This window comes from Cellulosimicrobium arenosum (genome assembly GCF_014837295.1).
Classification (GTDB): Bacteria; Actinomycetota; Actinomycetes; order Actinomycetales; family Cellulomonadaceae; genus Cellulosimicrobium; species Cellulosimicrobium arenosum.
In genome coordinates this window covers 57672-115342 of sequence record NZ_JACYHB010000012.1, presented here as the reverse complement: position 1 = coordinate 115342, position 57671 = coordinate 57672, and the positions used below count along the sequence as shown (strand labels likewise).

At 73.3% G+C, this 57671-nt stretch carries 40 protein-coding genes (1 of these 40 only partly in view); 17 read left to right on the top strand and 23 right to left on the bottom strand.

What is annotated here, in order from left to right; translation table 11 throughout:
- On the top strand, nt 1-300 hold the 3' portion of the coding sequence (locus tag IF651_RS13910; RefSeq protein ID WP_191829724.1) for a prolyl oligopeptidase family serine peptidase. Its footprint begins 1860 nt before the window's first position; the window shows 300 of its 2160 coding nt (coding positions 1861-2160); its start codon lies off the left edge, out of view; the stop codon is at nt 298-300.
- 36 nt (nt 301-336) lie between these two features.
- Here IF651_RS13910 and IF651_RS13905 read toward each other — a convergent pair whose 3' ends face one another.
- The 3 genes from IF651_RS13905 to IF651_RS13895 all read right to left on the bottom strand — a co-directional run bounded on the left by IF651_RS13905 (nt 337) and on the right by IF651_RS13895 (nt 4800).
- The gene (locus tag IF651_RS13905; protein WP_191829723.1) at nt 337-2814 is read right to left on the bottom strand and encodes a glycosyl hydrolase family 65 domain-containing protein; all 2478 of its coding nucleotides are present in this window, start codon (nt 2812-2814) and stop codon (nt 337-339) included.
- Complete coding sequence (locus tag IF651_RS13900; RefSeq protein ID WP_191829722.1) at nt 2811-3557, bottom strand: HAD family hydrolase; 747 nt, start codon at nt 3555-3557, stop codon at nt 2811-2813. Before IF651_RS13900 ends, IF651_RS13905 begins: the two co-directional genes overlap by 4 nt.
- 199 nt (nt 3558-3756) lie before the next feature.
- Nucleotides 3757-4800, bottom strand: a complete 1044-nt coding sequence (locus tag IF651_RS13895; protein WP_191829721.1) for a uroporphyrinogen decarboxylase/cobalamine-independent methonine synthase family protein — start codon at nt 4798-4800, stop codon at nt 3757-3759.
- Nucleotides 4801-4949: 149 nt separating this feature from the next.
- Between IF651_RS13895 and IF651_RS13890 the strand changes: the two genes are divergently transcribed.
- Entirely contained in the window at nt 4950-5396 is a 447-nt protein-coding gene (locus IF651_RS13890) for an ester cyclase (protein WP_191829720.1), read from the top strand.
- Here the strand turns inward: IF651_RS13890 and mnmA are convergent.
- Nucleotides 5366-6505 (bottom strand): tRNA 2-thiouridine(34) synthase MnmA, encoded by a 1140-nt coding sequence (gene mnmA, locus IF651_RS13885; protein WP_191829719.1) that lies wholly within the window; start codon nt 6503-6505, stop codon nt 5366-5368. The genes IF651_RS13890 and mnmA overlap by 31 nt on opposite strands.
- A complete protein-coding gene (locus tag IF651_RS13880; protein ID WP_422110492.1) occupies nt 6502-7752 on the bottom strand; it encodes a cysteine desulfurase family protein in 1251 nt (416 codons plus the stop codon). Before IF651_RS13880 ends, mnmA begins: the two co-directional genes overlap by 4 nt.
- Before the next feature lie 94 nt (nt 7753-7846).
- Here IF651_RS13880 and IF651_RS13875 point away from each other — a divergent pair, with 94 nt between their 5' ends.
- Nucleotides 7847-8977, top strand: a complete 1131-nt coding sequence (locus tag IF651_RS13875) for a phosphotransferase (protein WP_191829717.1) — start codon at nt 7847-7849, stop codon at nt 8975-8977.
- An 11-nt stretch (nt 8978-8988) separates the two neighbouring features.
- Here IF651_RS13875 and IF651_RS13870 read toward each other — a convergent pair whose 3' ends face one another.
- On the bottom strand, nt 8989-10047 hold the full coding sequence (locus IF651_RS13870; protein WP_191829716.1) for an electron transfer flavoprotein subunit alpha/FixB family protein: 1059 nt from the start codon (nt 10045-10047) through the stop codon (nt 8989-8991).
- A gap of 13 nt (nt 10048-10060) precedes the next feature.
- The gene (locus IF651_RS13865) at nt 10061-10876 is read right to left on the bottom strand and encodes an electron transfer flavoprotein subunit beta/FixA family protein (RefSeq protein WP_191829715.1); all 816 of its coding nucleotides are present in this window, start codon (nt 10874-10876) and stop codon (nt 10061-10063) included.
- 227 nt (nt 10877-11103) lie between these two features.
- Here IF651_RS13865 and glgX point away from each other — a divergent pair, with 227 nt between their 5' ends.
- From glgX to IF651_RS13850, 3 genes are all read left to right on the top strand, one after another.
- The gene (gene glgX, locus IF651_RS13860) at nt 11104-13359 is read left to right on the top strand and encodes a glycogen debranching protein GlgX (protein ID WP_191829759.1); all 2256 of its coding nucleotides are present in this window, start codon (nt 11104-11106) and stop codon (nt 13357-13359) included.
- A 28-nt stretch (nt 13360-13387) separates the two neighbouring features.
- Nucleotides 13388-15130: an FAD-binding dehydrogenase gene (locus IF651_RS13855; protein WP_191829714.1), complete on the top strand. Its 1743-nt coding sequence runs from the start codon at nt 13388-13390 to the stop codon at nt 15128-15130.
- A 112-nt stretch (nt 15131-15242) separates the two neighbouring features.
- Entirely contained in the window at nt 15243-16409 is a 1167-nt protein-coding gene (locus tag IF651_RS13850; protein ID WP_191829713.1) for a hypothetical protein, read from the top strand.
- A 62-nt stretch (nt 16410-16471) separates the two neighbouring features.
- Here IF651_RS13850 and IF651_RS18270 read toward each other — a convergent pair whose 3' ends face one another.
- Both IF651_RS18270 and glgP read right to left on the bottom strand, forming a co-directional pair.
- Nucleotides 16472-17287, bottom strand: coding sequence for a DUF559 domain-containing protein (locus tag IF651_RS18270; protein ID WP_206715340.1), 816 nt, complete (start codon nt 17285-17287; stop codon nt 16472-16474).
- A 485-nt stretch (nt 17288-17772) separates the two neighbouring features.
- Nucleotides 17773-20391: an alpha-glucan family phosphorylase gene (gene glgP, locus IF651_RS13840; protein ID WP_191829711.1), complete on the bottom strand. Its 2619-nt coding sequence runs from the start codon at nt 20389-20391 to the stop codon at nt 17773-17775.
- Between the two features lie 71 nt (nt 20392-20462).
- Here glgP and IF651_RS13835 point away from each other — a divergent pair, with 71 nt between their 5' ends.
- Entirely contained in the window at nt 20463-22646 is a 2184-nt protein-coding gene (locus IF651_RS13835) for an alpha-1,4-glucan--maltose-1-phosphate maltosyltransferase (protein WP_191829710.1), read from the top strand.
- On the top strand, nt 22643-24433 hold the full coding sequence (treS, locus tag IF651_RS13830; protein WP_191829709.1) for a maltose alpha-D-glucosyltransferase: 1791 nt from the start codon (nt 22643-22645) through the stop codon (nt 24431-24433). Before IF651_RS13835 ends, treS begins: the two co-directional genes overlap by 4 nt.
- Here the strand turns inward: treS and IF651_RS13825 are convergent.
- Nucleotides 24379-25401: a squalene cyclase gene (locus IF651_RS13825; protein WP_191829708.1), complete on the bottom strand. Its 1023-nt coding sequence runs from the start codon at nt 25399-25401 to the stop codon at nt 24379-24381. The two genes, treS and IF651_RS13825, sit on opposite strands and share 55 nt — an antisense overlap.
- A gap of 115 nt (nt 25402-25516) precedes the next feature.
- Here IF651_RS13825 and IF651_RS13820 point away from each other — a divergent pair, with 115 nt between their 5' ends.
- Nucleotides 25517-26962: an aminoglycoside phosphotransferase gene (locus IF651_RS13820; protein WP_241744452.1), complete on the top strand. Its 1446-nt coding sequence runs from the start codon at nt 25517-25519 to the stop codon at nt 26960-26962.
- A gap of 22 nt (nt 26963-26984) precedes the next feature.
- On the opposite strand, the gene IF651_RS13815 is transcribed toward IF651_RS13820, so the two are convergent.
- The 5 genes from IF651_RS13815 to IF651_RS13795 all read right to left on the bottom strand — a co-directional run bounded on the left by IF651_RS13815 (nt 26985) and on the right by IF651_RS13795 (nt 34414).
- The gene (locus tag IF651_RS13815) at nt 26985-29693 is read right to left on the bottom strand and encodes a glycoside hydrolase family 2 protein (protein ID WP_338403966.1); all 2709 of its coding nucleotides are present in this window, start codon (nt 29691-29693) and stop codon (nt 26985-26987) included.
- Nucleotides 29690-30550 carry a carbohydrate ABC transporter permease gene (locus IF651_RS13810; protein WP_191829757.1) on the bottom strand — a complete coding sequence of 287 codons (861 nt, stop codon included), beginning with the start codon at nt 30548-30550 and terminating at the stop codon, nt 29690-29692. Before IF651_RS13810 ends, IF651_RS13815 begins: the two co-directional genes overlap by 4 nt.
- A gap of 137 nt (nt 30551-30687) precedes the next feature.
- A complete protein-coding gene (locus IF651_RS13805; protein ID WP_191829706.1) occupies nt 30688-31644 on the bottom strand; it encodes a carbohydrate ABC transporter permease in 957 nt (318 codons plus the stop codon).
- Nucleotides 31645-31723: 79 nt separating this feature from the next.
- Nucleotides 31724-33043, bottom strand: coding sequence for an ABC transporter substrate-binding protein (locus IF651_RS13800; RefSeq protein WP_191829705.1), 1320 nt, complete (start codon nt 33041-33043; stop codon nt 31724-31726).
- Nucleotides 33044-33394: 351 nt separating this feature from the next.
- Complete coding sequence (locus IF651_RS13795; RefSeq protein WP_191829704.1) at nt 33395-34414, bottom strand: LacI family DNA-binding transcriptional regulator; 1020 nt, start codon at nt 34412-34414, stop codon at nt 33395-33397.
- 157 nt (nt 34415-34571) lie between these two features.
- Here IF651_RS13795 and IF651_RS13790 point away from each other — a divergent pair, with 157 nt between their 5' ends.
- Entirely contained in the window at nt 34572-35582 is a 1011-nt protein-coding gene (locus IF651_RS13790) for a LacI family DNA-binding transcriptional regulator (RefSeq protein WP_338403965.1), read from the top strand.
- Between the two features lie 490 nt (nt 35583-36072).
- Nucleotides 36073-39624 (top strand): glycosyl hydrolase, encoded by a 3552-nt coding sequence (locus IF651_RS13785; protein ID WP_191829702.1) that lies wholly within the window; start codon nt 36073-36075, stop codon nt 39622-39624.
- A 93-nt stretch (nt 39625-39717) separates the two neighbouring features.
- Here the strand turns inward: IF651_RS13785 and IF651_RS13780 are convergent, their stop codons facing one another.
- Both IF651_RS13780 and IF651_RS13775 read right to left on the bottom strand, forming a co-directional pair.
- Nucleotides 39718-40341, bottom strand: a complete 624-nt coding sequence (locus tag IF651_RS13780; RefSeq protein WP_191829701.1) for a LysE family transporter — start codon at nt 40339-40341, stop codon at nt 39718-39720.
- Between the two features lie 90 nt (nt 40342-40431).
- A complete protein-coding gene (locus IF651_RS13775) occupies nt 40432-43863 on the bottom strand; it encodes a carbohydrate binding domain-containing protein (protein WP_191829700.1) in 3432 nt (1143 codons plus the stop codon).
- 313 nt (nt 43864-44176) lie between these two features.
- Between IF651_RS13775 and IF651_RS13770 the strand changes: the two genes are divergently transcribed.
- Both IF651_RS13770 and glgB read left to right on the top strand, forming a co-directional pair.
- Nucleotides 44177-45622: a glycosyl hydrolase gene (locus IF651_RS13770; RefSeq protein WP_206715338.1), complete on the top strand. Its 1446-nt coding sequence runs from the start codon at nt 44177-44179 to the stop codon at nt 45620-45622.
- Between the two features lie 111 nt (nt 45623-45733).
- Nucleotides 45734-47974: a 1,4-alpha-glucan branching protein GlgB gene (gene glgB, locus IF651_RS13765; RefSeq protein WP_191829698.1), complete on the top strand. Its 2241-nt coding sequence runs from the start codon at nt 45734-45736 to the stop codon at nt 47972-47974.
- A 102-nt stretch (nt 47975-48076) separates the two neighbouring features.
- Here glgB and IF651_RS13760 read toward each other — a convergent pair whose 3' ends face one another.
- Genes IF651_RS13760 through IF651_RS13750 form a run of 3 tightly spaced genes read right to left on the bottom strand, consistent with a single transcriptional unit; the run spans nt 48077 to nt 51343 of the window.
- Entirely contained in the window at nt 48077-49027 is a 951-nt protein-coding gene (locus IF651_RS13760; protein ID WP_191829697.1) for a tetratricopeptide repeat protein, read from the bottom strand.
- Nucleotides 49028-49046: 19 nt separating this feature from the next.
- Complete coding sequence (locus IF651_RS13755) at nt 49047-50078, bottom strand: DUF8094 domain-containing protein (protein ID WP_191829696.1); 1032 nt, start codon at nt 50076-50078, stop codon at nt 49047-49049.
- On the bottom strand, nt 50075-51343 hold the full coding sequence (locus tag IF651_RS13750) for a hypothetical protein (RefSeq protein WP_191829695.1): 1269 nt from the start codon (nt 51341-51343) through the stop codon (nt 50075-50077). Before IF651_RS13750 ends, IF651_RS13755 begins: the two co-directional genes overlap by 4 nt.
- Before the next feature lie 356 nt (nt 51344-51699).
- On the opposite strand from IF651_RS13750, the gene IF651_RS13745 reads away from it, so the two are divergent.
- Nucleotides 51700-53223 carry a coiled-coil domain-containing protein gene (locus IF651_RS13745; protein ID WP_191829694.1) on the top strand — a complete coding sequence of 508 codons (1524 nt, stop codon included), beginning with the start codon at nt 51700-51702 and terminating at the stop codon, nt 53221-53223.
- 5 nt (nt 53224-53228) lie between these two features.
- On the top strand, nt 53229-53648 hold the full coding sequence (locus IF651_RS13740; protein ID WP_191829693.1) for a hypothetical protein: 420 nt from the start codon (nt 53229-53231) through the stop codon (nt 53646-53648).
- 9 nt (nt 53649-53657) lie between these two features.
- On the opposite strand, the gene IF651_RS13735 is transcribed toward IF651_RS13740, so the two are convergent.
- From IF651_RS13735 to IF651_RS13725, 3 genes are read right to left on the bottom strand one after another with little or no spacing between them, the layout of a single operon-like run.
- A complete protein-coding gene (locus IF651_RS13735; protein WP_191829692.1) occupies nt 53658-54446 on the bottom strand; it encodes an alpha/beta fold hydrolase in 789 nt (262 codons plus the stop codon).
- 58 nt (nt 54447-54504) lie between these two features.
- Complete coding sequence (locus IF651_RS13730) at nt 54505-55326, bottom strand: alpha/beta hydrolase (protein ID WP_241744451.1); 822 nt, start codon at nt 55324-55326, stop codon at nt 54505-54507.
- Nucleotides 55327-55363: 37 nt separating this feature from the next.
- On the bottom strand, nt 55364-55666 hold the full coding sequence (locus tag IF651_RS13725; RefSeq protein ID WP_191829691.1) for a hypothetical protein: 303 nt from the start codon (nt 55664-55666) through the stop codon (nt 55364-55366).
- A gap of 193 nt (nt 55667-55859) precedes the next feature.
- Between IF651_RS13725 and IF651_RS13720 the strand changes: the two genes are divergently transcribed.
- Both IF651_RS13720 and IF651_RS13715 read left to right on the top strand, forming a co-directional pair.
- A complete protein-coding gene (locus IF651_RS13720) occupies nt 55860-56852 on the top strand; it encodes an FKBP-type peptidyl-prolyl cis-trans isomerase (protein WP_191829690.1) in 993 nt (330 codons plus the stop codon).
- A 104-nt stretch (nt 56853-56956) separates the two neighbouring features.
- Nucleotides 56957-57511, top strand: a complete 555-nt coding sequence (locus IF651_RS13715) for a phosphoribosyltransferase (RefSeq protein ID WP_191829689.1) — start codon at nt 56957-56959, stop codon at nt 57509-57511.
- Nucleotides 57512-57671: the final 160 nt, after the last annotated feature.

Genomic DNA, 57671 nt, shown 5'->3' with positions numbered 1-57671 from the left:
GCCGCGGAGTACGGCGACCCGGACGACCCCGACCAGTGGGAGTTCATCCGCACGTTCTCGCCGTACCACCTGTTCGACGCGGACCGCACCTACCCGCCGGTGCTGTTCACGACGTCGACCAAGGACGACCGCGTGCACCCCGGTCACGCGCGCAAGCTCGCCGCGGCGATGCTCGCCGCCGGCAAGGACGTCAGCTACTACGAGAACATCGAGGGCGGCCACGGCGGTGCCGCCAACAACGCCCAGGCCGCGCACATGGCGGCGATCCACTACCGGTTCCTCGCCGAGCGGCTCGCCTGAGGACGGCGCCCGCGAGGGCCGGTGCGGGGCCCGGCGTCAGGACTTGGGCACCGTGGCCAGGATCAGGGTCCCGTCCTCACGCCGGTTGCCGGAGAGCGCGCGCAGTCCCGGACGACCCGAACGCACCGGGCCCTGCCCGTCGAGGGGGACCAGCGTGGGCTCCCCCGGCCGGACCGAAACGTGCTCGCCGCGTACCGAGACCTGGGTGCCGTCCCCCTCCTCGACCGCGAGCTCGAGCTCGTCGCGCCGGACCGTCACGCGCAGCCGCGTCCCGTGCCACGTGAGACGGAAGGTCAGGGCATCCCAGCCCAGCGGGAGCCGCGGGTCGAACACGAGGTGACCGTCGTGGTCGCGCATCCCGCCGAAGCCCGCCACGAGGGCCGTCCACGTCCCGCCCGCGGACGCCACGTGCACGCCGTCGGACGCGTTGTCGTGCAGGTTCGCGAGGTCGACGTAGAGCGAGGACTCGAAGTAGTCGAGCGCGAGCTCCTGGTACCCGACCTCGGAGGCGACGATCGACTGCACGACGGCAGACAGCGTCGAGTCACCCGTCGTCAGGGGGTCGTAGTACTCGAAGTCCGCCAGCTTCTCCTCCGCCGTGAAGTGCTGGCCCTGGAGGAAGAGCGCGAGCACGACGTCCGCCTGCTTGATCACCTGGTAGCGGTAGATGACGAGCGGGTGGTAGTGCAGCAGGAGCGGTCGCTTGGTGGACGGCGTGTTCGCGAGGTCCCAGATCTCGTGCTCGAGGAAGTGCGAGTCCTGGGGGTGGATGCCGATGTGCTCGGCGTAGGGGATCCACATGTGGTCCGCGGCGCGCGTCCACTCCTGGACCTCGGTCGACCGCAGGTTCAGCCGCTCGACCATCCGGTCGTAGTCAGCGGGGAAGTCCTCGCGCATCGACTCGACGACGAACACCGCGGCCCGCAGGTTGAAGCGCGCCATGACGTTCGTGAACAGGTTGTCGTCCACGACGGTCGTGTACTCGTCCGGCCCGGTGACGCCGTGGATGTGGAAGCTGTCGTTGCCGTTCGCGCGCCAGAACCCCAGGTCCTCCCACATCCGCGCCGTCTCGACGAGGACGTCCACGCCCTCCGTCCGCATGAAGTCGACGTCACCCGTGGCCCGCGCGTACTGCACGAGCGCGAAGGCGATGTCGGCGTCGATGTGGAACTGCGCCGTGCCCGCCGCGTAGTAGGCGGACGCCTCCTCGCCGTTGATGGTGCGCCACGGGAACAGCGCGCCCTGGGCGGAGAGGTCGTGCGCGCGGCGCCGGGCGGCGTCGAGCATCTGGTAGCGGAACCGCAGCGCGTTGCGCGCGTAGCGCGGGTTCGTGTACGTCAGGAACGGCAGGACGTAGATCTCCATGTCCCAGAAGTAGTGCCCGCTGTACCCGGACCCCGTCAGCCCCTTCGCGGGGACGCCGCTGCCCTCCGCCCGTGCCGTCGCCTGGGCGAGCTGGAAGATGTTCCAGCGCACCGCCTGCTGGATCTCCGGGCGGCCCACGACCTCGACGTCCGACCGCGCCCAGAAGTCGTCGAGCCATGCCCGCTGCCGCTCGCGCTCGACGACCGTCCCGTTCTCCCGGACACGGTCGAGCGTGCGCCGGCAGCGGTCCACGAGCTCACGGCACGGCACGCCGCGCGACGTGTGGTAGGTCACGACCTTGGTCAGCCGGATCGGCTTGCCCGGCTGCGCGTCGACGCGGAACACGTGCTTGGCGAGGTCGTCGTCGACCTGCGTGCGCACCCCCCACTCGTTCTCGGTCTCCAGCAGGTCGTCCGCCGCCACGGCGAGCGTCATGCCCGAGTTCACCGCCCGGTACGTCAGGACGAGCCGCTCGTCGTCGCCCCAGTGGGTCTGCGGGTCGAGCACCCGGCCGGCGAACTCGGTCGTCTTGCGCGGGTCGAACCCCTCGCCCAGCGACGCCGCGCGCACGTGGTACTCGTCCTCGCCGTCCTGCCGGTTGAGGATCTGGGACGAGATCGCGACGGGTGCGCCCTCGTCGAGGAGGGTCACCTCGAACGTCATGATCGCGAGGTGCCGCTCGACGAACGAGACCATGCGCTCCGAACGCACCCGGACCCGCTTGCCCGACGGCGTCTGCCAGAGCAGCTCACGACGCAGCACGCCGTCGCGCATGTCGAGCGCGCGCTCGTACTCGTCGAGGTCCGCGACGGGGAGCAGGAGCGGTTCGTCGTCGACGTAGAGACGGATCACCTTGGCGTCAGGGACGTTGACGATCGTCTGGCCGACGCGCGCGAAGCCGTACGCCTCCTCCGCGTGGTGGATCGGCCACGTCTCGTGGAAACCGTTGACGAACGTGCCGTGCGTGTGGGACTCGCGACCCTCCTCGACGTTGCCGCGCATGCCGAGGTAGCCGTTGGCGACGGCGAACAACGTCTCGGTGACCCCGAGGTCCTCGTCGGAGAAGCGCGACTCGACGAGCCGCCACGGCTCGGCCGGGAAGCGCAGCCGGTCGACGGTGCGGCGCTCGTCCCGGGTGCGGTGGCTCACGCGTCCGCCCCCGTCACGCGCGCCGGGCGGTCGAGCACGTCGGCCCGGAGCTCGGCGAGGTCGGCGACCACGACGTCGGCGCCGTGCTCGCGCAGGGCGTCCGCGCCCACGCCGCGGTCCACGCCCAGGACGAGGCCGAACGCACCGGCGCTGCCCGCCTGCACGCCCGAGAGCGCGTCCTCGACGACGACGCACCGCGCGGCCGGCACGCCGACGAGCTCGGCCGCACGCAGGTAGGTGGCGGGATCCGGCTTGCCCGCCAGACCCTCTCGGGCAGCGACGTTGCCGTCGACGACGACCGCGAACCGGTCGGCCAGCCCGGCAGCGGCCAGCACCGTCGGCGTGTTGCGCGACGACGACACGACGGCGACCTCGGCGCCCGCCGCGGTCACGTCGTCCAGGAACCGCACGGACCCGGGGTAGGGCGCGATGCCCTCCTCGGTGAACATGGCGTTGACGATGACGTCCTTGCGGTTGCCGAGCGCGCAGACCGTGCCCTCGCCGGGCTCGTCGGCCGCGTCGCCCCACGCCAGCTCGACGCCGCGTGAGGCCAGGAACGTCGCGACGCCGTCGTAGCGCGGCTTGCCGTCGATGTGGGCGAAGTAGTCCGCGCCCGAGTAGGGCGTCAGTCCGCGCACCGCGCAGAAGGGCGCGAACAGCCGCTCCCAGGCACGCATGTGCAGCTCCGCGGTGGGGGTCAGCACGCCGTCCAGGTCGAACAGCACGGCTCGCAGGGCGGGCATCGAGCTCCTTCGGTGTCGTCGGTCTCCGGCAGCAGCACAGGTCGCGGGACCGGTCGCAGGGCCGACCGGAGCTGCTCGTCGAGGACCAAGCCTACGCACCCTCGGCGGGTGCCGACGACGACCACGCCGAGCCGGCCACGCACCGGTCGAGGTCCGTCACACGACCGTCATCGCGCCGATATCCGCCCGACACGCCGGGTCAGGCGTGCGCCCGCTCCGCCAGGACCGCGGCGACCCGGCCCAGGTTGGCGAGCAGGGCGCGGTGCGCGTCCGGGGTCCCGGCCACGCCCCCGCCCGGACCCCGCCGGCCACGGCTCGACGCCCCGACGACCGTGACCTCGTCGAGCCGCCCGGCGGGCAGCCCGACGCGTCGCCACCCGACGCTCACGAGGTCCGCGAGCTCGCCCAGGGCCGGACCGGCGCACTGCGACACGCGCGCGGGCGGCAGTCCCGCCCAGAGCCGCGCACCCCGCTCGACGGCACGCGCGATCGTCTCCCAGGTCGCCTCGTCCCACGTCCCGAGATCCAGCCCGACGGCGTCGGCACCCGCGCCGACGACCGGCTCGACCGCGCCCCGCGACGACCCGACGTGGACGACGCTGCGCGCGTCGGCGGCACGAGCCGCGTCGAGCACGGTCTGCAGCCCTTCCACCAGGTCCGGCCCTGCGACCGCGCGCAGCCGCGAGTAGCCGGAGAACGTGGGCAGCACGCCCGCACCGACCTGGGCGAGCAGCGGCTCGTCGAGCTGCACGACGACGTCCGCACCCCCGACCCTGCGGCGGACCTCGGCGACGTGCTCGGCGACGGCGTCCGCGAGCGCCGCCACCAGGTCGCGCACCGCGCCGCGGTCGGACAGCACCCGGTCGCCGCGCGCGAGGTAGAGCTCGGCGGCGAGCGTCCACGGACCGAGCACGCTCACGGCCAGCGGTCCGGTGTACCCGAGACCGGCGACGGCCAGTGACTCGAGGTCCTCGTGCAGCAGCGCGCGGGCACGGCGCAGGTCGGCGCCCGCGTGGTCGGCGATCTTCCAGCCGTGCACCCCCAGCTCCACCGGCGGCCCGGACATCGTCGCGGCCGTGCGGCCCACGGGGTCGGCCCCCGGCCCACGACCGGCCAGCTGCACCAGGAAGGGCACCGCGTCGACGCCCGTGGGCAGCTCCGCGAGGTCGCCGAGCACGGTGAGCTGGGCGTCCAGGACGCCCGCGGTCCCGGGCCACGGGCCGCGCCCGCTGACGGCGGTCATCGCCCGGCCCCGTCCCGTGCGAGGGGCGCCGGGGCGCCGGCGTCCAGGTGTCGACCCGCTCGGTCGTCACGAACCCTGGTCCGGTGCCCTCTCTCCTGGTGGCACGAGGGGGTCTGGTGGGGTGCCCGGCGCTCACGGACGAGGACGACATGGGAACGAGAGAGAACAAGGCGACGGCGGTCGCCGTCCACACGCAGGCGTTGCCGGGAGGTCACGCGGGGACGCTCGCGGCGTTCCTCGCCCCGGGCTTCGTCAGCCACGACGGGGCGTTCGGCAGCGACTGCCGGCCGGGCGCCGACGGCGCGTCGACCCTCCTGGCGCGGATGCACGTCTTCGGCGACGCGTTCGAGGACCAGCGCGTGCGGGTGCTGCACGCCGTCGCGGAGGGCGACGTCGTCGCGCTGCACCTGGAGACGAGCGCGCGGCACACCGGCTACTTCCACGGCGTCCCGCCCACGGGTCGGCGCGTCGTCGTGCGGGAGATGCACATGCTGCGGTTCGCGGACGGGCACGAGGCGGAGCACTGGTGCGTGCGCGACGAGGCGGCGCTGCTGCGCGCGCTCGTTCACGAGACCGCCCCGGCGCTCGCGCGGTAGGCCCGGTCCACGGTCCCCTGCCCGAGCACGCGCGTCCCCGCGTACACGACGAGCGACTGGCCCGCCGCGACGCCGCGCAGCGGCGTGCCGGTCAGCTCGACCTCCATCGCGCTCCCCCCCGCCGCAGCCGTCGTGGCCCGGACCCGCGCGGGGACCGGCGCGCCGTGGGCGCGGACCTGCACCTCGGCGTCGAACACCTCGCCCGGGCGCGCACGCGCGCCGGGACCCTCGAGCACGCCGTCGAACCACAGCGCACCACCGGCCTCGACCCGGTCGACGCTCAGCAGCTCGGCGGGTCCGACGACCACCCGGTTCGTGGTCGGCTGGACGTCCAGGACGTACCGGGGCCGCCCGTCGGGTGCGGGACGGTCGATCCCGAGCCCCTTGCGCTGGCCGACGGTGTAGGCGTAGGCGCCCTCGTGCTCGCCGAGCACTCGTCCGTCGGCGTCGACGACCTCGCCCGGTCGGGAGCCCAGCCGCTCGCGCAGGAACCCCTGCGTGTCACCGTCGGCCACGAAGCAGATGTCGTACGAGTCGGGCTTCGCGGAGACCGAGAGTCCGCGCCGCGCGGCCTCGGCGCGCACCTCGTCCTTGGTCGCGAACCCGCCGAGCGGGAACATCGCCCGGGCGAGCCGCTCCGGGCCCATGACCGCCAGGACGTAGGACTGGTCCTTCGCGTCGTTCGGCGAGCGGTGCAGCTCGGGGACCGCGCCGGTCACGACGCGCGCGTAGTGACCGGTCGCGACGGCGTCGAACCCCAGGGCGGTCGCCTTGTCCAGCAGCGCCTCGAACTTGATGTGCTCGTTGCAGCGCACGCACGGGTTGGGCGTGCGGCCCGCCTCGTACTCGGCGAGGAAGTCCGCGACGACGGTGTCCTCGAACCGCTCGGACAGGTCCCACACGTAGTACGGGATACCGAGGACGTCCGCCGCGCGGCGCGCGTCGCCCGCGTCCTCGATCGAGCAGCAGCCGCGCGAACCGGTGCGGAACTGGTCACGGTTGCGCGACAGGGCCATGTGCACGCCGACGACGTCGTGGCCCGCGTCCACGGCGAGCGCCGCGGCGACCGCCGAGTCGACCCCGCCGGACATGGCGGCCAGGACCCTCATGCCGCACCCCCGGCCGCCGCGGTCCGCCGCACGCCGCCCGCGGACACGTGCCCGCCCGACGACGCGAGTCCCGCCGCCTGTGCCCGGCCCACGACGGCGGGGAGCACGTCGAGGAGACGGGCGACGTCGTCGGGCGTCGAGGTCGCCCCGAGGGAGAACCGGAGTGCGCCGCGCGCGTCCGTCTCGCCCACCCCCATGGCGAGCAGGACGTGGGAGGGCTGCGGCACGCCGGCCTGGCACGCCGACCCGGTCGAGGCCTGCACCCCCACCGAGTCGAGGAGGTAGAGCAGCGAGTCGCCCTCGGCACCGTGGAACGTGAAGTGCGCGTTGCCCGGCAGCCGTCCCGGCCCGGGCACGGGACCGGACAGGACGGCCTCGGGCACGAGGCGCTGCACGCCGGCGACGAGCTCGTCGCGCAGCGCGGCGAACCGTCCGGCCCGTCCTGCCCGGTCGGCCACGGCCTCGGTGACGGCGACCCCGAACGCGCGGATCGCGGGCGTGTCGAGCGTGCCCGACCGCACCCCGCGCTCCTGCCCCCCGCCGTGCAGCACCGGGGTGAGCGGAGCGTCGCGGCGCGCGACGAGCGCTCCGACGCCCACGGGCCCCCCGAGCTTGTGGCCCGAGACGGTCATCGCGTCGAGCCCGCTGGCGGCGAAGTCGACGGGAACCTGCCCGACGGCCTGGACGGCGTCGGAGTGCACGGGGATGCCGTGGGGCCGAGCGAGCCGGACGACGTCCTCCACCGGCTGCAGCGTGCCGACCTCGTTGTTCGCCCACATCACGGAGATCAGCGCGATCTCCTCCGCGTGCTGGGCGATCTCGGTCCGCAACGCCTCGAGGTCGACCCGGCCGACCTCGTCGACGGGCAGGAGCACGATCTCGGCACCCGCGTGCTCCGCCATCCAGAACGCTGGGTCCAGCACGGCGTGGTGCTCGACGGCGGAGACCACGATCCGCCGCCGGCGCGGGTCGGTCGTCCGTCGGCCCCAGAAGAGCCCCTTGATCGCCAGGTTGTCGGCCTCGGTGCCGCCGGCGGTGAAGACGACCTCGCTGGGCCGCGCGCCGAGCGACGCCGCGACGGACTCACGAGCCTCCTCGACGGTGCGGCGCGCAGCCCGTCCCGCCGCGTGCAGGGAGGACGGGTTGCCCGTGCGCGAGAGCTCCTCGACGAACGCCGCGGACGCGGCGGGCGACAGGGGCGTCGTCGCGGCGTGGTCGAGGTACGCCGCACCGGGAGTGGTGGTCACGATCGACCAGTCTACGGAGCGCAGGGCACCGGCGCGTCCACGGAACGGACCGCCACTGGACATGCTGCGGCCGCGGACTACATTGACAAGGTCTGTGCCCACGAACCAGACGCTCGACCAGACTCCGTGCTCCGACGAGACTCCTGAACCGGGAGATGGCATCTCGATGCCCGACGACATGCTCGACGACGTCATGTCCTCCGCAGTTGACGTGACCGACGACGCGCCACCGGCCTCCGGCGGCGCACGCCTGCGCTGGAGCGACCTCCCGTCCGGCCTGCGCGAGGAGCTCGAGGCGACCGCCGGGGCACGGGTCGTCGGCGAGTCCTCGCGCGCCACCGGCTTCAGCCCGGGCATGGCGTCGGTCCTGACGTTCGACGACGCGCAGCAGCTGTTCGTCAAGGCCGTCAGGACGGCGGACGAGCCGGCGACGGCCGACCTGCACCGGACCGAGGGACGCATCGCCGCGCGCCTCCCGCAGGAGATCTCGGCCCCCCGGTTCGCCTGGGGCCACGGGGACGGGGACTGGATCGTGCTCGCGTTCGACGCCGTCGCGGGGAGCACCCCGCGCACGCCCTGGGACCCCGACGAGCTCGACCGCGTGCTCGCGACGCTCACCGACCTCGCGTCGGTACCGGGCGCGCGCGAGCTCCGCCTGCCGCCCACGGGCCCGGACTTCGCCGAGCAGGCGACCGGCTGGCGCGCGCTGCGCGGAGACCGCGACCCGCGGCTGTCCGCCGTCAGCCCGTGGGCGGCGGCCCACGTCCACGACCTCGTCGAGGCGGAGCGCGGCGCCCTGGTCGCGTGCGAGGGAGAGTCGTTCGTCCACGGGGACCTGCGCGCCGACAACGTGCTCCTCACCCCGACGACCGTGCAGCTCGTCGACTGGCCCTACGCGTCGCGGGGCGCGCAGTGGCTCGACCTCGCGATGTTCCTCCCGAGCGTCGTCATGCAGGGGGTCACGGACGTGGTCGACCCCGTGACGGTCCGGACCGACCCCGGCCACCGTGCGCGCGGAGGCGCCTGGGCGGCCGCGACCTTCGAGGCCCACCCGCTCGGCCGCGACGTGCACCCGGCGGACCTGCGCGCCGTGGTCGCCGGCCTCGCCGGCTACTTCCTCAACGCGGCACGACGGCCGGAGCCGCCGACGATCGCCGACCTGCGCAGGTTCCAGCGTGCACAGGGCGTCGCGGCGGTCGCGTGGCTCGAGCAGCTCGGCCTCTGAGCCACAGGCCCTCAGCCCTGGGACTCGCGGTGCTCCCGGATCACGGCGGCAGCCTGCGGCAGCACGTCGGCGAGGTCGCCGACCACGGCGAAGTCGGAGATCTCGAACAGCGGGCACTCCGGGTCGCTGTTCACGGCCACGATCACCTGCGACGCCTGCATCCCACCCCGGTGGTGGGGCGCGCCGGAGACGCCTGCGCCGACATACAGCCGCGGCGCGACCGTGACCCCGGTCTGCCCGACGAACTGGTCGTGCCAGCCCTCGTAGACCGCGTCGCGCGTCGCACCCACCGCCGCGCCGAGCGCCTCGGCCAGCTCGACCACGGGCGCGAAGTCGCCGTTGGTCCCGCGGCCGCCCGTCACGACGACCGCCGCCTCCCCGAGCGCGGGTCGCCCGCTCGACGACGACTCGCGCACCGTGCGAGACACGACGCGCGTCGCCGTGGCGCCGGCGGACAGCTCGACCGCGAACCCGACGACGTCGGTCTTGACGGCCTCGGCGACCGGCTCGGGCAGCACGGAGTTCGCCCGGACCACGACGACCGCGAGGTCCGTCGTCACCGCGCTGCGCACGTCCCAGGACCCCGCGAAGACGCTCTTGTCCGCGACGACGACGCCCGCGGCGTCCCCCTCGCCGGACGCGTCGGCGATGTCGAGCCCGGTCGCGTCGACGACCAGGCCGGCACCGGCGAGGAACGCGAGCCGCGCGGCCGCCTCCTTGTTCGGGAAGGACGACGTCAGCAGGACGACGTCCGCGTCGCTCCCGCGCGCCGCGGCCGCGAGGGCCTCGGCCAGGACGGGGGTCAGGTGCGTCACGTCGCCGGCGACCCCGTGGCCGTCGGCGGAGAGCTCGGCCTGACGGACGGTCTCGACGCCGTGGGCGCCGAGCTGGGCGAGGGTCTCGATGCTCGGGGACTCGAGCGCCACGGCCTCGACGCGCCCGACGCGGCGCGCGAGCGTGATCAGCTCGAGCACCGGCGAGCGCAGCTCGACCCCCGGGGTGTCGAGCAGGACGAGGACGGTGCGGTTGCCGGTGGGGCCCGCAGGCCCGGTGGTGTCGGTGGTGCTCATGTCTCGCGTCCTCTCAGACCAGCTCGTTGCGGATGAGGTACTCGGCGAGCGCACGCCCGCCCTCGCCCTTGTCGACGACGAGCTCGACCTCGGGTCGGGGCGGACGCGGCGAGGCCGCCAGCACCCGTGAGCGGGCTGCCGCGTCGCCGACGTCGCCGGGCGCCACCCCGAGGTCGGCGAGCGACCAGGCCTCGACCGGCTTGGTGCGTGCCGCCATGATGAGCTTGAAGTTCGGGAAACGTGGCTCGTTCGCGTGGTCCGTCACGCTCACGACGGCCGGCAGCGGAGCCTCGAGCACCTCGTCGACGCCGTCCAGCTCGCGCGTGACCCGCGCGGTGCGTGCACCCGGCTCGCCCACGACCTCGACCGCGCCGGCGAGGGTGAGCTGGGGCAGCCCGAGCTCGGCGGACAGGAGGGTCGGCACCACGGAACCGAGACCGTCGAGCGCGGCCATGCCCGTCACGACGAGGTCGACGGGGGCCTCGTCCGCGAGGCGGCGCACGGCAGCGGCGAGCACACGCACGGTGCCGAAGTAGTCGGAGCCGGCGATCGCGTCGTCGCTCACGCGCACCCCGCGGTCCACCCCGAGCTGGTACGTCTTGCGCACGGCCGAGTCGGCCGCCGCTCCCGCGACGGTCACGACGACGACCTCGCTGGCGGCGCGCTCGTCGTCGGGCAGCGACTCGACGAGGCGCAGCGCGGCCTCGACCGCGTTCTCGTCGAGCTCGTTGAGCGTGCCCTCCTCGGGACGGCGGACCACCCGCCCGCCCTCGAACCCGCGGTCGGCGTGGATGTCCGGTACGTACTTGACGGCGACGACGATCCGCATTGAGCTCGCTCCCTGTGCTGGGCCATCCGGTGGGCAGGCGGCCGGGTGTCGTCACCCGTCCGCACACGGAAGCGTACCGGCGCGTGTCCCGGCAGGTCGGCGGCACCCGCCACAATGGACACGTGCACGAGCGACCCGACCCCACGCCGTCCGCCACCCCGACCGGCTCTCCGACCGGCCCCGCGACCGGCTCTGCGACCGGCTCTGCGAGCGCGTGCGAGCAGCACCTGGACCCGACCGACCGGCACGCGGCGGTACCACCGCTGGGCGTCCACCCGTGCGGGGACGGCGTCGACGTCGCGGTGCTCGCGGCGCACGCGACGGCGGTCGAGCTGTGCCTGGTCGACCGGTCCGAGGAGGGCGACCGGTGGACGGAACGGCGTGTGGCGCTGCAAGGACCGGCGTACGGCGTCTGGCGGGGACACGTCCCCGGCGTGCGGCCGGGGCAACGGTACGGGTTCCGCGTCCACGGTCCGTGGGACCCTGACGCCGGGCTGCGGCACAACCCCGCGAAGCTCCTGGTCGACCCGTACGCGCGCGGCCTCGTCGGCGACCTGGTCGACGACCCCGCCGTCCGCGGCCATGCGGGCGACGACCCGTACGGCACCGCGGACGAGCGCGACTCGCTGCCGTTCGTCCCGCACTCGGTGGTCGTCGCGCCGCCCGCCGGCCCGCTCGCGCCGCGGCCGCACGTCCCGTGGCGGGACACGGTCGTCTACGAGGCGCACGTGCGCGGGCTGACAGGTCGGCTCGAGGCCCTGCCGGAGCACCTGCGCGGCACGTATGCAGGCCTCGCGCACCCGGTGACGATCGACCACCTGCGCGCCCTCGGCGTGACGACCCTCGAGCTGCTGCCGATCCACGCGTCCGCTCCGGAGCCGCACCTGCTCGCGAGCGGGCGCACCAACTACTGGGGCTACTCGACCCTGGGGTTCTTCGCCCCGCACGCCGCGTACGCCACCCGTGCGGCGCAGGAGGCGGGTGCCGCAGCGGTGCTCGACGAGGTGCGGGGCGCGGTGCACCTGCTGCACGAGGCGGGGATCGAGGTGCTGCTCGACGTCGTCCACAACCACACCTGCGAGGGCGGCGCGGACGGTCACCACCTGTCGTGGCGCGGGCTGGACAGCCCCGGGTACTACCTGCACGACGGCACGACGCCCGCGCGGCTCGCCGACGTGACGGGGACGGGCAACACGCTCGACTTCCGCCGCCCTGCCGTGGTGCGCGCCGCGCTCGACTCGCTGCGGTACTGGGCCGAGGTCGTCGGGGTCGACGGGTTCCGGTTCGACCTCGCCGTGACGCTCGGCCGCGGGCCGGACGGGTTCGACCCCGACCACCCCTTCCTCGTCGGGCTGCAGACCGACCCCGTGCTGTCGCGGCTCAAGCTCGTGGCCGAGCCGTGGGACGTGGGACCGGGCGGGTGGCGCACCGGCCAGTTCCCCCCACCGTTCGGCGAGTGGAACGACCGGTTCCGGGACGCGGTGCGGCAGTTCTGGCTCGCCGACGCGCGCGAGGCGTCCCACGGCCGCGCCGGTCACGGCGTGCGCGACCTCGCGACACGGCTCGCCGGTTCCGCCGACCTGTTCGGCCACGGCGACCCGCCGCTCGTGCGCGGGCCGGTCGCGTCGGTCAACTACGTCACGGCGCACGACGGGTTCACGCTCGCGGACCTCGTGGCGTACGACCACAAGCACAACCAGGACAACGGTGAGGACAACCGCGACGGCACGAGCGACAACCGCTCGTGGAACCACGGGCTCGAGGGTCCGGTCGCGACGGCGGGCGACGTCGACGGCGCGAGCCCGCTCTCCCCCGGGGTGGAGATCGCGCCCCTGCGCCGTCGCTCGATCCGCAACGTGCTCGCGACCCTCGTGCTCGCGGCGGGGACCCCCATGCTCACCGCGGGCGACGAGATGGGTCGCACCCAGCGCGGCAACAACAACGCGTACGTCCAGGACGCCGAGGCGTTCTGGGTCTCGTGGGACCTGTCGCCGTGGCGCAAGGACCTGCTCGCGACCGCGCGCTACCTGCTCGCCCTGCGCGCCGAGCACCCGGCGCTGCGCCCGGACACGTTCTTCACGGGGCGTCCCGTGCCCGGGTCGGACGTGCCGGGCGTCCCGGACCTCGTCTGGTTCGACGCCGACGGCCAGCTCCTCGACCACGAGTCGTGGCACGACCCCCGGGTCCGCACGCTGCAGATGCTGCGGACGGCGGGCGGACCCGGCGCGCGCGACGTGCTCGTCGTCCTCGCCGGGGCGCTCGACCCGGTGGACGTCACGCTCCCCGGGGTGCGGGCCGTCGCCGGCGACGAGCCCGAGAGCTGGGAGCTGGCCTGGGACTCCGACTGGGAGCACCCGGCCGACCGGGACCGGACGAACGGCGAGGGGAGCGTACGGGCGGGCAGCGTCGTCGGGCTGGAGCCCCTGAGCCTGCAGGTCTACGTCTCCCCCGCCCCGCCGACCGACGGCGTCCGCCACGCGTAGGTCGATCCGCGTGATCTAGTCTTCCCGCATGAGTGACAGCGACGTCGTCTCCCGCACCGTCGGCTCCCCGGACGTGGTCGTCGTGGGGGCTGGCCTCGCGGGCCTGGTCGCCGCGACGGAGCTCACCGCCACGGGGCGACGGGTCGTGCTGCTCGACCAGGAGCCGGCCGCGAGCCTCGGCGGCCAGGCGTGGTGGTCCTTCGGCGGGCTGTTCCTCGTCGGGTCGCCCGAGCAGCGTCGCATGGGCGTCACCGACTCGGCCGAGCTCGCGTTCGACGACTGGCTCGGATCGGCGCAGTTCGCCCCGGGAGCAGACCGCGGCGAGGGTCCGGACCGGCACGGGTACGCGTGGGCGCGGGCGTTCGTCGACTTCGCCGCAGGCGACATGAGGTCGTGGCTGCACGACAAGGGCGTGCGGTGGTTCCCGCTCGTGCAGTGGGCCGAGCGCGGCGGCTACCCCGTCCGCTCGGGCGCCGACGGCGGGGCCCCGGGTGCGCACGGCAACTCCGTCCCGCGCTTCCACGTCACGTGGGGCACCGGCCCCGGCGTGCTCGAGCCGTTCGTGCGCGCCGCTCTCGACGCGCGCGCCGCCGGCCTCCTCGACGTCCGGTTCCGGCACCGCGTCACGTCCCTCGTCGAGACCGACGGCGCGGTCACGGGCGTGCGCGCCGAGGTCCTCGCCCCGTCCGACGCCGAGCGCGGCGCGCCGTCGTCCCGGGACGTCGTCGGGCAGGTCGAGATCGCGGCGGCCGCGGTCGTCGTGACGTCCGGGGGGATCGGGGCGAACCACGAGCTCGTCCGGTCGCGGTGGCCACGGACCGCCGGGACGCTGCCGGCGCGGATGCTCTCCGGCGTGCCGGACTCCACGGACGGGCTGATGATCGGCGTCGCCGCCGACGCGGGCGCGGCGCTCGTGCACGAGGACCGCATGTGGCACTACCCCGAGGGGATCGCCAACCACTCACCGGTGTGGACCGACCACGGCATCCGCATCCTGCCCGGCCCGAGCTCCCTGTGGCTCGACGCCGACGGCAACCGGCTCCCCGCGCCCCTGTTCCCCGGCTTCGACGCGCTCGGGGCGCTCCAGCACATCACCGAGCGCGGCGACGACCACTCCTGGTTCGTGCTCAACAAGGCGATCATGGAGAGCGAGTTCGCGCTGTCGGGGTCCGAGCAGAACCCTGACCTCACCGGCAAGGACGTGCGGCTGCTGGCGCAGCGGGTGCTGCCGGGCGCCGTGGGCCCGGTCGCTCGGTTCGCCGAGCAGTCGCCCGAGTTCGTGTGGGCGGACACGCCCGAAGAGCTGGCGGGGCGGATGAACGCGCTGGTCGCGGCGACGCCGGGCTCGCAGGGTCACGTCGACGCGCACGTCCTGGCCCGGCTGGTCCACCTGCGCGACGAGCAGGTGCGCACCGGGCTCGGCAAGGACCCGCAGGTCGTCGCGACCGCGATGGCGCGCCGCTACCGCGTCGACCGCCTCATCCGGGTCTCTCCCCCGCGCCCGCTCACGACACCGAAGGACGGCCCGCTGCTCGCGGTGCGCCTCTCGGTGCTCACCCGCAAGACGCTGGGCGGGCTCTGGACCGACGCGTCGGCGCGCGTCCTGCGCGAGGACGGTTCCGTGCTGCCCGGGCTGTGGGCCGCGGGCGAGGCGGCCGGCTTCGGCGGCGGCGGCGTGCACGGGCACCGCGCGCTGGAGGGCACGTTCCTCGGCGGGTGCCTGTTCTCCGGCCGCGTCGCGGGCCGAGCGCTCGCGGCGGAGCTCTCCTGAACCCGCCCGGCTCCTGCGGCACTCCGGTGAGCCGAGGTAGTACCGCAGTGGACCGAGGTAGTACCGCAGTGGGCCGAGGTAGTACCCCGGCCGGCCGGTAGGGTCACCGGTCATGACCGTGCCCGACGACGCGTCCCCGCCAGCGCGCGACCTCACCGTGCCCGTGGGCCCCGCGCTCGACGTCGCCGGGTGCGAACGTGAGTTCCGGCGCAACGGGCTGCCGCTCCTGGTGGAGGGCCACTCGCTCGACCGCGACGTGTTCGGCCGCTCGGCGCCGTTCCTGCTGGTCGTCCTGCTCGCCGAGCTCACCGGCGCAGTGCGGTCCGGCTGGCCCGCGTGGGCGAACGTGCTCGCGCTGCTCGGCGGCGCCGGGATCGTCGCCGCCGCGTACGCCGGCCTCAACGTGCTCCGCGGCCGGCGGTGGTCGACGCTGCCGCAGTCCGTCGGGCTGCCCGAGCTCGCGTTCTTCGTCCTCGTGCCCGCGCTCCTGCCGCTCGTGTTCGGGGGGCAGTGGGCGGACGCGCTGCTCACGGTCGTCGGGAACCTCGTGCTGCTGGGAGCGGTGCGCGTGGTCGTCGGGTACGGGATCCTGTCGTCGCTCTGGTGGGGGCTCGCGCGGGTGGTCGACGAGCTGGGCGCGTCGCTCCTGCGGCTCGTGCGGCTCCTCCCGTTGCTGCTCGTGTTCTCGCTCGTGCTGTTCTACAACGCCGAGGTGTGGCAGGTCTTCGACCGGACGCACGGCGTCGCGGACGTCGTGCTGGGCGCGTTCTTCGCGCTGCTCGTCGTCGTCTTCGTGGCGCTGCGCGTCCCCGGCGAGGCGCGCGAGGCCCTCGCGGCGACCGCCACCGCGCTGCCCGAGCACGAGCGCGCCACCCGCTTCACCCGGCCGCAGCGCGCGAACCTCGCCGCGATGATCGCGACGAGCCAGCTGCTCCAGGTGCTCGTCGTGAGCCTCGGGATGGGGCTGTTCTTCATGGCGCTCGGGACGCTCACCGTGACGCCGGAGGTCATGGCGCTGTGGGACGTCGACGGCGGCACGTGGGAGCGCACCATCTCGCTCGCGGGCGGTGGCGTCGTCGGCGGCGCGGACCTCGTCGTCACGCAGACGCTGCTGCGCGTGTCCGTGGCGATCGCGACGTTCACCGGTCTCTACTACGCCATCTCCGTCCAGGTGGACGCCGTCTACCGCGAGGAGTTCGTCGACGGGATCCAGGCCCAGCTCGCCGACGTCGTCCGGACCCGCTCCCGCTACCTCGACCTCCTCGCCCAGCCGGGGTAGTACCGCCGTGGGCCGAGGTAGTGCCACCGTGGACCGAGGTACTACCTCGGCGGACAGGCGTGCTACCTCGGCGGACGGCGCTGCATCGACACCTCGATGCGCACCTCTGCCAGCCGCTGACCGACGGCGACGGGGTCGCCGAGCTCGTCCCAGGTGAAGCGGACCACCGTCCATCCCGCCGCGACCAGCGCGCGCTCTCTGGCGCGCTCGTCGTACCGCACCTGCGCGGGGTCGCCGTCCCCGCCGCCGGAGTACTTCACCGCGCCGTCGAACTCGATCGCGATGCGCAGCTCCGGCCACGCCAGGTCGACGACGTACGCACCGAGCGGCGTCGGGACCGCGATCTGCGGCTCGGGGGTCGGGATCCCGCCCAAGGTCGCGGCGAGCCGGACCAGCGTCTCGCCCGGCGACTCCGAGCGCGCGTCCGCGAGCTCCAGGGCACGCCGGGCCCGCACCACTCCCCGCTTGCCCGCGGACTCGAGCAGGATCTGGTCGATGATCCGTCGGTCGGCGCCCATGCGCAGCGCGGAGTCGACGACGACGAGACTGCGTTCCGGCGGCAACGACCGCGCGCAGTCGACGACGGTCCGCTCCAGGCCCGTCACCGGGACGTCGCCGACACGGGCGCGGTCACGGTCCGGCAGGTCGGTCCAGTGCCGCCGCAGCGCCGGCTGACGTACGCGCTCGACGCGCGGGTTCACGAGCTGCGTCACGTGGACGAACGGCGGCAGGTGCCGGGTCCAGCACCCCCAGATCAGCGCGGCGGTGTCGTGGCTCACCCAGAACGGTGCGGTGGTCGTGTCCACGACGCCGCGGACCTCGGCGAGCAGGAGCTCTTCGCGAACCCGCACGTCGACGTCCTGCGACTCGAGGTACACGCCGCGACGGACCCTCGTCAGCGAGCCTTCGCGCGCACGTTCAGCGAGCTCACCGCGCCGTTCAGGAGCGTACGGGACCGCGCTCGGGACCCGACGCGGACCGCGGTTGTCGGCGGTGAGGCGCCCGCGCGGCCGGGAACCGGACGCGCCCCGCCGCGAACGGGTCGTCCGGCCCGACGTCGGACGGGCCGCGGGTCCGTCCGGTGGGTCGGTCGGGGGCTCGTGGGGAGAGTCGGTATCCGTCATGCCAGCAGGGTGGCGCGACCGACGAGGGCGTAGGACGTCGCTGCGCACGCTTGTGGACGACGGCCTGCCTGTGGTCGAGCCCGGCTCCCGCCACGGCGCCGCACTCGCGTCGTCGGGCCAAGCACGCGCCGTCGGGCACGACGGCGCGCGAGGTAGTACGCCGGCACCGGACCGGCGTACTACCTCGGCGCACCGCGGTACTACCTCGACCCGCAGCGGTACTACCTCGGCGAGAGGTGTCAGGCGTTGGCGACCAGGCCCAGCTCCGCGGGGCTCGGCAGGCCGGCGTGTCGCGGCACGATGCGGACCGTGTAGCCGAACGGGCCCGACGCCTCGAGCGCGACCTCGCCCGCGAACGCGTAGCGACCCGCCTCGAACGTCTCGGCGAGCGCCAGGGGGCGCGTCGTGTACGCGTCGATGACGTCCTCCTCGGTGACGTGGCCGTGCACCACCTGCACCTCGACGTCGCCGGGCTGCAGCTCACCGAGCGAGACGTACGCGCGGACGGTGAGCAGGTCCCCGACCTGGGGAACCTCCCCCACACCGCTCGAGTCGACGTGGTCGACCCGCACCCGGTCCCACCCGTCGCGCACCGACCGCTTCCAGTGCGCGAGCTCGCGCGCCGGCTCCAGCCCGTCGCCCGCGAGCGCACGGCCCGCGACGGCGGCGGGGGCGTAGAGGCGCGTGACGTACTCGCCGACCATCCGCGTCGCCTGCACCTTGGGCCCGAGCGTCGCGAGCGTGTGCCGGACCATCTCGAGCCAGCGACCGGGGGCACCGTCGGCGTCACGGCCGTAGAAGCGCGGCGCGACCTCCTGCTCGACGAGGTCGTACAGCGCGGCCGCCTCGAGGTCGTCGCGGCGGTCCGGGTCCTCGACCCCGTCCGCGGTCGGGATGGCCCAGCCGTTCTCGCCGTCGAACCACTCGTCCCACCACCCGTCCAGGATGGACAGGTTGAGCCCGCCGTTGAGCGCGGACTTCATGCCCGAGGTCCCCGACGCCTCCAGGGGGCGCAGCGGGTTGTTGAGCCACACGTCGCAGCCCGGGTACAGCGCCTGCGCCATCGCGATGTCGTAGTTGGGCAGGAACACGATCCGGTGGCGCACCTCCGGGTCGTCCGTGAACCGCACGAGCTGCTGGATGAGGCGCTTGCCCTGGTCGTCCGCCGGGTGCGACTTGCCGGCGACCACGAGCTGCACGGGCCGCTCGGGGTGCAGCAGGAGCGCCTTGAGCCGGTCCGGGTCGCGCAGCATGAGGGTGAGCCGCTTGTAGGTGGGGACCCGACGCGCGAACCCGATGGTCAGGACGTCGGGCGAGAGGATGTCGTCGATCCAGCCGGTCTCGGCCGGGCTCGCCCCGCGCTCGCGCCAGGACCGGTGGACGCGGCGTCGGGCCTCGTCGACGAGCCGGCCGCGCATCTCGCGCCGGATCGCCCACAGCTCGCCGTCGCTCACCGCGGGGCCGTCGCCGGCGCCCTCGCGCCCCGTGCGGAGCCAGCCCGACGACGCGTCGTCGGCCGTCAGCTCGTCGAGCCCGAGCCGCTCGGCCGCGAGCGCGGCGAACGCCGGGTCGACCCACGTGGGCGAGTGCACGCCGTTGGTCACGGACGTGATGGGGACCTCGCGGGCGTCGAACCCGGGCCACAGCCCCTCGAACATGCCGCGCGACACCTGGCCGTGCAGGAGCGAGACCCCGTTGGCGCGTCCGCCGAGCCGCAGGCCCATGACGGCCATGTTGAACACGGTGGGGTCGCCGCCGTCGTAGTCCTCGGCGCCCATCGCCAGGATCCGGTCGACGGGGAGCCCGTCCACCGCCATGTCGCCGCCGAAGTACTGTCCGATCAGGTCGCGACCGAACCGGTCGATCCCGGCGGGCACGGGCGTGTGCGTGGTGAAGACGGTCGCGGCGCGCACGGCCTCGAGCGCCTCGTCGAAGGTCAGTCCCTGCGTCACGAGCTCACGGATGCGCTCGACCCCGAGGAAGCCCGCGTGGCCCTCGTTCATGTGGTAGACCTCGGGCACGGGCGCCCCCGTCACCCGCGACCACAGCCGCAGCGCGCGCACACCGCCGACGCCGAGCAGCAGCTCCTGCTGCAGGCGGTGCTCACCGCCGCCCCCGTAGAGCCGGTCGGTCACCTTCCGGGCGGCCTCGTCGTTCCCCGGCACGTCGGTGTCCAGGAGCAGCAGCGGCACGCGGCCGACGGCCGCGGCCCACACGTGCGCGTGCAGGACGCGCCCGCCGGGCAGGTCGAGCGAGACGCGGGCGGGGGTGCCGTCGTCGTCGCGCAGCAGGGTGAGGGGCAGCCCGTCCGGGTCGAGCAGCGGGTACGTCTCGACCTGCCAGCCGTCGCGCGTGAGGGACTGCTTGAAGTACCCGGCGCCGTACAGCAGCCCGACCCCGACGATCGGCACGCCCAGGTCGCTCGCACTCTTCAGGTGGTCCCCGGCCAGGATGCCGAGGCCACCGGAGTACTGCGGGAGCACGGACGTGATGCCGAACTCGGGCGAGAAGTACGCGATCGCGCTCGGCAGCGCGTCGGCGGTGCCGACGCCCGACGACGCCCGGCGCTGGTACCACAGGTCGTCCTGCAGGTAGTGGTGCAGGTCCGTCACGGCCACGCGCACGCGCTCGACGAACGCGCCGTCGGCGGCGAGCACGCCGAGGCGCTCGGGGCCCAGCGCGCCGAGCAGCGCGACGGGGTCCCCGTGGACCTCGGCCCACAGGTCGGGGTCGATACCGGCGAAGATCTCGCGCGAGGGGGCGTGCCACGACCAGCGCAGGTTGTGGGCCAGCTCGTCGAGGTCGCGCAGCTCGGCAGGAAGCAGGGTGCGGACGGTGAACCGTCGGATCGCTCTCACGGGGACGAGCGTACGCACCTCGGCCGACGTCGGGCGACAGGTCGTGTTCCGGGCCTGTAACGCTCTGATGAATGTTGAGGAGCAGGGCGTCCCGCGTGCCACGCACCCCTCTCCCTGGATACGTTGTGGGGGTGACGTCGACCCGAGCGGCCCGAGCGCCGCTGTCCTCCTCCGTCCCGGACCCCGTGCGCCCCGTCCCCGTCGTACCCGCACCCGCACCCGCACCGCCCGCGCCGATCGGACGCATCCCGGTGCTGGACGTGTCCCCGGTCGTCGAGGGCGGCCGGTGGCCGGCCAAGGCCGTCGTCGGGGAGATGGTCCCGGTCGAGGCGACGGTCTTCCGCGAGGGCCACGACGCGGTCGCCGCGACCGCGGTCCTCGTCGCCCCGGACGGCACGGAGCACACGGCGCCGATGGTCGACGTCGCCCCCGGCCTCGACCGGTTCCGCGCGGCGCTCCACCCCGACGTCGAGGGCGAGTGGTCGCTGCGCGTCGAGGCGTGGGGCGACCCGTACGCCACGTGGGCGCACGACGCGACGATCAAGGTCGAGGCGGGCGTCGACGTCGACCTCATGCTGGCCGAGGGCGTCCGGCTCTTCGAGCGCGTCCTCGGCGACGCGTCGGTGCCGGCCCGCCGGCCCGACGACGCCCGGACCCTCGCCGACGCCGCGACGGCCCTCGCCGACCCGGGTCGCCCGGCACTGGTCCGCCTCGCCGCGGCGACGTCCCCCGAGGTGCGCGACGCCCTGGACCGCGCTCCGCTGCGCGAGCACGTCAGCGCGTCGGCCACCTACCCGCTGCGGGTCGAGCGCACGCTCGCGCTCGCGGGCTCGTGGTACGCGATGTTCCCGCGGTCCGAGGGTGCGCGGCAGCTCAAGGACGGGCGGTGGCGCTCGGGCACGTTCACGAGCGCGGCCCGTCGCCTGCCGGCGATCGCGGCGATGGGCTTCGACGTCGTCTACCTCACGCCCGTCCACCCGATCGGGACGACCCACCGCAAGGGCCGCAACAACTCGCTCACCGCGCTCCCCGGCGACCCGGGCAGCCCGTACGCGATCGGCTCGACGGACGGTGGTCACGACGCGTTCCACCCGGAGCTGGGCAGCGAGCGCACGTTCAAGGCGTTCGTCAAGGAGGCCCGGCGCAACGGGCTCGAGGTCGCGCTCGACCTCGCTCTGCAGTGCTCGCCCGACCACCCCTGGGTCGCCGAGCACCCCGAGTGGTTCACGACGCGCGTCGACGGGTCGATCGCGTACGCGGAGAACCCGCCGAAGAAGTACCAGGACATCTACCCGCTGAACTTCGACGACGACCCGCAGGGCATCTATGCCGAGGTCCTGCGGGTCGTGCGCGTGTGGATCGCGCGGGGCGTGACCGCGTTCCGCGTGGACAACCCGCACACCAAGCCGCTCGAGTTCTGGGAGTGGCTGCTCGCCGAGGTGCGGCGGACGAACCCCGAGGTGGTCTTCCTGTCGGAGGCGTTCACCAAGCCCGCGATGATGCACACGCTGGCGCGTATCGGGTTCCACCAGTCGTACACGTACTTCACCTGGCGCAACACGCGCGAGGAGCTCGCGGAGTACCTGGAGGAGGTCTCCGGACCCGGCGGCGCGTACATGCGGCCGAGCTTCTGGCCGACGACGCACGACATCCTGCCGCCCTACCTGCAGCACGGCGGGGTGGCGGGGTTCGCGATCCGGGCGGTGCTCGCCGCCCTCGGCTCCCCGACGTGGGGCATCTACTCGGGGTACGAGCTCGTGGAGAACGTGCCACGGCCCGGCGTGGAGGAGCAGATCGACAACGAGAAGTACGAGTACAAGCCGCGCGACTGGGCGGCCGCCGAGGAGATCGGGATCTCGACGCTGCTCACCCGGCTCAACGAGATCCGCCGCGACCACCCTGCGCTGCGTCAGCTGCGCAACCTCACCGTGCACCCCACGACGAACGACCAGGTGCTCGCGTTCTCGCGCCACCTGCCGGCCGAGCACTCCCCGACCGGGCTGGCGGACACGGTCGTCGTCGTCGTGAACCTCGACCCGCACTCGGCGCAGGAGTCGAACGTCGAGCTCGACCTCGTGGCGCTGGGGCTCCCCGCCCCGCAGCCGGACGACGACCCGTGGGCGCCGACGTTCGTCGCGCACGACGAGCTGTCCGGCACGAGCTACGGCTGGGGCTCGAACGTCTACGTGCGGCTCGAGCCGTGGGGCCAGGTCGCGCACGTCGTCCACGTCGTGCACGAGAAGGAGGCGCCATGAGCACGCCCCGTCCCGCCCCGGGACCCGCGCACGGGCATCCCCCGACCGCCCCCGTGCCGGTCGCGGCCCTTCCCCCGCGCCGCCAGCCCGTCCCCCCGGCCGACTCGCGTCCCGGGCTGTCCGACGACCCGGACTGGTACCGCACCGCGGTGTTCTACGAGGTGCTCGTGCGCGCGTTCTCCGACTCGGACGGCACCGGCACGGGCGACCTGCGCGGGCTCATCGACCGCCTCGACTACCTGCAGTGGCTCGGCATCGACGCGTTGTGGCTGCCCCCGTTCTTCCCGTCACCGCTGCGGGACGGCGGGTACGACGTCGCGGACTTCACCGCGATCGCCTCGCAGTACGGCACGACGGCGGACTTCGGCGAGCTCGTCGCCGAGGCGCACGCGCGCGGCATCCGGGTCGTCGTCGACCTCGTCATGAACCACACGTCGGACCAGCACCCGTGGTTCCAGGCGTCGCGCGCGGACCCCGAGGGCCCCTACGGCGACTTCTACGTGTGGAGCGACGACAACACGCGGTACGAGGACGCGCGCATCATCTTCGTCGACACCGAGACGTCGAACTGGACCTTCGACCCGGTGCGGCGCCAGTACTTCTGGCACCGGTTCTTCTCCCACCAGCCGGACCTCAACTTCGAGAACCCGCGCGTCGCCGAGACGATGCTCGACGTCGCACGGTTCTGGCTGCGGATGGGTGTCGACGGGTTCCGGCTCGACGCCGTGCCGTACCTCTTCGAGGAGGAGGGCACGAACTGCGAGAACCTGCCGCGCACGCACGACTTCCTGCGCAGCGTCCGGCGGATGGTCGACGACGAGTTCCCGGGCCGGATCCTGCTCGCGGAGGCGAACCAGTGGCCGCGCGACGTCGTGGACTACTTCGGCACCGCGGAGGAGCCGGAGTGCCACATGTGCTTCCACTTCCCCGTGATGCCGCGCATCTACTACGCGATCCGTGACCAGCGCGCCAACCAGATCCGCGAGATCCTCGCCGACACGCCCGACATCCCCGCGGGCGCCCAGTGGAGCACGTTCCTGCGCAACCACGACGAGCTCACGCTCGAGATGGTCTCCACCGAGGAGCGCGCGTCGATGTACGGGTGGTACGCCCACGACCCGCGCATGCGGGCGAACGTGGGGATCCGGCGTCGGCTCGCGACCCTGCTCGACAACTCGCGCAAGGAGGTCGAGCTCGCCCACGCGCTCCTGCTGTCCCTGCCAGGGAGCCCGTGCCTGTACTACGGCGACGAGATCGGGATGGGCGACAACATCTGGCTGCCCGACCGCGACGCGGTGCGCACCCCCATGCAGTGGACGCCCGACCGCAACGCGGGCTTCTCGACCGCCGACCCCGGCAAGCTCTACCTGCCGCTCATCCAGTCGCTCGTGCACAACTACGGGCACGTCAACGTCGAGTCGCAGCTCGAGCAGCCGACGTCCCTCCTGCACTGGGTGCACGGCATGCTCAAGGTCCGCCGTGGGCACCCGGCGTTCGGCACCGGGGACTTCGTCGCCCTCGACTGCGACAACGACTCGATCCTCGCCTACCTGCGCCGCACCGCGGACGAGACGATCCTGTGCGTGGCCAACCTGTCCGCGACCGCGCGCTCGGCCACGATCACGGTCCCGGGGTACGCGGGTTCGCACCTGAACGACATGTTCGGCGGCGCGCCGTTCCCGTCGGTGTCGACCGCCGGCGAGGTCGCGGTCACGTGCGGCTCGCGCGACTTCTACTGGCTCGTCGTGGACGACGCGTCCCACCACGCGAGCACGCGCAGCGCGTAGAAGGTCAGCCACGGCGAAGGCTCCCCGGTGGGGACGTCCACCTCGAACCAGACCCGGCCGGGGTGGCGACGCTCCTGGACCCAGGTGCCGTCGGGCTGCCGCGCCGCGCGGACCACCTCGACCGCCTCGCCGGCACGAGGGTCCGGTGGCGTGCCGTCGCGCGCGCCGGCGCGGCGCAGGTGGTCCGTCGCGTTAAGCACGCTGAAGGTCCACCGGAAGGGGTAGGCGAACCGGGTCGCCCAGGGCGCGACCTGCTCCCCCGTGGAGAGCCGGCGCAGGAGCCCGCGCCGCAGCAGGTACTCCTCGCCGCTGTGTCGCAGCTCCCGCAGCCGCTGCAGCTCACCGGCGCCCGCTCCCGTGATCTCCTCGTACGCCAGCAGCCCCTTGACCACGTTGAGCGTCGAGTGGAACGACGAGCGGGTGGAACCCTCGACCCACTCGCAGTTCCACCCGCCGTCCGGCAGCCGGTGCTCGGCGAACCAGCCGACGAGGCCGTTGACGTCCGCGCCGAGCCACGCACCGTTCGCGAGCGTGAACGCGTTGATGCAGCAGTCGACCTCGCCGCCCCAGTACGGGAGGTCGTCGTACTCCCACCGGCTGTTGCGGTCGATGAGCTCGGCGGTGCGCCCCTCGCGCAGCACGCCCGGGTCCATGCCCCACTCGCGCAGGGAATTGAGCACCCAGGTCGTCGCGGTCCACGGCTGCCCGGCGCCCGCGGCGGCCTCCGGACCGTCGAAGTCGAAGCCCGCGGGGAAGAACGCCCCGCCGGCCCACTGCCCGTCCGGGTCCTGGAGCGCGAGGAGCCGCGCTCCGAAGCCCTCGGTCGCGATGCGCGCCCGCGTCGCCTCCCAGACCGCGGGTGGCGCGTGCTGGAGGTCACGCTCGACCTGCCACCGCAGCGTCGGGTCCGAGTCGAGCAGCCAGCCGAGCAGCCGGTCGGCCGGGTCGCTCGCCGCGTCGTCAACCATGGATCGACGATAGCCACGGCGTCCCACACGGCAAACCGCTGCCGGACGTGATGGCATGGGGTCGATGACACGCGACCTTGCGATCCGACGGACGGCACCGCCATCGCGCGGTCTCATGAGGCTGCTCGACGCGTGGCTGCCCGCGCGCCGCTGGTACCCCGTCAAGGGCGTCGAGGTGAGGCACGAGCCGTGGCTGTCCTACGCGCTCGACGTGCCGGCGCCGCAGGACGTGGGGCTGCCCGATGACGCCTGGACCGACGTGCGGGTCACGCTGCACCTGGTCCGGCTCGTCGGGGACGGCGTCGACCTCGTCGTGCAGGTACCCCTCGTCCTCGTCGCCGCCCCGGCCGTCCCGGCGGCCGAGCACCGGCCCGCCGTCCCGCTCGGGGAGCTCGAGGAGGACGGGCAGACGTGGGTCGTGCACGACGGCGCCGCGCACCCCGCGTGCTGGGCGGCGCTCCTCACGGTGGCGCAGTGGGAGGACGGGCTCGTGCCCGACCGCACGGGCGAGGACGGTTCGAAGACGTCCCGGAACGCGCCGGACCTCGATCTCACCGGTGGGCGTGCCCTGTCCCTGGAGCAGTCCAACAGCTCGATCCTCCTGCCGGCGACCGCCGGGGGGACCATGCTCAAGGTGCTCCGCGCGATCGCGATCGGCCCCAACCCCGACGTCACGATCCCGCGCGGTCTCGCCGCCGAGGGCTGGGGCGGCGTGCCGCGGCCGCTCGCGTGGCTCGAGGTCGGGTGGGAGCCCGACGACGTGGCCCTCCCGGGGTCCGCGACGGGCCGCGCCGCGCAGGCCGACGAGGCGCCCCGCACCGCGCACCTGGCGATCCTGGCCGAGTTCGTCGAGGGTGCGCGCGACGGGTTCGACCTCGCGTGCGCCTACGCCGGTCAGGGCGAGCCCTTCACCGACCTCGGCGCCGAGCTGGGCCGCGTCCTCGCCGACCTGCACGCGGCGCTGCGCCGTGCGTTCGGCGTGGGTGCCCCGGTCGACGCGACGTGGCTCGTGGCCGACCTGCGACGACGCTCCGACGAGGCGGTGGCGTCGTCGCGTGCCCTCGCACGTCGCGCCGACGCGATCGGAGCCTTCTGGGACCGTACCGGGTCCCGCCTCGCCGAGGTCGCGGACGTGCCCGACGCGCTGCCCCGGCTCCAGGCGGTGCACGGCGACCTCCACCTCGGTCAGGTGCTGCACGCGCGCCGGTTCGGGTGGAAGGTGCTCGACTTCGAGGGCGAACCGCTGCGACCTGTCGCCGAGCGCACCCGGCCCGACCTGGCGCTGCGCGACGTCGCCGGGATCGTGCGCTCGTTCGACTACGCGGCCGCCGTGGGGCAGGCGCACGACCCCGCGTGGGCGCTGCACGCGCGCGCGGCGTTCCTCGACGCCTACGAGCGCGCCGACTCCGCGGGGACCGACCACGAGACGTCGGCGACGCTCGTGCGCGCCCTCACGCTCGACAAGGCGCTCTACGAGGTCGTCTACGAGTCGCGCAACCGGCCCGACTGGGAGCCCATCCCCCTCGACGCCGTCGACCGACTGCTCGCGGCCGACGGCTGACGGCCGACCGCGAGCAGGAGGGTCACCGCTCCCGGCGCCTCGCCCGGCCCGTGACGAGCTGGTTGGTCGACCGCAGCACGCGGGGGCCGACGAGCGCCGATGCGTCGGCCTCCGCGAGCGCCGTCGCCGGACCGGTCACGTGGAACGTGACCGCCTCTCCCGGCAGCAGCGTGACGAGCATGTCGTCGACCCGCAGGTCGGGGTGCACCTTGTCGACGAGCATGGTGACGTCGCGCACGAGGTTCTCGGCGGTGACGCGCACGGCCCACCCCCCGGCCTCTCGCGACGCCTCGGTCACGAGGCGCGGCGCCGCGAGCTCCGAGTCCCGCGGCTCGGCGAAGAACCAGAGGGCGCGCACCCCGTCGAGGGACACGACGAGCAGCTCGCCGGCGAGGTCGTCGGCCGCCGCGACGTCGGAGGGGATCTCGAGCGTCGCGCTGCCTCGCGCGGCGACACCGACCGGGAGGGTCGTCGCGGCGAGCCCGGTCCCGTCGAACGAGAGACGGCGCACCTCGACGTCCCCGGTCCACCGCTCGTCCGTGTCGTTCCCGACGACGACGACGAGGCGGTCCGCGGGTGCGCCCTGGGGTGGCCCGCCGTCCGCGGACCGTGGCTGGACCGTGACGAGGCGGTCGGCGTGCGCGTGAGCGAGCGCGTGGAGGAGCGGTTTCGGCCGCCCGTCGCCGTCGACGGCGGACCAGGACGTCACGGGCCAGCAGTCGTTGAGCTGCCAGACGACGGATCCCATGCTCCGGGGAGCCCACGACCGCAGGTGCTCGACGGCGGTCCGGACGGCGACCGCCTGGTTCCAGGACATGGCCCAGTGCCAGTCGCCCATGTCGTCGGGCAGCGGTACGTGGCGCACCAGACCGTCGGTGAGCTTGTCGTTCCCCTCCGCGGCCTTCTGGTGCACGAGCATGCCGGGCGACTCCGGGGTCAACGGCTCGTCCCGGACCGACCGCGTGAGCGTCGACCACGTCGGGGGGCCCTGCCACCCGAACTCCGCCATGAAGCGCGGGACGTCGTCGCGATACCGCGACCAGTCCTGCCGGTTCCACAGCTCCCACGAGTGCATCGAGCCGTGGTCCCGATCGTTCGCGGGGATGTCGAGGCTCCCCGACCACGGGCTCGACGGCGTGTAGGGGCGCGTCCCGTCCAGCTCCTCCACGACCGCGGGCAGCAGCTCGGTGTAGTAGCCGAGCCCCCAGGACTTGCCCTCGAGGCGGAGCTGCCAGCCCCACTCGTCGAAGCCCCAGATGTTCTCGTTGCTGCCGTTCCACAGCACGAGGCTCGGGTGCGCCACGAGCCGTGTCACGTTGTCGCGGGCCTCGGCCTCGATCTCGGAGCGCAGCGGCTCGTCCTCGGAGTACGCCGCGCACGCGAACGCGAAGTCCTGCCAGGTGAGGATCCCCCGCTCGTCGCACAGCTCGAAGAAGTCGTCCGCCTCGTAGATGCCCCCGCCCCACACGCGCAGGAGGTTCATACCGGCCTGTTCCGCCTGGTCGAGACGCGCCGCGTAGCGCGCCCGCGTGACGCGGTGCACGAACACGTCGTCCGGGATCCAGTTGGCGCCCTTGACCCACACCGGGCGCCCGTTGACGACGACGGTGAACGACGTCCCGTGCTCGTCGGGCGACATGTCGAGCCGCGCCTCACGGAACCCCGTCCGCCCGGTCCACTCGTCGGTCCACGCCGCCGGCCCGGTCCCGGCCACGCCGTCGACCGGCTGCGCCGGGCCCACCGACACCCGGACGTCGTAGAGCGGCTGGTCCCCGTAGCCGCGCGGCCACCACAGCGAAGCGTCCGGCACGTCCACGTGCACGACGGCGGAGCTCGACCCCGCGGCGAGCCCGACCTCGGCGCGGTGCTCGACCGGACGTGATCCGTCGCCGAGCGGTGACCGCAGGACCACCTCGACGGCGAGCGCGCCGTCGGCGCCCGCTGCCCGCTCGACGTCCACGTGGACGTCGAGCCGACCCGGCGCGCGGGTGGGCCCAGGACCTGCCTCGCCGTCAGGGCCGGGGTGAGCGGGCAGCGAGACGCTCGCGAGCGGCCGCACCGACGCGAGGCGTGCACCGGTCCACGACTCGAGGCGCACGGCGCGCCAGATCCCGACGGAGGGAGCGTCGATCCCCCAGTCCCACCCGAAGCTGCACGCGGACTTGCGCATCGCGTTGAACGGGTGCTTGTTGACCTGGGGTCGGTAACCGAGCGCGAGCGACTCGCGGTCCGCGTGGCGGACGGGAGAGGCGAACCGCACGACGAGCTCGTTGTCGCCCTCGACCAGGAGGTCCGCCACCGAGAACCGATAGGTGCGGTGCTGGTTGCGGGTACGGGCGACCTCGACGTCGTTGAGCAGGACGGTGGCCACGGTGTCGAGCCCGTCGAACACCAGGTCGTGACGGTCCAGCCCGGGCGCGTCCCGCGACGACCAGGAGAACCTGGTCCGGTACTCCCAGTCGCACCGGCCGATCCACGCGACGAGGTTCTCGTTGTCGTCGAGGTAGGGGTCCGGGATCAGGCCGGCCGCGAGGAGGTCGGTGTGGATCGATCCCGGGACGCCGGCCGGGACTGCGACGCCGTCGCACCCGTGCCCGACGGGACCGCGCAGGGCGCACGCCGTCCAGCCGTCGTGGAGCTCGCGCCGGAGGATCGCCGCCGCGACGGTCGCGGTCGCCGCGCCTGCGACACCCGGTGCGGACGGAGAGGTCGACGTCGTCGTGCTGGTCACTTGGTGGCTCCTGAGACTAGTCCGTTGTAGATGTAGCGCTGCAGCAGCAGGAACGCGACCAGCGTCGGGATGATGACGAGCACCGCCCCGGCCGAGATCACCTCCCACTGGGCCCCGAACGGGCCCTTGAAGCGGAACAGCGACGTCGAGATGACGCCGAGGTCGCGGCTCGGCATGTAGAGCCACGGCAGGTAGAACTCGTTGTAGATGGCGATGCCCTTGATGATCACGACCGTGGCGATCGCCGGCCTGAGCAGCGGGAAGACGATCCGGGCGTAGATCGTGAGGCGGTTCGCGCCGTCGAGCATCGCCGCCTCGTCGAGGGACCGCGGGATCGACCGCATGAACTGCAGGAAGATGTAGATGGAGATGATGTCGGTCCCCATGAACAGGACGATCGCGGCCCATCGCGTGTTGAACAGACCGAGACCGCTGACGATCTGGAAGGTCGCGACCTGGGTCGTGACGGCAGGGACGAGCGTCGCCAGCAGGAAGGCGCCGACGACGAGGCCGCGTCCGCGGAAGTCGAACCGATCGATCGCGTAGGCGGTCATCGTGCCGATGAGGATCGTCCCCGCGAGCGCCACGACGAGGATGATGGTCGTGTTGAGGAAGCCTTGCAGCATCCCGCCCCTGGTGAACGCGGTGACGAAGTTGTCGAGGTTGGTCCAGCTCTCGGGCGCGTCGAGGGGCCCCGTCTCGCGGAACTCGTCCTGCGTCTTGAACGACGCGAGGAACACGGTGACGAGGGGGAGGATCGCGACCACGCAGGCCGCGACGAGGGACGCGTACTTGAGCGCCTTGCCGAGCGGGCCGAGGAGCGGGCCCGCACCTCGGGTGAGCGCGGCGGCGGACATCCGGACCCGGTCGGTCCCGGTGACGCGTGGCGCGGGTCCACGGTCCGCCGCGGCGGAGGAGGCGCCGTCCGTGCTGGGCACCGGTCGCGCTGCCGACGCCTCGGTCGGGGTCACGCCGGTGCGGGTCGGCGTCGTGCTCATACGAGCTCACCTCCGTCGTCGGGGAACAGGCGTCGCTGGACCCACGAGATGATCAGGACGATCACGAGCAGCACGAGCGCCATCGCGGACGCGAGGCCCACCTTGGAGAACGTGAAGGCCGTGTTGATGGTCTGGATGACGAAGGTCTCCGACCCGTTCGCTCCCCCGGTCATGACGAACGGGATCTCGAACGCCGAGAGCGCGCCGGCGACCGCGAGGACGACGGACAGCCCGGTGATGCGCTTGATGCCCGGCGCGATGATGAACCGGAACTTCTGCCACGCGTTCGCCCCGTCGAGGTCCGCCGCCTCGTACAGCTCGCTGGGGATGGACTGGATCGCCCCGAGGAACAGCACGAAGTTGAGCCCCATGTACCGCCAGACGCTCGTCGCGGCGAGCGAGACGTTCACGATCGACGGGTCGCCGAGCCACAGCGGCGGCTCGGCCACCCCGAGCGTCGCGAGCAGCGCGTCGAGGGTTCCGCCGGGGCGGAAGAAGTACAGGAAGACCAGCCCGATGGCCACGCCGTTGATCAGGTACGGGAAGAAGATGATCCCCTTGAACCAGGTCCGGAACCGCGTGTTGAAGCTGAGCACGGTCGCGAAGTACAGCGCGAGCACGAGCTGGAGCATCGCGCCGGCGAGGTAGTAGAGGCTGACGAGGAAGACACGGAAGATCTCCGGCCTCGTGAAGATCTCGACGTAGTTCTGCCAGCCGACCGGCTCCTTGACGGGGTCCAGCCCGTCCCAGGACGTGAAGCTGTACCACACCATGTTCGCGACCGGCACGTAGGTGAAGACCAGCAGCAGCCCGACCGGAGCGAGCAGGAACAGCCACGGCGTGATGCGCCGGCCGCTCGAGCCGAGCGCGTCCGTCCGGTGTCCTCGTCGCCCTCGCGGGGGGGTCGGCGGCTTCGTGCGGAGCGCGCCGGCAGGTCCGGTGACCGCGGCCATCGCAGTCGCCTCCTTCGTCTGTCGTGGGTCGGTGCTGACGGACGCCCGGCCCGCCGTGGGGCGGGCCGGGCGCGTCGCGTCAGCCGACGACCTCGGCCCGGGCCTCTGCCCAGCGCGCGTTGAGGTCGGCGAAGTACGACTCCTTGCTGCCGTCCGCGGCTCCGCGGGCGATGTCGACGTACTCGCGGCGGAACTGGTCACCGTTGAGGTCGATCTCTGCAGCGTTGTAGATGTCCGAGAGCAGGCTCTCCTCGCCCTCCGGTGCCGGGGCGATCTCGACCTCCTCGACGCCATAGGTCTCGAAGTCTGCGAGCGTCTCGGGCGTCTGGCCGTCGACCTGCGGCGCGATGCCGCCCTGGCTCGCGGCGAAGCCGGACTCGTCGAGGAACCAGTACAGCCACGCCTCCGCGGCCTCCTTGTTCTCCGAGTTCTTCGAGACCGCGATCTTGTAGTCGCCGCTGACCGTGCTGTGGAAGGCGCCGTCGGTCTGCCACGGCATCGGCCAGAAGCCGATGTCCTCGCGCGCCGCACCCGCCGCCTCGGCGGCGTCCTGCATCTGGGTCACGGCCCACGAGCCGAGCACCATGGAACCGACCTGGCCGCTGCCGATGAGGTTCTTGGACTCTTCCCAGTTGGTCGTGGTGGGGTCCTTCTCGCTGACCCCTGCGGCGACGACGTCGAACAGCAGCGAGTCGATCGCGTACTGCTCCTCGCCCTCCGTCCACGGTGCGTCCTGCTCGGTGCGCATGTTGACGGCCTCGGGGCCGTCGATCGAGCCCTGGTTGGACTGCCACTGGGTCAACGGCCAGCCGTCGGCGTAGTTCGTGTAGTAGGGGGTGGCGTCGGGCGAGGTGTCCTTGATCGCCTCGAGCGCCGCGACGAAGTCCTGGGGCGTGGTCGGGGGCTCGGTGACGCCGGCCTTCTCCCAGACCGGCTTGTTCAGCACGTAGCCGAGGGCGGTACCGAAGGTCGCGAGACCGTACACCTGGCCGTCGTACGACTTCTCGTGGATGAACCGGTACTTCTCCCCGAGCTCGTCCACGGTGCCGAGAGGCTCGAAGAAGGTCGAGAGCTGGTCCGCGTCCACGGTGTTGGGGACGAGCAGGACGTCGCCGTAGTCGCCCGAGTTCAGCCGGACGGTCATGTCGCCCTCGTAGTCGGTGATCGCCTCGAACTCGACGTCGACGTCCGGGTAGGTCTGCTGGAACTCGGCCACGTAGTCCTGCAGGACCGTGTCCACGATGTCCGTGCGGTTCGTGAGCACGGTGATGCTCCCCGACGGCTCGTCGCCGTCGCCCGCTCCGTCGTCCGACCCGCCGGAGCAGGCCCCCAGCAGGAGCGCCGTGGCAGCGGCCACGCTCGTCACGCTCGTCACGCTCAGGATGTGCCTCTTCGCCATCTCGATCTCTCGCTCTCGTCGTCGTTGACTCGTGCCCGGGTGCGTGATCGCTGACCGAGCGCGTGCACGGAGCTCCGCTCTGCAGCGCTTAAGCCTCGAGGCAGCATCACCTCGTCGCGAGCGTTGCTCCATTGCCGATAGGCAGAGATTAAGCGCTTCAGTTCGTGTAAGTCAACGATCGCTGATCACGGTTCGGTCTCGACGACTGGGGCGGCACGCACCGGCTGCGGTGCCGGGCTGCAGCGACAGGCCACGGTGTCAGATCGAGCGGCCAGGTCGCATCGCCAGGTCTCGCACGGGCCGCCGGGTGACCGCGCTGGGCCGACCGGCTCGCGGGCCGGTGTCCGGACGTCAGGCGCCGGCGTGCCGCGCCGTGGTACCACGCGGCCGCAGCGTGGGCGTGGAGTCCAGGAAGCTGCCACCCACGGTCCCGTCGATACGGTCGAAGAGCCGGCGCGCGACGTGCGCACCGAACCGGGTGACGTCGTGGCTCAGGGCAGACAGCCGGGGAAAGGTCGCCTCGCACAGCGGGGAGTCGTCCCACGCGATGACGGAGAGCTCCTCCGGGACGCGCACGCCGAGCTCGCGGGCGACGCCGAGACCCGCCAGCGCCATGACGTCGTTGTCGTAGATCACGGCGGACGGTCGCTCGATCCCGGTCAGCAGACCGCGGGTCGCCGTCGCCCCCTGGTCGGCGGTGTAGTCGGTCCGGGCGATCTCCCCGTGCACGGCGAGACGACGGATCTCCTCGCGGAACGCGTCGTCACGGATGTGGGTGTGGCCGAAGCTCTGGACGCCCGAGACACGGGCGATCCGTCGGTGCCCGGCGGTCGCGAGATACCGCACGGACTCTCGCATGGCGGCCGCGTCGTCGGTCCAGACGTTGGTCACTCCCCCGGCGAGGGCCGGGTCGCCGACCACGACGGCGGGGATGGCGTCGGGTTCCGAGAGCCATGCGACGCGCGGGTCGTCGAGGCGGAGGTCGACCGTGACGACGCCGTCGACCCGCCGCGCGGCTCGCCACTTGCGGTAGGCCCGCATCTCCGCGTCGAGATCCGGGACGACCTGGAGCAGCAGGCCGTACGAGCGCGTCGCGAGCTCGGACTCGATCCCCGCGATGAACTGCATGTAGAACGACTCGAAGCCGAGGGTGCTCGGGTCGCGGGCGAGCACGAGGCCGACGGTCTCGGTCCGCGCGCCCGAGAGCGAGCGTGCGGCCGAGCTCGGCGCCCAGCCCAGCTCGGCGGCGACGCCCAGGATGCGCTCACGGGTCGCGGCGGACACGCCGGGCCGGTCGTTGAGCGCGTAGGAGACCGCGCCCGTCGAGACGCCCGCGCGGCGTGCGATGTCGGCGATCGTGATGCGCGCCATGACCTCTCCCCACCTCTCCCCGTTGTGCCGTGCCGTCGACGGGCACGTCCAGCGACCGCGCGCACCCACCGGAGCACACCGTGCACTGAAGCGCTTCACCTGTCAACTCGCCTCGCGCGGGCCCGGCGCGATCGGCGTCGCTGCTAGGGTCGCGCTTGTGCACAAGCCGCCGCAGCGCGCCACCCTGGCGGACGTCGCCCGGCTCGCCGGGGTCAGCGCCAAGACCGTGTCCAGGGTCTACGACGGGAGCACGAACGTCTCGCCCGACACGCGGCGCCGCATCGAGGACGCCGCGGAGCGCCTGCACTTCCGGCCCAACCTCCTCGCGCGCAGCCTGCGGCACGGCGGGGTCTCGACTGCCGTCGGCTTCGTCCTCGGCGACCTGACCAACCCGTTCTACGTCAAGGTCGCCGCGGGCATGGAGCGCGAGCTCTCGCGCAGCGGCCTGACCATGGTCCTCGGCGCGACGGAGGACGACCCCGCGGAGGAGCATCGCGTCGTCGGGACGTTCCTCGCTCAGCGCGTGCGTGCGCTCGCGCTCGTCCCCATCGCGGACGACCAGTCCTACCTCGAGCGCGAGCGTGGCCTCGGCACCCCGGTGGTGACGGTCGACCGGCCGGCGCGCAACCTCCTCGCCGACTCCGTCCTGCTCGACGACCGTGAGGGGACGGCCGAGGCGGTCCGCGCCCTGACCCGACTGGGGCACCGCCGCATCGCGTTCGTGTGCGACCCGGCACACCTGTACACGCACGTTGAGCGGCTCGCCGGCTACCGCGAGGCGCTGCGCGAGGCGGGGGTCGAGGACACGAGCGCCTGGGAGCGCCTCGACGACCCGCCCGGGCAGGGCACCGAGGCGTCGATCCTCGGCCTCATGGACATGGCCGAGCCTCCGACGGCGATCGTCACCGGCAACAACAAGGCCAGCGCCGCGCTCGTCCGGGCGCTCGGGCCGATGCGCGACGATCTCGCCTACGTCGGCTTCGACGACTTCGACCTGGCCGACGCGATCGGCTTCAGCGTCGTCGCCTACGACACCGTCGAGCTCGGCCGCATGGTCGCCCGCCGCGTGCTCGCCCGCCTCGACGACCCTGCCGGCGCACCGGTCCACGTCCGCATGCCCACCCACCTCGTCCCCCGCGGCTCCGGCGAACGCCCCCCGCCGAAGTAGTACCGCAGTCCGCCGACGTAGTACCGCAGCCCGCGAAGCAACAGCCCGATACCGCGAAGTAGTACCGCAGCCCCGCGACGTGGTGTCGCTGCGCCAGGGAGATGGCGAGCGAACGCCGTCGACATCGACCCGGCCCGACGCCGGCCGCCACGTTCCGACGAGGCGGGCCCGCGGCGTCGGGCACACGCGCGGATGCAGGGCGCGACACGCGCCGCTCGCCCGTGCGACCGACCACGGACTCCTTCCGCGGATCCAGGTACTACCTCGCCGGGCTGCGGTACTACTTCGGCGGACTGCGGTACTACCTCGCGAAGCGGCCCCACCGTGTCGGACGTTGTCATGGCCGCATTCTCTGGCTGTGAGCTCCGAGAGCAGAGAACTTCGAGAGTCCAGTTTGTCTACTCGACGAATCATCATGTCAGCGTTGACACATGGTCATCGACGGCCGTAGCGTCCGGACGACCAGAACCCTCGGACGAAGGAGTCCCGCATGTCCCGACGACGACCACCGGCCGCGCTCGCGGCCCTGGCCCTCCTGGCGACGGCCACCCTCACGGCGGCGCCCGCGCACGCCGCCGCGCCGGACGACGGCCCGGCGGCCACGGCCGAGCCCGCCCGGCTGAGCCTCGACGACTTCGAGGGCTACGCCGACGATGCCGCGCTCGGTGCCACGTACGTGCGCAACTCCAACGGCGGGGCGAGCACGGCGACGCTCGTCGACTCGCCGTTCCCGGCCGACGGCACCGACGGCACCGCCACCGGCTCCGCGATGCGGTTCGACTACTCGTTCACGAGCGGCTACTCCGGCCGCTCGCGCGCGGTCGACGGCTACTGGCCGGGGCTGCAGGCGCTCGAGCTGTGGATCACGAACGGCACACCGGGTCAGGACGTGCTGCTCCAGCTCAGCGACGGCGCGTCGTACGAGGCGCACCTGAACGACGTCGACGGCTTCGACGCCACGTCGACCGAACCCCAGCACGTCACCGTCCCGATCGAGGACTTCCGGCCCAAGTCCGGCACCGGCACGCTGCGCACGAGCGGCATCGCGTCGTTCGCGCTCTACGTCAACCAGGTCGCCGGTGCGCCCGGCCAGAGCGGAGGCACCATCGTGGTCGACGAGATCGACCTGCTCCTCGACGAGCTCCCGGAGGCACCCGCCGTCTCCTTCCCGCAGACCGACCTGAGCACCGACGGCGCGACGAACCTGCTCACCGTGCTGAACGAGCACGCGACGCTCCCCGCCGGAGCGCGGATCGTGCAGGCCATGTGGGCCTCGGACGACCAGGCGGTCCTGCACGACGCGACCCGCCCCGTGCCCAAGGGCGACTTCCGGGCCACCGGGACGGTCGGCGTCGACCTCCACGAGGTGCGGCTCTTCGCCCCCGCGCCCGACGGCGGGGTCGGCACGACGTTCACCGTCGACGTCGGCACCCACCTCGACGTGACCGTCACCGACCTGCCCGCGCCGGTCGACGTCGTCGACTACCTGGACCAGATCACGGGTACCGGCATGCTGTCCGCGATGCACCACGACCAGTCGTACGCGAGCGCGCAGGACTCGCTGCACCAGCGCGTCGCGAACGAGTTCGGCGTGTACCCGGCGCTGTACAGCGCGGACTTCCTCACCGGCCAGACGGTCCCGTACCGCCAGCAGATGATCGACGAGGTCGCGCGGCAGTGGGACGAGGGGAACCTCGTGCAGATCATGTTCCACGTCTCGCCCCCGCAGTACACGGTCGCCCAGGAGGCCGAGGGCGGCTGGGGCGGCGACCAGGCGCACGAGACGCTGCCGAGCCCCAACCGCATCTACTCGTACCTGTACGCGGACCAGTGGGACGAGCTCATGACCTACGGCACGCCGCTGAACGAGAGCTGGAAGGAGCGCATGGACGAGTACGCGCGCTACCTCCAGCAGCTCGAGGACCGCGGGGTGACGGTCATGCTCCGCCCGTTCCACGAGATGAACCAGCACGTGTTCTGGTGGGGCGGGCGTCCCGGCACCGACGGCAGCGCGGGGCTCTACCGGATGTTCCACGACTACCTCGAGCAGGACAAGGGCCTGTCCAACATCGTGTGGGTCTGGAACGTCCAGGACCTGCCGGACGACTACGGGTTCGCCGACGGCGACGCGAAGTTCGACCGCTACGAGGGCCTCGACGGCGGTCTCGCCGAGTACGACGCGAACGACTGGTCGAGCTTCAGCCCGGGCGCCGACTACTACGACGTGCTCTCGGTCGACTTCTACGACGTCGAGGGCTACCAGCCGCGCCACTACGAGCAGGCGCAGCAGATCGCCCAGCGCGACGGCAAGCCGATGATGATCGGGGAGACGTTCGTCTTCCCGACGCAGGACGAGGTCGCGGCCCAGCCCGACTGGTCGCTCGCGATGCCGTGGGGCGCGCGGACGTGGAACTACAACACGCCGCAGGCGATGGAGGAGTTCTACGCGCACAGCATCGGCGCGGCCGGGATGCCGCGCTTCGCGTCACGGGGCGACGGCGGGGACGCCGGACCCGAGATCGTGGACGCGCGCGTCGTCGGCGTCGTGAACCCGCACGGCTACGAGGTGAGCGCGCTGGCCGTGCGGTACTCGCAGGAGCTGCCCGCGAGCGAGCTCGACCCCGCGGCCTTCGCCGTCCGGGCCGACCTCGACGGCCCGACGCCGGGCACGACGTCGGACGGGCCGCGCACCGTCGTGCGAGCGGTGACGAGCGACGTGCCCGACGCCGCCCCCGGGGCCGGACCGAGCGCCGGCGAGTGGGTCGTGCTGGAGCTCGACACGTCCGACGCGAACGCGGCGGGGACGTTCTACGAGGGCACCACGCAGCTCTACGACCTCACCGACGCGTACTCGGTGCGCCAGGTCGGTGGGGTGACGCTCGGCGACGTGACGGTCGCGGGCGGTGGGGCCGCGGACGCGTCGGCGGTGATCTCCCCGGTCGTGGACGAGTACACGGCGGACCGCTGGGACGGACCGGGCGACACGTTCCGGTACCGGCTCTTCACGCCGGAGGCGGTGCGGGAGGACCCGGCCACGGACGAGCTCTACCCCCTCGTGCTGACCCTGCACGGGACGGGCGAGACGGGGACGGACAACACGGCCCAGCTCGTCGGGAACCAGCTCTCGGTCGCGTTCGCGGACCCGGCGCGACAGGGCGACGACCCCGCGTTCGTCCTGTCGCCGCAGCGCGCGCCCGACCAGGACTGGCTGACCCCGAGCGGGCGGCAGGCGCTCGTCGGGATGGTCGAGGACATGATCGACAGGTATCCCGTCGACCCCGACCGCGTCTACCTCACCGGGCTCTCGCGCGGCTCGCGCGCGAGCTGGCCGCTGCTCGCCGAGAATCCGGACCTGTTCGCGGGCGCGCTGCTCGTGGCGGGCGGCGAGTCCGCGGACCTCACCGCGCAGATCGAGGACCTGCCGGTCTGGGTGCACCATGCGATCGACGACCCGACGGCGCCGTACGGCCTCACGCTCACCGCGCTCGACGGGCTCGAGCGGGCAGGCGCCGTCGTGACGCGCGGCGAGTGGGCGGGCAACCTCCCGCGCGACGAGGCGTCGGCCGAGGCGCAGGCCCTGTGGGACGAGGCGCGAGCGGCAGGCAGCGAGGTGCTCCACACCGCGTACACGCCGGGCACGACCGGCACGCCGGACCGGCTCGCGTACCCGCACTCGTCGTGGATCCCGACGTACTCCAACCCGGTCGTGCTCGACTGGCTGTTCGACCAGTCGCGCGACGCCGGGGCACCGGCGCCGGAGGTCGAGGTCGACGCGTCGGCCCGCTGCCTGGCCGGGAAGGCGTACGTCGCCGTCCGGGCGACCAACGCGGGCGACTCGGCCGTGGACGTCACGCTCACCACGCCGTACGGGAGCAGGACGTTCACGGGCGTCGCCCCGGGGCAGAACGCGTACCAGTCGTTCGCCGTCCGCGCGTCCTCCGTGCCCGACGGCGCAGCGACCGTCACGGCGACCGGCACCTCGACCGGCCCCCACGACGAGGTGGTGGTCGAGGCCGACTACGGCGCGGTGACCTGCGGGTAGCGTCCGACCTTCCCGCACGTCGCGCACGACCTGCCGTCGCGCAATGACGCCGACGCCCCCGCCGCCCACCCGGGCGGTGGGGGCGTCGTCGCGTCAGTGCACCGCCGCGAGGAGCACGCCCACCCCGACGAAGAGGCTCCCGAAGAGCCTGTCGACCGCGCGCTGCCCGCGCGGTTCGCGGGTCAGCCGCCGCAGGCCCGTGGCGGCCGTGGCGAAGAAGAACCACATGACGAGGACGTCGATCACGACGACGGTCACCCCGAGCACGACGTACTGCGGCAGCAGCGGGCGGTCCGGTCGGACGAACTGCGGGATGAACGCGAGGAAGAAGACGACCGCCTTCGGGTTCGTGAGGTTCACGAGAAGACCGCGGCGCACCATCGACAGACGCGACTCGGTCCTGCGCGCGACGTCAGCACCGCCGTCGTCCCGCGGGCGCGCTCGCCACTGCCGGATCCCGAGGTAGACGAGGTAGCCGGCACCGGCGTAGCGGACGACCGCGAACAGGACCGGAGAGCCCGCGACCAGCACGCCGACACCGGCCGCCACGACGAGGACGTGCACCACGAGGGCGAGCTGCTGGCCGAGGATCCCCCAGATCGAGCGCGCCCACCCGACACCGATCGAGTTGGACATCGTGTTGACCGCGCCGGCGCCCGGCGTGAGCGAGACGAGCACCCCGGCGGCCGCCAGGGTCGTCCAGACCGACCACGCCATGGTCCACAGGATAGGCCCGACCGGGCACGACGATGCCCCCGTCCGGACGGACGGGGGCATCGCCCGGGGCGGAGCCCCGGTGCGGAGTCGTCAGCCGCAGTCGAGCGCCGCGTAGCCGGCGTCGATGTCGACCGCTCCGGCGCCGGAGCCGACGGTCACCACCGCCGTGCCCGCCGCCACGGACGTCTGGCGCACCGCGAACGACTGGTACGCGCTCTTCCCGGGGGCCACCGCGGCGAACGCCTTGGTGCCGTACGACGTGGCGAGCGTGACGGAGACAGGGTCGTCCCCCTCGTTCGTCGCCCGGACGGCGACGTACGCCTTCCCGGCCATGCACCGGGCCGACGCCTCCGCTGCCACCTCCGGCGCTCCCGCCGCGGCGACCGCCGTGCGGACGTCGTCGACGACGAGCACGGCCGGGCCGCTGCCGCCGAGGTAGAACGACAGCTCCGTGACGGTGGACAGGTCCGCACGGCCGCCGCCGCCTGCCCACGGCGGCAGCTCGAGGTCGTCGAACGCCACGTGCACGGTCCCCGCGGGCTGCGGCCCGGTACCGGGCAGCACGGTCTCCCAGTACTGCCCGCCGGCCACGACCTGCACGGTCACGTTCTGCCCGGCCCCGAGACCGGAGCGGTCGAGCCACAGGTCGAGGCCCTCGTAGCCCCACCAGGACTGCGGCTCGTCGAACGTCCGCGTCACACCCGCGTAGCCGGACGACGCGAGCGTGCTGGCGACGTGCATCGCCTGACCGCCGTCAGGCCCGGCGACGAGCGTCGTCGTGACGGCGTCTCCCCCGGCGTTCGCGCGGTGCGCTGAGGTGAGCGCGGTGTCGTCGGCGAAGCCCTCGTAGTCCTCGACGACGAGCGGCTCGTCCGGCAGCGCCTCCGTCCGGAAGGAGCGCGCGCCGCCGGTCATGCCGGTGGTCCCGGCGCCGTTGACCGCCTCGACGTGCCACGTGTACGACGTCGCGGGGTCGAGCTCGACGTCGGGCGCCAGGCTCACGCCGCGCACCTCGGCGGACACGATCGGCGTGCCGGGGTCGGAGGCCGGTGCGAGCGTCAGGCGGTACGCCGCGGCCTGCGCGGCTGGCTCCCACCGCAGCGTCGGCGTGCCGCGCAGACCGGATGCGCCATCCTCGGGCGCGAGCGCCGCGAACGCGCCGGGCGCGGCGAGCACGCCGCCCGCCCCGTACAGCCGGACGTCGCCGAGCTGCTGCGCCCACTCGGGCGCCGCGTCCGCGGGCCAGACGACCCGCACGGCGTCGGCCCCCGGCGGGAGCGGCGCCGCGTACGCGAACCGTCCCCACGCCCCGCCGACGGTCCCGGGCGCACCGGACACCTCGACCTGGACGGCCTGCCACGCGCCGTCCACCCGGGCCTCGAAGGCCACGTGCGCGGGGTCCGCGTCCGGCCAGTACCAGCCGGTCGCCTCCAGCCGCGTGAGGTCCGCCGCCTCCCACGTGAGCGACGCCGCACCCGGCGCCTCGCGCTTGGCCCGCGACGTGTCCCCGCCGAACAGCTCCGGGCTGCCGGCGTCCAGGCCGACCGGCCCGTCGGCGCTCGCTCGCGAGAGGTCGGCGAGCGCGTCGTCGACGACCGGCAGGTCCTGCGCCGAGCGCAGCGTGACGCGCTCGAGGCGCGCGGACGCACCGTCGGGCCAGGTCACACGAAGGAACCGCGTGGCCTCGGGGGCCTCGACGCCGACCCGGAACGTCCCGTCCACCTGCGGTCCGACGGCGGCCTGCGCCGTCGTCCACGTCTCGCCGTCCACGCTGGTGGCCAGGACGAGCGACCCGGCCTGCTCTGCGCTGGCCGCGCGCACGCGCAGCTCGGCGCGGTGCAGGCCGACGTTCTCCCACACCGCGTACGCCGCGCCGTCACCGGCACCGGTGTCGGACCTGCCCAGGAGGGCGACGTCGCCGTCGGGCACCACGCGCAGCCCGGCGTGGTCCGCGAGCGGGCGCTGCGTCTCGAGCGGGTCCACGAGCACGTCCTCGCCGCCGGCGACCACGACCGGCTCGGACACCGGCCCGTCGGTCCCGTCCGCGCCGACGGGCACGACCCGGTAGGCCGCGTCCCCGCCCGTCGCGGTGTCGAGGTATGCCTCGCCCGTGTCGGTCAGGCCGTCGGCCACGACGGACCACCTGCCCGCCGGCTGGCCGGCGGCGACGTCCGCGCCCTCGAGCCGGTACGTCGCCGCACCCGCCGCGCCACGCCACGAGACCTCGTGGAACCCGTACGTGCTGCCCACCCGCGTGACGAGCGGCTGCTCCACCTCGACCGGGATCCCCGCGCCCGCGAGCGCCGCCGAGTAGGCGCGGACCGCCGCGACGTTGCCGCGCATGCGCTCGTCGGTACCCGGGTAGTGGAGCGTGAAGCCGTCGTCGTGCGGGACGAGGCCGGACGCGTCGTCGTGCCCGAAGAGCGACCAGAACATCATGCCCGTGACGTCGGGCTCGGCCGCGAGCGGCTCGAGGAGCTCCGGCGTCGCGGCGGTCGAGGCGTACTCCCCCGCGATGTACACCTTCCCGGCGTCGGTGATCCTCGCGGCGTCGGCCCGCACGCTCGCGACCGTCGGCGGGTAGTAGTGCACGTCGACGATGTCGACCAGCGGGGAGGCGAGCGTGTCCTCGTCGATGGAGAACCGGCGCCCCGCCGCGACGAGCTGCTGCGGTGCGCGCTCGGAGATCTCGGTCGCGACGTGCTCGATCCAGTCGGGCGTCGTGCCCTCGAGCTCGTTGCCGAGCTCCCACGCGAGGATCGTCGGGTCGTCCTTGAGCGCGAGGCCCGTGTACGGGTTCACGTGGTCCATGACGTGGTGGACGTAGTCGGTGAAGTCCGCGACCACGGCCGGGTCGGAGTAGAACTGCGGGCACGGCGTGAACATGTCGATCGGTGTGCAGTACCCGTGCGGGGCCGCGAAGTCACGATGCCCGCCGTGGTAGTACGCCCACTCGTCGGTGAGCGGCAGGACCAGCCGGATGCCCTTCGACCCGGCGTAGGCGATCGCGTAGTCGATGCTCGCGAACGCCTCGGCGTCGTACCCCTCCTCCGGGGCGGGCAGGATCGCGAGCTCGGTCCCGGTGGAGGCGAGCATGTGGGAGCGCACGACCGACACGCCGAGGTTCGCGGCCGTGTCGAGAGCGTCGCGGATGCGGAACGACGTCGGGTAGTCGACGACGCCGGGCGGCACGTTCTCGTCGAGCCCGAGCCAGTAGATGTTCGTCCCGCTGAAGCGGAACGTCTCGCCGTCGAGCACGAGGCGCGAGCCGTCGCGCTCGACGAACGACGTGTTGCGGCTCTCGCCGACGGAGGTCGTGGGCACGGCGCTCGGGCTCTCCTGGGTCGGGGTGACGGGGCCGGTGCCGGCGGCGGCACCGGCCGGTACGACCGTACCGGCGATCGCGATCCCGACGGCGGTCGCGACGGCGAGCGCACGGCGCGCGACGGTCGCCTGACGATCGGGTGGGTTGACTGGTCGCGCCGCGCGGCCTCTCGCCGCGCGCTCCTGCCGTGGGTGCATCGTCCGCTCCTTCGCGTCGGTGGTGCGCCGCCGGACGGCGCACCGTGACCGTAGATCGCGGACGTGCCGCTTGTCAACGCTGTCACAGATGAGGTACCAGATCGACCCGATCAATTGTTTGCAACATGTTAAGCGGTTCATGACAACGGTAGACACGTTAGCTCGGGAAGGACTACCGTGGCCGCGTCAGGCACCACTCACGCAACGACGCGGAGGACGCATGAGACACCACGACCCAGCAGCTCCGATACCGTCGGCGGGCCCGTCGACGATGACCACGAGCGGACGAGCAGCCGGCGGACCGGCCCGCGCAGTGCCCACGACCCGAACCCGGCGCACCCTCGTCGTGGCGCTCGCCGCCGGGCTCACGGCCCTGATCGTCACGTCGCTGTCCCCGGTGACCGCGCCGTCCGCCCAGGCCTTCCCCGCCCGGGACAAGCAGGCCGTGATCGACTACCTGCGCTCCATCACCGGGACGTCGGTCGTCTCCGGGCAGCACAACAAGGAACCTGCGGACCAGCCCGGCCAGTACACGCAGCAGGTCCACGACATCACGGGCCAGTACCCCGGGCTGTGGGGTGGCGACCTGATGTTCCGCGGCCAGGACGCGGCGAACCGGCAGCGCGTCGTCGACCAGGCGAAGGCCGAGTGGGCGAACGGCTCGCTCGTCGCCCTCACCTGGCACGCCTGCTCCCCCACCGGCCCCTCCACGTGCGAGTTCGAGGGCGGCGTCAAGACGCAGATCAGCCAGGCCCAGTTCGACCAGGTCGTCACCGGCGGCACCTCGCTGAACCAGACGTGGCGCGCCCGGATGGCCGAGGTCGTGCCGTACCTGCGTCAGCTCAAGGACGCGGGCGTCCCGGTCCTGTGGCGCCCCTTCCACGAGATGAACGAGACGTGGAACTGGTGGGGCGGGCGCCCCGGCACCAACGGTGGCGCCAAGATCTACCAGCAGATGAAGGACTACTTCGACTCTCAGGGCCTCGACAACCTCGTCTGGGTGTGGAACGTCCAGGACAACCCGAACGCGAGCTGGGCCGGCTACTACCCCGGGAGCTCGTACGTCGACGTCGTGAGCCTCGACGTCTGGTACAAGAACCACCCCAGCCAGGGCGACTACCAGCAGATCCAGTCGATCGCCGCAGGCAAGCCGATCGCGCTCGCCGAGATGGGCAAGGTCCCGAACGACTCGCTCCTGACGAGCCAGCCGCGCTGGAGCTACTTCATGGTGTGGTCGGAGCAGCTGCGCGGGAACAACTCGAACGCGGAGATCCAGTCCGCGTACTTCCACCCCCGCGTGCTCAACCAGGGCGAGGTGCAGCTCGGGGACGGGACACCGACGACCCCGTCGCCCGGTCCGACGGACCGGACCGGGCCGATCACCGGGCTCGCGGGAAAGTGCGTCGACGTCGCGGCGTCGGGCACGGCGAACGGGACCGCGGTGCAGCTGTACACGTGCTCGCCCGGGGTCGCGCAGACGTGGGAGGTGCGCACCGACGGCAGCATCCGCAACCCGAACGCGGACAAGTGCCTCGACGTCACCGGCCAGGGCACGGCCAACGGCACCCGGGTCCAGCTCTGGGCCTGCAACGGTTCCGGAGCCCAGCAGTGGGTGCACTCGTCTGCCACGCAGACGTTGCGCAACCCGCAGTCGGGTCGGTGCCTCGACGTCACCGGCCGGTCGACGGCGGACGGGGCCCGCCTGCAGGTCTGGGACTGCAGCGGCAACGCCAACCAGCGCTGGTCCCTGCCCGCCTGATCGGCAGGCGGTCCCCTGGACCGGCTCGTCGGACGGCTGCGAGCGCCCCTCGCGGCCGTCCGACGCGCTCGTCGTCATGTGCGCGACACGCGGACGTGGAATGGTTGAGCCATGACCGGCTCCTCGCTCTCCCCCCCGCCCGTCGTCGTACCGCCCGAGGCGCTCGCCGCCGCAGCGAGCGGTCGCACGTTCGACCCGCACGCCGTCCTCGGCCCGCACCTCGCCCCCGACGCCGACGACCCCCGCGCCGTCGTGCGCGTCCTGCGGCCGTTGGCGGACGAGGTCGTCGTCGTGACGATCGACGGGGACCACCCGGCGACGCACGAGCAGGACGGCGTGTGGGTCGCCGTCGTACCCGTCCCGGTCCAGGACGACGGCGCTGGCGACACCGTCCGGCACGCGCCGGACTACCGGGTCCGCGCACGCTACGGAGACCACGTCACGACGTCGGACGACCCGTACCGCTTCCTGCCCACGGTGGGCGAGGTGGACCAGCACCTCATCCGCGAGGGGCGCCACGAGCAGCTCTGGACCGTGCTCGGCGCCAACGTACGCACGTTCCCCAGCGTCCTCGGCGCGACGACGGGCACCGGGTTCGCCGTGTGGGCGCCCAACGCGCGCGCCGTGCGCGTCATCGGTGACTTCAACGGGTGGGGCTCCACCCATCCCATGCGCTCGCTCGGCTCGACCGGCGTGTGGGAGCTGTTCGTGCCCGGCGTGCAGGGCGGCGACCGCTACAAGTTCGAGATCCTCGGGCCCGACGGCTCGTGGCGCCAGAAGGCCGACCCGCTCGCCAAGAGCGCGGAGACTCCCCCCGCCACGGCGAGCGTCGTCGTCGAGTCGGACTACTCGTGGTCCGACGACGCGTGGCTCGCCGAGCGTGAGCAGCGCGACCCGCACAACGGTCCGCTGAGCGTGTACGAGGTGCACCTCGGATCCTGGCGGCAAGGGCTGTCCTACCGCGACCTCGCCGACCAGCTCACCGCCTACGTCGTGGAGCAGGGCTTCACGCACGTCGAGCTCATGCCCGTGGCCGAGCACCCGTTCGGCGGGTCGTGGGGCTACCAGGTCTCCGGCTACTACGCACCGACGTCACGGTTCGGCCACCCGGACGACTTCCGCCACCTCGTGGACGCGCTGCACTCGGCCGGCATCGGCGTGATCGTCGACTGGGTCCCCGCGCACTTCCCCCGCGACGAGTGGGCTCTCGCACGGTTCGACGGGACTCCGCTCTACGAGCACGCCGACCCGTTGCGTGGCGAGCAGCCCGACTGGGGCACGTACGTGTTCGACTTCGGCCGCAACGAGGTGCGCAACTTCCTCGTGGCCAACGCGACCTACTGGTTCGAGGAGTTCCACGTCGACGCCCTGCGCGTCGACGCCGTCGCCTCGATGCTCTACCTCGACTACTCGCGCAACCCGGGGCAGTGGCACCCCAACGTGCACGGCGGTCGCGAGAACCTCGAGGCGATCTCGTTCCTCCAGGAGGCGAACGCGACCGCGTACCGCCGCACGCCGGGCGTGATGATGATCGCCGAGGAGTCGACCGCGTGGCCCGGCGTCACGAGGCCCACGTCCGCGGACGGCCTCGGGTTCGGGCTCAAGTGGAACATGGGCTGGATGAACGACTCGTTGCGCTACATGGCGGAGGAGCCCATCAACCGGCGCTACCACCACCACGAGATCACGTTCTCGATGGTCTACGCGTACTCGGAGCAGTTCGTCCTGCCCATCAGCCACGACGAGGTCGTGCACGGCAAGGGCTCGCTCTACGGCAAGATGCCCGGCGACGACTGGCAGAAGCGGGCCGGCGTGCGGGCATTCCTCGCCTACCAGTGGTCGCACCCCGGCAAGCAGCTGCTGTTCATGGGCAGCGAGATCGGCCAGCACACCGAGTGGAACGAGGGCCGCTCGCTCGACTGGGACGGTCTCTCGGCCGACCCCGGGCGGGCCGGTGTCCAGCGAGTCGTGCGGGACCTCAACGCCTTCTACCGCGACACCCCCGCGATGTGGGAGCTCGACCACGACCCTGCGGGGTTCGAGTGGCTCGACGCCGACGCCGCCGACCACAACCTCCTCGCCTACGTGCGCCGGGCGCGGGACGGCAGCCAGGTGGCCGTCGTCGTGAACTTCGCCGGGACGCCCCACGAGGGGTTCCGGCTCGCCCTGCCCGGCGGCGGCACGTGGCAGGAGGCGCTCAACACGGACGCCGAGGTCTACGGCGGGTCGGGCGTCGGGAACCTGGGTGGGGTCGAGGCGCAGCCGGTGCCGTGGAACGGGCGCGCGCACTCCGTCGAGCTGCGCGTGCCGCCGCTCGCGGCGTTGTTCCTCGTGCCGACCTCGCACGGCTGACAGCCGGGAGTCGCGGCCGGGCCAGGTCCGACGGGTGGGGTGCGGGCGCACCCCACCCGCCCGTCCCGGTCCGGGGTGTCGTGCCGCCGGCCCAGGTGGAGGTCAGTAGAGGCTGATGGCCAGACGCTGGCGGGCCTTGCCGATGCGCGGGTCGGTCGGGCCGACGATCTCGAAGTAGTCGAGCAGCCGGACGCGCAGCGCTTCCTTGCCGTCGGCATCGGCACCCGGCAAGAGGTCGAGCAGGCGGGCGAGCGAGTCCTCGACCTTGCCGCCGAGCATGTCGAGGTCGGCCACCGCGAGCTGGGCGTCGACGTCGGTGGGCGCGTCTGCGGCCGCCGACCGCACCGCCGCCAGGTCCGCGTCGCGCGTGCGCCGGAGCAGCTTCACCTGGGCGAGGCCCGCGACGGCGAGCGCGTCCTTCGGGTCCTGCTTGATCGCCTTCTCGTACGCGGCGACCGCGGAGTCCAGGTCGTCGTTCTCGATGGCGTCGTACGCCTCCTGGTGCAGCGGCGGAAGCTCGGGCTCCGGCTCCGGCTCCGGCGCTGCCGGGGCCTCGTCGACGTCGCCGCCCTGCGCGGGCGCACGTCCGCTGACCCCGTTCGACTCCGCGGCCTGCAGCACCTGGTCGAGCACCTCGCGCATCTGCTCGACCGGCGCCGCGCCCTGGAACAGCGGCACGGGCTGACCCTGCAGGACGGCGACGACCGTCGGCACACCCTGCACCTGGAACGCCGCGGCGACCTGGGGGTAGGCCTGCGCGTCGACGCGGGCGAGCAGGAACCTGCCCGCGTACTCGTCGGCGAGGGTGCCCAGGTCGGTGCCGAGCTGGGCGTTGGCCTGGTCGGTCGGGATCCACAGGAGGACCACCACGGGGTAGGTCGACGAGTCCTGGACGACCTGGGGGAACGTCTCCTCGGTCACGTCGACGACGTAGCCGCCCGCGGCGGGCGCGCCCCCGTCCGCACCGGGGGGCGGCGCCTGCGGCCGGTTGAGCGCGGACAGGTCGACCGCTCCGCGCACGTCGAACGTGGGCTGCTGCGTGGGTTCGCTCATGGGTCAATCCTACGGAGGGTCAGTCGGTGCGTGCGGCCGTCGCGACGTGGGTGTACCCCAGCAGGCGCACCTGCTCGTCGGACTCGGCCGGCGGGACGTACAGCGCGACGAGATCGTCGTAGCGGATCTTGAGCGCGTTGGTGGGATCGGCGTCGCCGAACAACGACTTCTGCGTCTCGGTCGCAGGGCTGACCTTGCCGCCCTCCTCGACCCGCAGCGTCTCCAACGAGGTGAGCGACGACATGACCATGGCACCGCCGTCGGCGGTCCGGACGGCGTGCACGGGCTCGTCCAGCGTCTCGAACGACATGCTGCGCTTGCCGTCGGCGGCCTTCAGCGCCTTGCCCTGGCGCTTCGCCTCGCTCGCGAGGAACGTGCGGAACGGGTCGTCCTCGAAGGTGTCGGCGTAGTCCGACTTCGACGCGAGGTTGAGGACGTCCACGTACTGCGCGACGGCGTCCTGCGGAGTGACCAGGAGGGAGTCGTCGTCAGCGGCCACCGCCTCGGAGCCGAGCGCGGGGTCGGCGAAGCTCGGCATCTCGATGCCCGGCAGCAGCTGGACCCAGCCCCACAGCTCGTACTGGTCGCGCGCCGAGTCCTGGTCGAGCGCGATCAACCGCGGCGACTGCAGGTTCTCCGGCTGCTCGCTCACCGCGTAGGACGTGCGCGGCCAGGTCTGGGTGGTCGGGACCACCACCCCCTGGACGTCGGTGGGCAGCTCCGTGACGAGGTCCGCCTTCTTGCGCTTCGCGGCGACCTCGAGCTGGCTCGTCCGGATCCGCAGAGCAGGACCGGTGACGCGTCCTTCCAGCAGCTCCGGGTCGGTCTCGGCGTCGGCCTCCTCCAGCGCCGTGCCGACGGCGGTCAGCACCTCTGCCTCCTGGGCCTCCGTCAGCACTGGCGGGGCCGGGTCCGGCTCGCCCTCCGGGTCGGGCGTGGGCAGGGGCGCGGCGCACCCTGCGAGCAGCGCGGCGCCTGCGGCGAGCGCGCTGACGCGGAGCAGGCCGCGCGGCGACCGGCTCGACGGGTGCGCGTGTCGGGTGAGCGTCATGGCGTGCCGTCCTTCGTGTCGTCCGTCGTCTCGTCGGGGCCGCTCGTCGTCGGCTCGTCCGTCGGGGCGGGGCCCGGCGTCGGGGCGAAGCCCCAGGTCCGCCGCCACGCGTCCGCGCGGGTCGTCCCGTTGTCCTGCGGTTCGGGCACGACCGGCTCGACCACGGGCTGCGCGGCCGTCCTCGGCCGGCGGTCCTTGGACACGATCGGGATCTGACCGGTGAGCCAGGCACGGCGCGGCCGCTGGCCGCGCGCCTGCTGGGCGGCGAGCCGCTCGGCCTCGTCCCGTTCACGCAGCTCGCGCCGGGTCACCGTCGGGGGGACGTCCCCGGAGGACGACCGACCCGGGACCGGGGTCGAGGTGGCCGAGCCCGGCTCGTCCGTGCCCGACGACGCAGCGCCGGGCCCGTCGGAGCCCTGATCTCCCGGTCCCGCCACGACGGGGGTCGCCGCGGTCGTACCGCGCCGGCCCGACGTCTTGCGCCGCCCGGAGCGCAGCCCGGTCATGCCGACGAACAGACCGAGCAGGATGAGCACGGCCCCACCGATGACGCCCGGCCACAGCCACGGGGTGGAGACCTCGCGGGGCCACGACAGCTCGAGGGTCGGTGCCGTCGCGCCCTCGCCCACCCCGGCCGCGAGCACACGCCAGCGTCCGGGCTGGTCGGACCAGCGCAGCGTCGCCGAGCCCTCACCCGTCGCCTCGGCGAGCCACATGTCGGAACCGGCCGGGTCCACGCCGGCGGCGGGCGCCTCGGTGCCGTCCTCCGAGGACTCGCTCGACGCGTCGTCGGCCGGGTCCTCGGTGGTCTCGTCCGCCGCGTCAGCCGCGGAGTCGTCCGTCGCGTCCGCGGCGGAGTCGTCCGTCGCGTCCTCGCTCGGGCTCTCGTCGGTCCCGGGTGACTCGTCCGCGGACGGGTCCTGCTCGGGCTCAGGCACGAAGGGAGCCGTGGACAGCGCGTCCCAGTCGGCGAGGCCGTCGACGACGCCGTGAGGATCGTCGCCCACCCAGCCCGCGACGTCGACGTCGCGGCCGACCACGAGCGTGACCACCTGGTCGTCCGGCGTGGTCGCGCGGATCGTCACGTCGTCGTCCACGAGGTCCAGCACGCCGGGCTCCGTCACGAGCATCGTGCCGTCACCGGCGTAGGACGTCGTCGCCACGACGGTGTCGCTGTCGCGCCACACCGTGGCCGACGCGACGCCGAGGCCGACGCCCACGAGCCCCGCAACGAGCAGGACGGCGGCGATGATTCGTTGCAGCACCGAACTTCCCTTCATCGATCGACCTCCCAGAATAGGTGCGGACGCGCCGGTCCAGCACACGTGCGCCGAGCAGCGACGATCCTCACGAACCGTTCACGGAACACGCGCGTTCTCGTCCCACCGAGCCACGACCAGGCCCGCCGACAGGGCCGTGAGCCCTGCCGTACCAGGCACGACGCGACCGTCGGCGCCGTGGCCGACTCGGTACCTAGCGGGTATTCAGGACACGTCTCGCACCGTATCCTGGACCGAGACCCACCGGGGGGTCGTGTCACCCACCGGCACCCCCGGACCAGCGACCACGAGCCGCCGCCAGCGCGCTCGCCCCACGTCCCACAGCACCGGAGGTCATCCACGTGTCCGACGAGCGCACGCTCTTCCCCATCACCATGCGCGGCTACGACCGCGCCCAGGTCGAGGCACAGCTCGCTCGGCTGGAGAAGGCGCTCGAGGAGGCGCGCAACCGGCTCGAGGGCTCGGACGCCCGGTCCATGCAGCTCGAGGCCGAGCTCTCGGACACCAGGCGCCAGCTGCGCGAGATGGACCGTCCCTCCTACTCGGGGCTCGGCTCCCGCATGGAGCAGCTCCTGCGGTCTGCGGAGGAGCAGTCCGCAGACATCCTGTCCCAGGCCAACTCCCAGGCGGCAGACAGCATGGCGCGCGCAAAGCTCGCGGCCGGACAGGTCCGCTCGCGCGCGGAGAACGAGGTGGGTGAGCTCCTGGCGAGCGCGCGCTACGAGGCGGAGGAGATCCGTTCGACGACGGCGAGCGAGGCCGAGGGCACGCTCGTCAGCGCGCAGCGGCGGGCCGAGGAGCTCGTCGGGTCCGCGGAGCGCGAGGCGGCTCGCATCCAGAGCGCCCTGTCCACCGAGGAGAGCGAGCGGCGCTCGTCGCTCGAGCGCGAGCTCGGCACGCTGCGGGCGCAGGTCGAGCGCGAGACGACCGAGCTGCGGGTCGGTACCGAGCGCGAGACCGCGGAGCTGCGCGCGCGGGTCGCCGCCGAGACCGCGGCTCAGCGCGAGAGCGCCGAGCGCGAGTCCGCGGAGCTGCTCGAGAACGCGCGCCGCGAGGCGCAGCGCCAGGTCGACGAGGCGCAGCGCCAGGCGTCCGAGGCGGCGAATGCGGTCACCTCCGAGATGGAGGAGCTGCGAGACCAGGCTCGGACCGCGCTCGCCGACGCCGAGCTCGAGGTCGTCCGTCGCCGGGAGCAGGCGGAGCAGGACAACGCGGAGCGGCACGGGGCCGCGAAGGCAGCCACCGAGAAGCTCGTCGCCACGGCCGAGGAGCACGCCGCCGAGGCGGAGAAGCGCGTCGCGCTCGCGCTCGAGCAGGCGGAGAAGGTCCGCTCCGAGTCGGACGCGTACGTCAAGGAGCTCATGGCCACGGCGCGTCGCAACGCCGACCGTGTCACGGCCGAGGCGCGCGAGTTCGCGGACCAGACGGTCAACGACGCGACGATCGAGGCGGAGCAGCAGCGCGCCCAGGCGCAGCGTCAGCTCGAGGACCTCACGCGCCAGCACGACTCGATCAACACCTACCTCGACGAGCTGCGCGGACTGCTGGGTGACCCGGACGCACCGGCCAAGGAGAAGACGCAGGAGTCGACCGCCGCGCCGTCGGGCACGCGGGCGCAGAAGGCCCGCGCCGCCATGCTGCAGACCGCCGATGCCCCTGCACCCGAGGACGAGGCCACTCCCGTCCAGACCGTGCCTGCGCCGCCGGCCCCGCCCGCGACGAGCACGTCCACGGGCAGCACGGTCGAGGCGTCCGACAAGCAGTCCGAGGAGCCGGTCGAGGAGCCGGACGACGACGCGCAGGACGCCGCGGACCAGGAGGCTCCGGTCGCCGCGAGCAAGGGCGACGCGAGCGCCCGGACCTGAGCACCGTGTCGTCCCACCACGAGGAGTGGCGGCAGCAGCGCACCGAGGCCGCCGAGGTCCAGCAACGCGAGCTGGACCGGCGTCGGCAGCAAGAGTCGGCCACCGCCCGCTCGCTGATCGCCGACTTCGTCGAGCGTGCGCGCGAACGCGGCCTGGCGCCAGAACCCCTGCGCGCACGCTCGTACGACGGCCGGTCGACGTACCGGACCGACGTCGTCGGCTGGTACCTGCGCCGCAACCAGAGCGTGGGGATCGGGACGGACGGCGCGTTCTACGTGCTCAGCGTCCCCGGCGGTCTCCGGGCGCGCCTGCGCGGGACGACGCTCGCACCGTCCGACCCGCCGCTCGTGCTCGGCAAGGGGGGTCGCGACGGTGAGTCGATCGACCTTCCCGACGCGCTCGCGCTCGTCCTGGAGCGTGGCTGACCGGTCGGCTCAGGCCAGGGCCTGCGCGGCGAGCTGGGCGAGCACAGCCGCCACCGGCGCGGGGTTCTCGACGGCGCTGAGGTGACCTGCCCCCTCGACCTGCACCAGTCGCGCGGCACGGGACGCCCCCACCATGTGCTCGGCGTCCGTGCGGGGCGTCACCGTGTCCTCGGCACCGACCACGACGCAGACCGGTCCTCCGAAGCCCACGAGGACGTGCGTCCGGTCGGGTCGGCCCGCCATCGCGCGCTGCGACCAGGCGATCCCGTCGGGCGACTGGTCACCGATCCATGCGGTGATCCTGGCGACCAGCTCGGGGCGAGTCTGCCTGCTCGACGTGCCGAGGAGGTTCTGCGGCATGCCGAGCACCGCGTCGACGGTCTGCGCCTGGGCCACCTCGTCAGCGATGCGCCACCGGTTCTCGCGGGCTTCCCGGGTGTCCGCGGTCGACTTGGTGTCCACGAGCCCGAGACCCGCGACCAGGTCCGGCCGACGCTCCGCCAGGGCGAGGGCGACGTAGCCGCCCATGGACAGACCCACGACGACGGCGCGGCGCGCCCCGGTCGCGTCGAGCAGGTCGGCGACCGCGTCGGCAGCGACGTCGACCGACGGCTCCGCGCCGGGCACGGGACCGGTACCCAGGCCGGGAAGGTCCGGGGCGAGGATCGGCGCGTCGCCGGGGAGCACCGCCGCGACGTCCGACCACATCCGGTGGTCGAGCGGGAACCCGTGCAGCAGGACGACGGGGTCGCCGTGGCCCTGGCGCAGGACGTGGAGCTCGGGTCGTGCGGTCGACATGTGGTTCTCCTCGGATTCTCCCGGCGCACCCGGCGGACCGTGCGCGCCCGGGTCGCGGTCAGTCCGCCGTCTCGTCCGACCGGCTCGCGTCGTAGCTCGCCTGGTCGCTGTCCTCGGTGTCCCGGTCCGCGGTCCCGGCCGACGCGCCGCCCGACCACGTGGTCGGGAGCGGCACCGCGTGGTCCGGCCGGACGTGGCGGACGATCTCGTCCAGCACGCGGCGCACCTGCGCCTCACCCACCCACAGGTGCTTGGCGCCCTCGACCGCGATCACCTCCGCCTGGCGCACGCGCGCGAAGCGGCGGCGCGCCTCGTCGGGACGCAGGTAGTCGTCCTCCTCAGGAACGAGCACGACCACCGGCTTGCCGAACGCGTCCCAGCGGTCCAGGTCCTCGTCCGTCGCACGGTGCAGGGGCGGCGACAACAGGATCGCGCCCTCCACCGACGGGTCGGCGCCGTGCTTGAGCACGAGCTCCGTCCCGAAGGACCAGCCGACGAGCCACGGCCTGGGCAGGTCGTGGAAGTCGGCGTACTCGACGGCAGCGGCGACGTCGAAGCGCTCGGCCTCGCCGCCGTCGAACTCGCCCTCGCTCCTGCCCCGCGGGGACGAGGTCCCGCGGGTGTTGAACCGCAGCACCGCGAGGTCGGCGAGCGCCGGGAGCCGCCACGCGGCCTTGCGGTAGACGTGGGAGTCCATGTACCCGCCGTGCGTGGGCAGGGGATGGAGGGTGACGAGGGTCGCCGCCGGGTCTCGTTCCGCGGGGAGCGCCAGCTCGCCGACGAGCGTGAGCCCGTCCGCGGTGTGCAGCTCCACGTCCTCGCGCCGGGCAGGCAGGACGGTGAGAGAGGTGATCGGGGTCGGCTCGGCTGCGGTGCTCATCGCGTCCGAGCCTAGTTCCTCGGTCGTGCGGGCGCGCTCAGCGGGGACGACGACGGCCGCGTGCCTCCCAGCAGGACGTGTGCCAGTGCCGCCGCTGGTCGAGCGCCGTCTGCGTGCCGAAGAACGAGTCCTCCTGCCACGCGACGACGTGGCCGGTGCCTGGCGGGATGGTCTGGCTGCAGCCGGGGCACACGTACGTCTTGTCGCCGCCCCGGACCGTCCGGACGGTCCATTCGCCGTCGGGACCGGACTCGCGGCGGGCGCCGCCCGTGGCACGGTCGAGGTCGAGCGGGACGTGCTCGGCACCCCAGGGTCGCTTGCGGGATCGACGGGACGGCATCCCTCCATGATCGCGTACCGCGGACGCTCACAGCACCGGTCCAGACTCGCCCGCTAGAGTGTGGGCCGCCGGTGCTGCACCAGACGCGCGACCGGCCGGTGCCCGGCACGACCTGCGGGCCACCGGTGTCGTGCTGGTGCAGCCCAGACCAGGCGACCGCGTGTCGTCCCCTCGAACCGAAGGACCTTCCCTCGTGAAGCACCGCACCCTGCGCGGCGTCGCCGCGCTCACCCTGGGCGCCTCCCTCCTGCTCGCCGGATGCGGCTCGAGCGACGGCGGGGCGGACGACGAGACGTCCGACAGCCCGACCGCGAGCGACGCGGCCTCGTCGAACCCCGCGGACGTCGCGGCCCTCGAGGCCGTCACGGTGACGGGCGACGCCGGCGCGGAGCCGACGGTCGAGTTCGAGACGCCGTTCACCGTGACGGGGGCCGTCTCGAGGTCGCTCGACGAGGGCGACGGCGAGACGATCGAGGCCGGGCAGGAGATCACGATGCACACCGTCGGCTTCTCCGGCGCCGACGGGACCAAGGCGGGCTCGACCTGGGAGACCGACTCCCCCGAGCAGCTCGTCCTGGACGAGAACCTCTACCCGCAGCTCCTCGACGTCGTCGTGGGCAAGAAGGTCGGAACGCGCTTCCTCTTCGCGAGCACGCAGGCCGACCAGGCGACGGGCGAGTCCGCCACCTTCCTGACCGTCGCCGAGGTGACGGGCGTCGAGGACGCCCCGGTCGTCCCCGACCCGGCCGACGTCCCGGACCGCGCCGAGGGCGAGTCCGTGACGCCCGAGGACGGCCTGCCGACCGTCACGCTCGACGACTCCGGCACACCCAGCGTCGAGATCCCGGACGGGTACGAGGCGCCGTCGGAGCTGATCGTGCAGCCGCTGATCAAGGGCGACGGCCCCGAGGTGACCGCGGACCAGACCGTGATCGCGCACTACACGGGCTGGACGTTCGACGGCAAGGCGTTCGACTCGTCCTGGGAGCGCGGGGAGCCCTCGACGTTCCCGCTGAACGGCGTCATCGCCGGGTGGACCGAGGGCCTGGCCGGGCAGACCGTCGGCAGCCAGGTGCTGCTGGTCATCCCGTCCGACATGGCATACGGCGAGCAGGGCACGCCCGACGGGTCGATCCCCCCGGACTCCCCGCTGGTCTTCGTGGTGGACATCCTCGCCGCGTACTGATCCCGTGCCGGACGAAGGGCCGCACCCCGCGGGGGTGCGGCCCTTCGCCGTATCCCCGCCACGTCGCGGCGAACGGGCCACGATCCGGGCCGTAGGCTCGACCCATGACGAACGACCCCACCCATGTCGCACCCGCTGCGCTCTCTGCCGCCGGCCCACCCGTCCCGCCCGAGCGGGAGGTGCTCTCCTGGGAGGCCTTCGGCGTCGCCGCGCGCGAGCTGGCGGAGCAGGTCGTGGCGAGCGGCTACCGGCCCGACGTCGTGGTCGCCGTCGCCCGCGGCGGCCTCCTGCCGGGTGGCGCGGTCGCGTACGCGCTCGGCACCAAGGGCGTGGGGACGCTGAACGTGGAGTTCTACACGGACATCGGCCAGACGCTCTCGGACCCGCGCGTGCTGCCGCCGCTCATGGACACCTCCGACCTGCCGGGGGCGCACGTGCTCGTGGTCGACGACGTCGCGGACTCGGGCCGCACCCTGGCGCTCGTCATGGAGATGCTGAACGGGCACGGCGCGGAGGCGCGCTCTGCCGTGCTCTACACCAAGCCGCGCTCGATCATCCAGCCCGACTACTCGTGGCGCGACACCGACCTGTGGATCACGTTCCCGTGGTCGGCCGAGCCGCCCGTGACGGCGCCCTCCACAGTCGTCCCGCTACCGTGACGCCGCGCTGACCCACCAGTCCTGCGAACAGGCGGGCGCGCTCCGACTCACCGGCGAGGGTGTACGACACGTCCACCGTCTGGTCGACGACGTCGAGCGTGCCCGGCCGGCACGAAGAAGGCCCGGACCTGCAGAGATCTGCAGGTCCGGGCCACCCTTC

Coding starts and splice junctions, on each gene's coding strand:
- IF651_RS13900 (WP_191829722.1), bottom strand. CDS start 3,557: ATGCCCGCCCTGCGAGCCGTGCTGTTCGACCTGGACGGCGTGCTGACC.
- IF651_RS13895 (WP_191829721.1), bottom strand. CDS start 4,800: ATGACCGCCGTCAGCGGGCGCGGCCCGTGGCCCGGGACCGCGGGCGTC.
- IF651_RS13890 (WP_191829720.1), top strand. CDS start 4,950: ATGGGAACGAGAGAGAACAAGGCGACGGCGGTCGCCGTCCACACGCAG.
- mnmA (WP_191829719.1), bottom strand. CDS start 6,505: ATGAGGGTCCTGGCCGCCATGTCCGGCGGGGTCGACTCGGCGGTCGCC.
- IF651_RS13870 (WP_191829716.1), bottom strand. CDS start 10,047: ATGAGCACCACCGACACCACCGGGCCTGCGGGCCCCACCGGCAACCGC.
- IF651_RS13865 (WP_191829715.1), bottom strand. CDS start 10,876: ATGCGGATCGTCGTCGCCGTCAAGTACGTACCGGACATCCACGCCGAC.
- IF651_RS13855 (WP_191829714.1), top strand. CDS start 13,388: ATGAGTGACAGCGACGTCGTCTCCCGCACCGTCGGCTCCCCGGACGTG.
- IF651_RS13850 (WP_191829713.1), top strand. CDS start 15,243: ATGACCGTGCCCGACGACGCGTCCCCGCCAGCGCGCGACCTCACCGTG.
- IF651_RS13835 (WP_191829710.1), top strand. CDS start 20,463: ATGTTGAGGAGCAGGGCGTCCCGCGTGCCACGCACCCCTCTCCCTGGA.
- treS (WP_191829709.1), top strand. CDS start 22,643: ATGAGCACGCCCCGTCCCGCCCCGGGACCCGCGCACGGGCATCCCCCG.
- IF651_RS13825 (WP_191829708.1), bottom strand. CDS start 25,401: ATGGTTGACGACGCGGCGAGCGACCCGGCCGACCGGCTGCTCGGCTGG.
- IF651_RS13820 (WP_241744452.1), top strand. CDS start 25,517: ATGAGGCTGCTCGACGCGTGGCTGCCCGCGCGCCGCTGGTACCCCGTC.
- IF651_RS13810 (WP_191829757.1), bottom strand. CDS start 30,550: ATGTCCGCCGCCGCGCTCACCCGAGGTGCGGGCCCGCTCCTCGGCCCG.
- IF651_RS13805 (WP_191829706.1), bottom strand. CDS start 31,644: ATGGCCGCGGTCACCGGACCTGCCGGCGCGCTCCGCACGAAGCCGCCG.
- IF651_RS13800 (WP_191829705.1), bottom strand. CDS start 33,043: ATGGCGAAGAGGCACATCCTGAGCGTGACGAGCGTGACGAGCGTGGCC.
- IF651_RS13795 (WP_191829704.1), bottom strand. CDS start 34,414: ATGGCGCGCATCACGATCGCCGACATCGCACGCCGCGCGGGCGTCTCG.
- IF651_RS13785 (WP_191829702.1), top strand. CDS start 36,073: ATGTCCCGACGACGACCACCGGCCGCGCTCGCGGCCCTGGCCCTCCTG.
- IF651_RS13780 (WP_191829701.1), bottom strand. CDS start 40,341: ATGGCGTGGTCGGTCTGGACGACCCTGGCGGCCGCCGGGGTGCTCGTC.
- IF651_RS13775 (WP_191829700.1), bottom strand. CDS start 43,863: ATGCACCCACGGCAGGAGCGCGCGGCGAGAGGCCGCGCGGCGCGACCA.
- glgB (WP_191829698.1), top strand. CDS start 45,734: ATGACCGGCTCCTCGCTCTCCCCCCCGCCCGTCGTCGTACCGCCCGAG.
- IF651_RS13760 (WP_191829697.1), bottom strand. CDS start 49,027: ATGAGCGAACCCACGCAGCAGCCCACGTTCGACGTGCGCGGAGCGGTC.
- IF651_RS13755 (WP_191829696.1), bottom strand. CDS start 50,078: ATGACGCTCACCCGACACGCGCACCCGTCGAGCCGGTCGCCGCGCGGC.
- IF651_RS13735 (WP_191829692.1), bottom strand. CDS start 54,446: ATGTCGACCGCACGACCCGAGCTCCACGTCCTGCGCCAGGGCCACGGC.
- IF651_RS13730 (WP_241744451.1), bottom strand. CDS start 55,326: ATGAGCACCGCAGCCGAGCCGACCCCGATCACCTCTCTCACCGTCCTG.
- IF651_RS13725 (WP_191829691.1), bottom strand. CDS start 55,666: ATGCCGTCCCGTCGATCCCGCAAGCGACCCTGGGGTGCCGAGCACGTC.
- IF651_RS13715 (WP_191829689.1), top strand. CDS start 56,957: ATGACGAACGACCCCACCCATGTCGCACCCGCTGCGCTCTCTGCCGCC.